This is a genomic window from Streptomyces griseorubiginosus, from assembly GCF_001514195.1.
Lineage (GTDB): Bacteria > Actinomycetota > Actinomycetes > Streptomycetales > Streptomycetaceae > Streptomyces > Streptomyces griseorubiginosus.
The window spans coordinates 109,230-165,552 of record NZ_KQ948744.1; the positions used below are offsets into that span (position 1 = coordinate 109,230).

At 67.3% G+C, this 56,323-nt stretch carries 55 protein-coding genes and 1 tRNA gene (2 of these 56 only partly in view); 28 read left to right on the forward strand and 28 right to left on the reverse strand.

Features of this window, described 5'->3' with window-relative positions; translation table 11 throughout:
- Together AQJ54_RS35650 and AQJ54_RS35655 are read right to left on the reverse strand one after the other, a co-directional pair.
- Nucleotides 1-476 carry the 5' portion of an FtsK/SpoIIIE domain-containing protein gene (locus tag AQJ54_RS35650; RefSeq protein ID WP_062244624.1) on the reverse strand. The gene continues 901 nt to the left of window position 1, outside the view, so 476 of the gene's 1,377 nt are visible here — the first part of the coding sequence; the start codon lies at nt 474-476; its stop codon lies beyond the left edge, outside the window.
- Nucleotides 476-832 carry an SCO3933 family regulatory protein gene (locus AQJ54_RS35655; RefSeq protein ID WP_062244627.1) on the reverse strand — a complete coding sequence of 119 codons (357 nt, stop codon included), beginning with the start codon at nt 830-832 and terminating at the stop codon, nt 476-478. Before AQJ54_RS35655 ends, AQJ54_RS35650 begins: the two co-directional genes overlap by 1 nt.
- Nucleotides 833-1,016: 184 nt before the next feature.
- Here AQJ54_RS35655 and AQJ54_RS35660 point away from each other — a divergent pair, with 184 nt between their 5' ends.
- On the forward strand, nt 1,017-1,379 hold the full coding sequence (locus AQJ54_RS35660) for a hypothetical protein (protein WP_248845504.1): 363 nt from the start codon (nt 1,017-1,019) through the stop codon (nt 1,377-1,379).
- A 22-nt stretch (nt 1,380-1,401) separates the two neighbouring features.
- Here AQJ54_RS35660 and AQJ54_RS35665 read toward each other — a convergent pair whose 3' ends face one another.
- On the reverse strand, nt 1,402-2,193 hold the full coding sequence (locus AQJ54_RS35665; protein ID WP_062244632.1) for a GntR family transcriptional regulator: 792 nt from the start codon (nt 2,191-2,193) through the stop codon (nt 1,402-1,404).
- A 109-nt stretch (nt 2,194-2,302) separates the two neighbouring features.
- On the opposite strand from AQJ54_RS35665, the gene AQJ54_RS35670 reads away from it, so the two are divergent.
- The 9 genes from AQJ54_RS35670 to AQJ54_RS44180 all read left to right on the forward strand — a co-directional run bounded on the left by AQJ54_RS35670 (nt 2,303) and on the right by AQJ54_RS44180 (nt 11,321).
- Nucleotides 2,303-2,710 carry an NUDIX hydrolase gene (locus AQJ54_RS35670; RefSeq protein ID WP_062244634.1) on the forward strand — a complete coding sequence of 136 codons (408 nt, stop codon included), beginning with the start codon at nt 2,303-2,305 and terminating at the stop codon, nt 2,708-2,710.
- Between the two features lie 46 nt (nt 2,711-2,756).
- A complete protein-coding gene (locus AQJ54_RS35675; protein ID WP_062244637.1) occupies nt 2,757-3,185 on the forward strand; it encodes an ATP-binding protein in 429 nt (142 codons plus the stop codon).
- On the forward strand, nt 3,185-3,571 hold the full coding sequence (locus tag AQJ54_RS35680) for a hypothetical protein (RefSeq protein WP_062245068.1): 387 nt from the start codon (nt 3,185-3,187) through the stop codon (nt 3,569-3,571). The genes AQJ54_RS35675 and AQJ54_RS35680 overlap by 1 nt, the downstream gene beginning before the upstream one ends.
- A 485-nt stretch (nt 3,572-4,056) precedes the next feature.
- Nucleotides 4,057-5,952: an ATP-dependent nuclease gene (locus AQJ54_RS44175; RefSeq protein WP_211278619.1), complete on the forward strand. Its 1,896-nt coding sequence runs from the start codon at nt 4,057-4,059 to the stop codon at nt 5,950-5,952.
- Nucleotides 5,952-6,161 carry a KTSC domain-containing protein gene (locus AQJ54_RS35685; RefSeq protein ID WP_062244640.1) on the forward strand — a complete coding sequence of 70 codons (210 nt, stop codon included), beginning with the start codon at nt 5,952-5,954 and terminating at the stop codon, nt 6,159-6,161. Before AQJ54_RS44175 ends, AQJ54_RS35685 begins: the two co-directional genes overlap by 1 nt.
- A 785-nt stretch (nt 6,162-6,946) precedes the next feature.
- On the forward strand, nt 6,947-7,765 hold the full coding sequence (locus AQJ54_RS35690; RefSeq protein WP_159055598.1) for a hypothetical protein: 819 nt from the start codon (nt 6,947-6,949) through the stop codon (nt 7,763-7,765).
- A 259-nt stretch (nt 7,766-8,024) separates the two neighbouring features.
- Entirely contained in the window at nt 8,025-9,626 is a 1,602-nt protein-coding gene (locus tag AQJ54_RS35700) for a restriction endonuclease (protein ID WP_107121202.1), read from the forward strand.
- Between the two features lie 603 nt (nt 9,627-10,229).
- Entirely contained in the window at nt 10,230-10,508 is a 279-nt protein-coding gene (locus tag AQJ54_RS35705; RefSeq protein WP_062244652.1) for a hypothetical protein, read from the forward strand.
- Nucleotides 10,509-10,910: 402 nt separating this feature from the next.
- A complete protein-coding gene (locus tag AQJ54_RS44180; protein ID WP_079070161.1) occupies nt 10,911-11,321 on the forward strand; it encodes a hypothetical protein in 411 nt (136 codons plus the stop codon).
- 150 nt (nt 11,322-11,471) lie between these two features.
- Here AQJ54_RS44180 and AQJ54_RS35710 read toward each other — a convergent pair whose 3' ends face one another.
- The 4 genes from AQJ54_RS35710 to phoU all read right to left on the reverse strand — a co-directional run bounded on the left by AQJ54_RS35710 (nt 11,472) and on the right by phoU (nt 14,606).
- On the reverse strand, nt 11,472-12,002 hold the full coding sequence (locus tag AQJ54_RS35710) for a DUF5959 family protein (RefSeq protein WP_062244655.1): 531 nt from the start codon (nt 12,000-12,002) through the stop codon (nt 11,472-11,474).
- Between the two features lie 39 nt (nt 12,003-12,041).
- Entirely contained in the window at nt 12,042-12,380 is a 339-nt protein-coding gene (locus AQJ54_RS35715) for a hypothetical protein (RefSeq protein ID WP_062244658.1), read from the reverse strand.
- Nucleotides 12,381-13,044: 664 nt separating this feature from the next.
- Nucleotides 13,045-13,293 (reverse strand): SCO4226 family nickel-binding protein, encoded by a 249-nt coding sequence (locus tag AQJ54_RS35720; RefSeq protein WP_028810048.1) that lies wholly within the window; start codon nt 13,291-13,293, stop codon nt 13,045-13,047.
- A 614-nt stretch (nt 13,294-13,907) separates the two neighbouring features.
- Complete coding sequence (phoU, locus tag AQJ54_RS35725; RefSeq protein ID WP_062032631.1) at nt 13,908-14,606, reverse strand: phosphate signaling complex protein PhoU; 699 nt, start codon at nt 14,604-14,606, stop codon at nt 13,908-13,910.
- Nucleotides 14,607-14,981: 375 nt separating this feature from the next.
- On the opposite strand from phoU, the gene phoR reads away from it, so the two are divergent.
- On the forward strand, nt 14,982-16,238 hold the full coding sequence (phoR, locus tag AQJ54_RS35730) for a two-component system sensor histidine kinase PhoR (protein WP_030318077.1): 1,257 nt from the start codon (nt 14,982-14,984) through the stop codon (nt 16,236-16,238).
- A 5-nt stretch (nt 16,239-16,243) separates the two neighbouring features.
- Nucleotides 16,244-16,915, forward strand: a complete 672-nt coding sequence (gene phoP, locus AQJ54_RS35735; RefSeq protein ID WP_010985401.1) for a two-component system response regulator PhoP — start codon at nt 16,244-16,246, stop codon at nt 16,913-16,915.
- Between the two features lie 112 nt (nt 16,916-17,027).
- Here the strand turns inward: phoP and AQJ54_RS35740 are convergent, their stop codons facing one another.
- Nucleotides 17,028-17,681 (reverse strand): copper chaperone PCu(A)C domain-containing protein, encoded by a 654-nt coding sequence (locus tag AQJ54_RS35740; protein WP_062244662.1) that lies wholly within the window; start codon nt 17,679-17,681, stop codon nt 17,028-17,030.
- Nucleotides 17,682-18,270: 589 nt separating this feature from the next.
- Between AQJ54_RS35740 and AQJ54_RS35745 the strand changes: the two genes are divergently transcribed.
- From AQJ54_RS35745 to AQJ54_RS35770, 6 genes are all read left to right on the forward strand, one after another.
- The gene (locus tag AQJ54_RS35745) at nt 18,271-18,753 is read left to right on the forward strand and encodes a CarD family transcriptional regulator (RefSeq protein WP_003953493.1); all 483 of its coding nucleotides are present in this window, start codon (nt 18,271-18,273) and stop codon (nt 18,751-18,753) included.
- Between the two features lie 403 nt (nt 18,754-19,156).
- Nucleotides 19,157-19,915: a 2-C-methyl-D-erythritol 4-phosphate cytidylyltransferase gene (ispD, locus tag AQJ54_RS35750; RefSeq protein WP_062244665.1), complete on the forward strand. Its 759-nt coding sequence runs from the start codon at nt 19,157-19,159 to the stop codon at nt 19,913-19,915.
- Entirely contained in the window at nt 19,905-20,426 is a 522-nt protein-coding gene (ispF, locus tag AQJ54_RS35755; RefSeq protein WP_062244668.1) for a 2-C-methyl-D-erythritol 2,4-cyclodiphosphate synthase, read from the forward strand. The genes ispD and ispF overlap by 11 nt, the downstream gene beginning before the upstream one ends.
- Nucleotides 20,427-20,479: 53 nt before the next feature.
- Nucleotides 20,480-21,874 carry a cysteine--tRNA ligase gene (gene cysS, locus AQJ54_RS35760; protein WP_062032615.1) on the forward strand — a complete coding sequence of 465 codons (1,395 nt, stop codon included), beginning with the start codon at nt 20,480-20,482 and terminating at the stop codon, nt 21,872-21,874.
- 121 nt (nt 21,875-21,995) lie between these two features.
- Nucleotides 21,996-22,937: a 23S rRNA (guanosine(2251)-2'-O)-methyltransferase RlmB gene (gene rlmB, locus AQJ54_RS35765; RefSeq protein ID WP_062244671.1), complete on the forward strand. Its 942-nt coding sequence runs from the start codon at nt 21,996-21,998 to the stop codon at nt 22,935-22,937.
- A 140-nt stretch (nt 22,938-23,077) separates the two neighbouring features.
- Nucleotides 23,078-24,673: a DoxX family protein gene (locus AQJ54_RS35770; protein WP_062244675.1), complete on the forward strand. Its 1,596-nt coding sequence runs from the start codon at nt 23,078-23,080 to the stop codon at nt 24,671-24,673.
- A 199-nt stretch (nt 24,674-24,872) separates the two neighbouring features.
- Here the strand turns inward: AQJ54_RS35770 and AQJ54_RS35775 are convergent, their stop codons facing one another.
- From AQJ54_RS35775 to AQJ54_RS35785, 3 genes are all read right to left on the reverse strand, one after another.
- A complete protein-coding gene (locus tag AQJ54_RS35775) occupies nt 24,873-25,604 on the reverse strand; it encodes a nucleotidyltransferase family protein (RefSeq protein WP_062032608.1) in 732 nt (243 codons plus the stop codon).
- 85 nt (nt 25,605-25,689) lie between these two features.
- Entirely contained in the window at nt 25,690-26,148 is a 459-nt protein-coding gene (locus AQJ54_RS35780) for a hypothetical protein (protein WP_020140122.1), read from the reverse strand.
- Nucleotides 26,149-26,374: 226 nt separating this feature from the next.
- Nucleotides 26,375-27,511 carry an ABC transporter ATP-binding protein gene (locus AQJ54_RS35785; RefSeq protein ID WP_062032605.1) on the reverse strand — a complete coding sequence of 379 codons (1,137 nt, stop codon included), beginning with the start codon at nt 27,509-27,511 and terminating at the stop codon, nt 26,375-26,377.
- Nucleotides 27,512-27,701: 190 nt separating this feature from the next.
- Between AQJ54_RS35785 and AQJ54_RS35790 the strand changes: the two genes are divergently transcribed.
- Nucleotides 27,702-27,775 (forward strand) — tRNA-Thr (locus AQJ54_RS35790).
- A gap of 44 nt (nt 27,776-27,819) precedes the next feature.
- On the opposite strand, the gene AQJ54_RS35795 is transcribed toward AQJ54_RS35790, so the two are convergent.
- The 5 genes from AQJ54_RS35795 to AQJ54_RS35815 form a co-directional block, all read right to left on the reverse strand.
- Nucleotides 27,820-29,205, reverse strand: coding sequence for a tyrosine-type recombinase/integrase (locus tag AQJ54_RS35795; protein WP_062244678.1), 1,386 nt, complete (start codon nt 29,203-29,205; stop codon nt 27,820-27,822).
- A 72-nt stretch (nt 29,206-29,277) separates the two neighbouring features.
- The gene (locus tag AQJ54_RS35800; protein ID WP_062244681.1) at nt 29,278-29,478 is read right to left on the reverse strand and encodes a helix-turn-helix domain-containing protein; all 201 of its coding nucleotides are present in this window, start codon (nt 29,476-29,478) and stop codon (nt 29,278-29,280) included.
- 488 nt (nt 29,479-29,966) lie between these two features.
- Nucleotides 29,967-31,448 (reverse strand): hypothetical protein, encoded by a 1,482-nt coding sequence (locus AQJ54_RS35805; RefSeq protein WP_062244684.1) that lies wholly within the window; start codon nt 31,446-31,448, stop codon nt 29,967-29,969.
- 2 nt (nt 31,449-31,450) lie between these two features.
- Nucleotides 31,451-32,281, reverse strand: coding sequence for a bifunctional DNA primase/polymerase (locus tag AQJ54_RS35810; protein ID WP_062244687.1), 831 nt, complete (start codon nt 32,279-32,281; stop codon nt 31,451-31,453).
- The gene (locus AQJ54_RS35815) at nt 32,278-33,141 is read right to left on the reverse strand and encodes a deazapurine DNA modification protein DpdA family protein (protein WP_248845506.1); all 864 of its coding nucleotides are present in this window, start codon (nt 33,139-33,141) and stop codon (nt 32,278-32,280) included. Before AQJ54_RS35815 ends, AQJ54_RS35810 begins: the two co-directional genes overlap by 4 nt.
- A gap of 256 nt (nt 33,142-33,397) precedes the next feature.
- Here AQJ54_RS35815 and AQJ54_RS35820 point away from each other — a divergent pair, with 256 nt between their 5' ends.
- The gene (locus tag AQJ54_RS35820; RefSeq protein WP_063806490.1) at nt 33,398-34,378 is read left to right on the forward strand and encodes an HNH endonuclease; all 981 of its coding nucleotides are present in this window, start codon (nt 33,398-33,400) and stop codon (nt 34,376-34,378) included.
- Between the two features lie 92 nt (nt 34,379-34,470).
- On the forward strand, nt 34,471-35,013 hold the full coding sequence (locus AQJ54_RS35825) for an HNH endonuclease (protein ID WP_211278620.1): 543 nt from the start codon (nt 34,471-34,473) through the stop codon (nt 35,011-35,013).
- 7 nt (nt 35,014-35,020) lie between these two features.
- On the opposite strand, the gene AQJ54_RS35830 is transcribed toward AQJ54_RS35825, so the two are convergent.
- The 8 genes from AQJ54_RS35830 to AQJ54_RS35865 all read right to left on the reverse strand — a co-directional run bounded on the left by AQJ54_RS35830 (nt 35,021) and on the right by AQJ54_RS35865 (nt 40,779).
- Nucleotides 35,021-35,473, reverse strand: coding sequence for a hypothetical protein (locus AQJ54_RS35830; RefSeq protein WP_062244695.1), 453 nt, complete (start codon nt 35,471-35,473; stop codon nt 35,021-35,023).
- Between the two features lie 168 nt (nt 35,474-35,641).
- Nucleotides 35,642-37,642 carry a plasmid transfer protein TraB gene (gene traB, locus AQJ54_RS35835; RefSeq protein WP_248845512.1) on the reverse strand — a complete coding sequence of 667 codons (2,001 nt, stop codon included), beginning with the start codon at nt 37,640-37,642 and terminating at the stop codon, nt 35,642-35,644.
- 72 nt (nt 37,643-37,714) lie between these two features.
- Entirely contained in the window at nt 37,715-38,302 is a 588-nt protein-coding gene (gene traA, locus AQJ54_RS35840) for a plasmid transfer protein TraA (protein WP_248845507.1), read from the reverse strand.
- 25 nt (nt 38,303-38,327) lie between these two features.
- On the reverse strand, nt 38,328-38,813 hold the full coding sequence (locus AQJ54_RS35845; RefSeq protein WP_062244701.1) for a hypothetical protein: 486 nt from the start codon (nt 38,811-38,813) through the stop codon (nt 38,328-38,330).
- A gap of 28 nt (nt 38,814-38,841) precedes the next feature.
- On the reverse strand, nt 38,842-39,225 hold the full coding sequence (locus tag AQJ54_RS35850) for an RRQRL motif-containing zinc-binding protein (protein ID WP_062244704.1): 384 nt from the start codon (nt 39,223-39,225) through the stop codon (nt 38,842-38,844).
- Nucleotides 39,225-40,232 (reverse strand): hypothetical protein, encoded by a 1,008-nt coding sequence (locus AQJ54_RS35855; protein ID WP_062245073.1) that lies wholly within the window; start codon nt 40,230-40,232, stop codon nt 39,225-39,227. The genes AQJ54_RS35850 and AQJ54_RS35855 overlap by 1 nt, the downstream gene beginning before the upstream one ends.
- Before the next feature lie 2 nt (nt 40,233-40,234).
- The gene (locus AQJ54_RS35860; protein ID WP_248845508.1) at nt 40,235-40,519 is read right to left on the reverse strand and encodes a DUF6303 family protein; all 285 of its coding nucleotides are present in this window, start codon (nt 40,517-40,519) and stop codon (nt 40,235-40,237) included.
- Entirely contained in the window at nt 40,516-40,779 is a 264-nt protein-coding gene (locus tag AQJ54_RS35865) for a DUF6284 family protein (protein WP_062244708.1), read from the reverse strand. Before AQJ54_RS35865 ends, AQJ54_RS35860 begins: the two co-directional genes overlap by 4 nt.
- A 577-nt stretch (nt 40,780-41,356) precedes the next feature.
- Between AQJ54_RS35865 and AQJ54_RS35870 the strand changes: the two genes are divergently transcribed.
- The 3 genes from AQJ54_RS35870 to AQJ54_RS44190 all read left to right on the forward strand — a co-directional run bounded on the left by AQJ54_RS35870 (nt 41,357) and on the right by AQJ54_RS44190 (nt 46,893).
- Nucleotides 41,357-42,148, forward strand: coding sequence for a GntR family transcriptional regulator (locus AQJ54_RS35870; RefSeq protein ID WP_062244711.1), 792 nt, complete (start codon nt 41,357-41,359; stop codon nt 42,146-42,148).
- Complete coding sequence (locus AQJ54_RS35875; protein ID WP_062244714.1) at nt 42,145-42,810, forward strand: YdcF family protein; 666 nt, start codon at nt 42,145-42,147, stop codon at nt 42,808-42,810. Before AQJ54_RS35870 ends, AQJ54_RS35875 begins: the two co-directional genes overlap by 4 nt.
- A 267-nt stretch (nt 42,811-43,077) precedes the next feature.
- Nucleotides 43,078-46,893: an ATP-binding protein gene (locus AQJ54_RS44190; RefSeq protein ID WP_248845513.1), complete on the forward strand. Its 3,816-nt coding sequence runs from the start codon at nt 43,078-43,080 to the stop codon at nt 46,891-46,893.
- 1,092 nt (nt 46,894-47,985) lie between these two features.
- On the opposite strand, the gene AQJ54_RS45845 is transcribed toward AQJ54_RS44190, so the two are convergent.
- Nucleotides 47,986-48,342 (reverse strand): hypothetical protein, encoded by a 357-nt coding sequence (locus tag AQJ54_RS45845; protein WP_159055600.1) that lies wholly within the window; start codon nt 48,340-48,342, stop codon nt 47,986-47,988.
- A gap of 214 nt (nt 48,343-48,556) precedes the next feature.
- Nucleotides 48,557-48,751 carry a hypothetical protein gene (locus tag AQJ54_RS35905; RefSeq protein ID WP_062244729.1) on the reverse strand — a complete coding sequence of 65 codons (195 nt, stop codon included), beginning with the start codon at nt 48,749-48,751 and terminating at the stop codon, nt 48,557-48,559.
- Between the two features lie 218 nt (nt 48,752-48,969).
- Between AQJ54_RS35905 and AQJ54_RS35910 the strand changes: the two genes are divergently transcribed.
- On the forward strand, nt 48,970-52,167 hold the full coding sequence (locus AQJ54_RS35910) for an NACHT domain-containing protein (RefSeq protein WP_062244732.1): 3,198 nt from the start codon (nt 48,970-48,972) through the stop codon (nt 52,165-52,167).
- A gap of 398 nt (nt 52,168-52,565) precedes the next feature.
- Here AQJ54_RS35910 and AQJ54_RS35915 read toward each other — a convergent pair whose 3' ends face one another.
- Nucleotides 52,566-53,045, reverse strand: a complete 480-nt coding sequence (locus AQJ54_RS35915) for a GNAT family N-acetyltransferase (protein ID WP_062244734.1) — start codon at nt 53,043-53,045, stop codon at nt 52,566-52,568.
- Entirely contained in the window at nt 53,042-53,971 is a 930-nt protein-coding gene (locus tag AQJ54_RS35920) for an aminoglycoside phosphotransferase family protein (protein ID WP_062244737.1), read from the reverse strand. The genes AQJ54_RS35915 and AQJ54_RS35920 overlap by 4 nt, the downstream gene beginning before the upstream one ends.
- Here AQJ54_RS35920 and AQJ54_RS35925 point away from each other — a divergent pair.
- From AQJ54_RS35925 to AQJ54_RS35935, 3 genes are all read left to right on the forward strand, one after another.
- The gene (locus AQJ54_RS35925) at nt 53,970-54,611 is read left to right on the forward strand and encodes a rhomboid-like protein (RefSeq protein ID WP_107121204.1); all 642 of its coding nucleotides are present in this window, start codon (nt 53,970-53,972) and stop codon (nt 54,609-54,611) included. The genes AQJ54_RS35920 and AQJ54_RS35925 overlap by 2 nt on opposite strands.
- 11 nt (nt 54,612-54,622) lie before the next feature.
- A complete protein-coding gene (locus AQJ54_RS35930; protein ID WP_211278622.1) occupies nt 54,623-56,020 on the forward strand; it encodes an NAD(P)/FAD-dependent oxidoreductase in 1,398 nt (465 codons plus the stop codon).
- Nucleotides 56,021-56,117: 97 nt separating this feature from the next.
- Nucleotides 56,118-56,323, forward strand: partial view of a hypothetical protein gene (locus AQJ54_RS35935; RefSeq protein WP_062244743.1) — the 5' portion only. The gene runs 3,031 nt beyond the window's last position; only the first 206 of its 3,237 coding nucleotides appear in the window; it begins with the start codon at nt 56,118-56,120; its stop codon lies off the right edge, out of view.

The window sequence follows — 56,323 nt, forward strand, 5'->3', positions numbered from 1 at the left end:
AACCCGGATACGGTCTTGCGGGGCATGCGCACCCGCCGCAGCACGTCGTAGCCGACGAGCCGCAGTTCGACGACACCGGGCTTGACGGTGGTGACGTAGACGGCGTGAACGCCCCAGGCGTGCCGCAGCCGTTCGGCCGAGGCGGCGACGTCGGCGGGTTCCTGGCCGGGGGCGAGCCGCAGCCGGATGCGCAGCCCGGTCGAGGTGGGCCGGATGATGCCCCGGCGGGGCGGGACCGGCCGCACCTCCCGCCGGGTGGTGGCCTTGACGGCGAGGACCCGGAGCCGGGACGGGGCGACGGTCAGGCCGCACGCTTCCATGACGGAGCTGTACGAGCTGAGCAGGCGGGCGGTGGATATCGGGCCGCCGATGGCGGACCAGTAGACGGCCGGGTACTTGGCCCGGGTGTAGGCGGTCCCGCCGCCGAGCGCGGCGAGGGGACCACCCACCTCCAGGAGTGTCGTCAGGTCGGTCATCAGGCGGTGGCCCCCATGGCGGCCGGGAAGGCAGCCGGAGTGACGGCGGCGGCCCGGAAGGCGATGCCGTGACGCTGCTGGCCGTTGAACACGGACTCCCACGGCCGGGCGACGAGCCCCGGCAGCGAGACCGGAGCGCCCAGGTTCAGGCCCTCTGATACACCGCCCTCGGGCACGGTGACCTTGATCAGCGAGGACTCGCCGTCCTCGATGTAGACGACGCCGAGCGTCATCAGCGCCTCACCGCTGACGGCGTCCTTGGCGATCTCGCCGGTCTGACGGTCGCGGACCTTGGGCTCAGGAGCCTCGGTGAGGAGGATCGTGGCGGCGGAGGTCTCAACACGGATGGTACGCAAGACAGTTTTCCTATCTACTCGTCTATACATGCAGCGATCTGCGAACCCGATCTCCCGGGCTCACGACGATCACCTTGCCACACAACTTGCCCACTCGTCTATACGAGTATGCATGATGAGGTGTACGAGTTCGGGAAGCCTCGCGGACCGGACCGTTGTCAGTGCCCTCGGGCATGCTCTGCCCATGCTGATTGCGACCAACAGCCGGGGCCACGCGGTGAAGCGCCCTTCGAAGCCGAAGATAGGAACGATGCTCGCCGACCTGGATCAGGGCGATCACCTGCTCCTTGAGCGGCAAGACGAGAGCCAGGAAGGCAACTGGTACATCCAGGCGCTGTTCCGCGAGACCAACACCTACCAGCTGGAGTACCGGGACGGCGTTCCCGCTGAGCACTACCAGACGCAGACGGTGTCTCAGGAGAAGGTCCTGCAAGCACTCCTCGACTGGGCGGCCGACAAGCCCGCATGGCGGGAAGGCTTCATGTGGACCAACATCGGCCACTGGCTCACTCCGGCCCCCGAGGACGAGGACGATCCGACCGTCTAGAACTGCGCCGCCGCCCATGTGATCAGGTCGCGGGGAGCTGGTACGACAGGACGTAGGCGTCCGCTGCCATAACCGTGTCGCAGACTTCGACGGCCCGTCCCTCGGTGTCGAAGGCGGTGCGGACGAGATGGATGACGGGCACGCCGGAGGCCAGCCGGAGCGTCTTGACCTCGTCCGGCGAGGGCATCCGGGCCCGGATCTCTTCCTCGAAGTGGTCGAGGCGGTGGCCGAGTTCTTCGAGCCGGGCATAGATGCCGCCGGGCCCGGGGTTGGGTTCGGCGATCTGCGTACCGCGGGCGATATCGAGGGGCAGGTAGGAGGTGGCGAACTCGACCGGCCGGCCGTCGAGGAGATAGCGGCGCCGGCGAGCGAGCACCCGTCGCACAGACCCGAGCCGGGTGGAGATGTCCTGACTGGCCTTCTCTTCCTTGACCTCAAGGCTGTCGACCTGGGGATGGCTGCCGACTGTGTCCGCCTCGACGATGAACGCGGACTTGCCCTGCTCGCGATGCCGGCGGGCGAAGCGGTCGGAGGCGAGGCGCCGCACGGGGGGCCGGGGCCGGACGAAGACGCCCTTGCCGTGCTCGGCGTGGACGAGTCCTTCCCCTTGGAGGATGGAGAAGGAGTTTCGGACGGTCATCCGGGATACCCCGTAGTGGTCCACAAGCTCCGCCTCGGAGGGCAGCTTCTCGCCCTCCCTGAATCGCCCGCGGTCGATGGCCTCGCGCAGCTGGTCGGCGATCTGCCGGAAGACCGCACGATCGCTCGTGGGGTCGAGATCACCGAGTTGGCCGGAGGGAAGAGCAGGGGTCACGAGTGCACTCCTTTAGGTATCTAGACGTGTGGGCGAGTGTTGTTGCTACGGTGGAGAGCCTAGCCATCCGAGAGGGCCGAGGAACGTGAGCACAGAACGCCCGCACTCCGTGAGCGTGGCCGGAGTCGTCATCGACGACTTGGGCCGGGCCCTCCTGATCCAGCGCCGGGACAACGGCAAGTGGGAACCCCCGGGCGGCGTCCTCGAACGCGAGGAGACCATCCCCGAGGCCCTGCAACGCGAAGTCCTCGAAGAGACCGGCATCAAGATCGCCCTCCCGGCGACTCTCACCGGCGTCTACAAGAACATGACGGGTCTGATCGTCTCCCTGGTCTTCCGCTGCCAGGCCGCCGACGGCACGCCCACCACCGGCGACGAGACCCGCGCGCTGCGCTGGGCGACCCGCGACGAAGTCTCCGAGCTTGCCGACGAGGCGTACGCCATCCGCGTCCTGGACGCGATGGGCGCGGCGTCTCCACCTGCCATCCGCGCCCATGACGGCGTGAAACTCGTCTAGCCCGAACCCGCTGCACATGGCGGCCTACCAGCATGAAGGAACTTGTATGCACGAGTATACGAGTACGGCCCGGGTCTGGGGGCTCACTTGCCCAGGTTTCCCGGAAGAGGTCAGCCGGGCCCGCCGCTGGACCCGCGACATCCTGCGCGGATCGCCATGGGCCGAGGACGCCGAACTGATCGTGAGCGAGCTGAGCGCGAACGCGATCCTTCACACGGCGAGCGGCCTGGGGTCGGGCAGCTTCCACCTGGCACTGGCGGTATCGGCACAGGCCATCGCGCTGTCGGTCACGGATGGCGGAGGTGCTGGCACCGCCCCGAAGGTCGAGCGCCAGGACCAGGACGCCGAGCACGGTCGGGGCTTGGGCATGGTCAGCGTGATCGCTCACCGGGTCGTGGTCCACGAGAGTGACGGTGGCCACACGGTCACCGCGGAGTTGTTCACAGACCCGCCCGCGGGAGGCCACCCGTGCTGATGGACAAGCCGAAGCGGGGCTACTGGTGCGAGTGCTGGACCCAAGACCTCACAGGCGAGACGCGGCCGGTTCTCCGGGCGTCCTTCGACGCGTACTCGGCTCCGCAGGCCGACAGATGGGTAGCGGTCGCACTGCGCACGATCTCACCAGCACTGGATCCGGACGCGTCCCAGGAAGCATGGGAGTGGCTGTACGACGGCCGTATCGCGACGAGGAAAGCACTGCTGCGCGCCGAGCCCTGCGCCGTGACGCTCACCCAGGCCCGCACCCGCATCACATGGACGATCCGACCCGTGATCTTCCTTCCACTGGCACATCGCCAAGGAGTCGAACTTCCGTCCTGCGCGCACGACTTCAAACCGCACGCATCCCAGAAGACCAACTGAGTTACAACTTTCTCTACTGGTTCAAGGCGGCTCGCTCCGCTCCCCGCGCGCGGCCCGGCCGCCGGCCGGGCCTGCGCTCCTGTCTTCGCCCCGCTCCAGCCCGCCCGGCGCCCGTGCCGCGCACATGGCGATCAGCCACCTGATGCCAGAGAAGGGGTACGTCGTGGCTGGGGCGGTCGGCTCCACGGCTTTACGGAGCCACTTTGGCGCGAGCCTCGAAGATCATGGCCCCCACGTCGTGCTTTACCGGGCAGGTCCACAGACTGCCCGACGCGCCGGAAGCTTACGGGGCCATGATCACTCGCGCCAAAGCAGCGCCACCCCAAAGCCGCTACGCCGACCGCGCTGCCCATCGCCCCATGGAACAGGTGTTCCAGTCATGAACTGATGCCTATGAGTGCAGGCTGGCCAACGTTTCAAAAATTACCAATGTGGAGAAACAGGTTGCTTGTGAACGGCGCGGACCCTCACCATGAAGCATGAGGATGATCCGGGCGCGGATCGAGAACTTCCGCTGCCTCCAATTTGCCGAAGTACGCTTCGATAACGTTACTTCAATTATTGGCCCCAACGGCGTGGGCAAGTCGACAATTTTGCGCGCACTGGATTGGTTCTTCAATGGCGAAAAGGGAACGTCGCTAAGTACCGACGACCTTTGCGTCAGCACTAAAGCTGGGCGCATTCTCGTAGAGGTAGAATTCGACTCGCTTACGCCGAATGATCGCGAAGAACTTGGTTACTACGCCCCGGAAGGGGTGGACAGCGTATTGATTCGGCGCACCTGGGATAATGGCGATGACAAGATCACTGGGAAGGGTCTGACCTTCCCCCCTTTTGAGATGGTGCGAAGCCAGCCCAACGCTACCGCGAAGCGCCGAGCTTACAACTCCCTCCGTGAAGAGCGTCCTGAAATTTCCCTTCCATCCGCGGGAAACGAGGCGCAAGTCGACGAGGCAATGATCGTTTGGGAGAGAAACCACCCCGACCAGCTAGAAGAATCTGAAATTCAAGCCACCAATTTTTTCGGGTTCGCAGGGAAGGGAAAGCTCTACAGCCTCTTCGAATTCATCCTGGTAAGCGCAGATCTACGCGCGCTTGAGGAGTCAACTGACACTCGCTCAGCCATCTTTGGGCGAATCATCGAGCGGGCGGTAGATAGAAAAGTCGCCGATGCCGAACTGGCAGATCTTGACGATCGTCTCAATCTAGAGCGTGCTCGCATTGCCACCAAGAACTTCGGCCCTCAGCTTGACCTTATTTCCAAGGAACTAACCAAGGCCGTGGAAGTATTTTCCGCCGGCAGGGATGTCCTTGTCTCTCCGGTAGATAACCCGTACAAGCCCATTAAGGCTTCATTTAAGGTTAGCATCGTCGACGGCCCCGTTGAGACGGGCGTGGAGCGCCAGGGACACGGATTTCAGCGCGCCATGATCATTGCTGCCCTAAAGCTACTCTCAGATAGAGGCACCGATGGTCCTCGATCAAAGGCGGTATGTCTAGCTATCGAAGAACCGGAGCTGTACCAACACCCCGTTCAGGCTCGCGCTTTCTCTCAGGTGCTGCGGAAAATTGCAGAAGACCCCAATCAGATGGCACAGGTGGCCTACGCGACTCACAACCCAATCTTCGTAGACCCGCACAATTTCCATGAGATCCGACGCATCAGCAGAGTGTCAAACGAGCCTAACGGACGGGCGATCTCGATCGCGCACGTGCGAGTCGAGGATGTGATCGAATCACTTTCTGGATTCGTTCCGGAAGATCGTGTTAAGAAGCAAATCGGCGCAGCAATCCTTCATCGATTGGCTGAGGCTCTATTTGCATCTGCTGTCGTTCTCGTCGAGGGCGACACCGATAAGGCAGTTCTGGAAGGGTGTGCTACGCGTGACGGCACCCCCTTGGCGGTTGAAGGAATTCACGTAGCAGAAGCCGGTAATAAAACGGCTATCTACCTTAACCATGCCATCTTGACCTTGCTAGGGATTCCCTGCTTTGTGGTTTTCGATGCCGACTCTGGAGTCGGCACTCGAATGGAACAGAAGGGAAGGAAGCAGGGTGATATCCGAAATGCCGAGCTTATGGAAAGCGCCGAGAATCGTAGACTCTTCTTGTACCTCGGCCATCGCAATAAGCCGGATTGGCCTCCAACTCATTCGGAGGGCGATTTTGCCGTATTCGCTGACCGCCTCGAAGAGCTACTCAGCGACGAGTGGCCCGAGTGGGGACGGAAGGTAAACGATCTAATCGAATCCGGGCTCGGATACAGCGAAAAGAATTCTTACACTTACGCTAGGGCTTCGATTGAAGCAGGCGGGGAACCGCCAATGGTGATCAAGCAGATCATTCAAAACGTGAAGGCGATGGCTAGGGAGGGCCAATAATGGACCGGTCTCCGGTGGTCTCCTCGAATATTAGATCAATCGGCTACGAGGCTGCTGAAATGCTGCTGGAAGTTGAGTTCCTATCCGGCATCTACCAATATCATCTGGTCCCGGAGAGCGTTTATCTGGAGCTGATGGCGGCTCCGAGTCACGGACAGTACCTCGCACGGGCTATCAAGGGCCGCTACGCGTACAGCAAGGTCGCTTGATCGGTTGAGTGAGGGGCAGGCATCCTTGACCGCTCGACACTAACGGCCTGACCTCACACAGCAGAAATCGAATTGCATGCCGATGGGCCCCCGGCCGAATAACTCGACCGGGGGCCCATCGGCATGCAATTAAATATTCACTTAAGGCACTCCCGTTTTGCAATAGGTGCCTAATCTCCGTCAGCTCAGGTAAGGGGTGGCAGACCGGCCACGCAGTTTGCCCCGACTGCCCCGACTACATCCAACATAGCGACAACAATCAGTTTTACTCTGCCCATAAGCGAACTCCCTTCACTCTGTGCTGTACGGTTTCTGGTGCTTCTTTCCAAGGCCAGACCTGCGAACCGCAAAACAATCAGAGCCAAGACAGCCAGAGCGAGAACTGCCATCTGAGTCGAACAGATGCCACATACCCCTTGCCTCAACTGACGGCAACGACATGCTAACGCCCTCGTGGGCCGCGCGCAGCTACAAGGTCGGGATCAGCCCACGAACCGCCTGCGGCCTGCTCCGGTCGTGCACCATCGGCTGAGGCTCTGACGCACGTCAGGTCGAGCCAGACGCATGCCAGTTCGCGCGGGGAACCACAGGGACAGTGGGGACTGACCTGCGGTGGGACCAGGCCCAAGCGCCGGCCATGCCGCAGGTCAGCACAATAGTTGCCGCCAGAAGACCCAAGCTCCCTCAAGTTGAGGTCAGTAGGACTCAGTACCCGCAAAAACTGGTGGCTGCAGTCCGAAGGACGACAGTAAGGTAGCGCTGGATAACGGGAGTTAGGTCGCAAAGTGGACTTCAGTGATCAAGTTAGTCGTCTAGCGCGAGCCCATCAGCTTGGCGCCGCGCTGTCGGCCGACATGGGTGCGTGGGGCGGTAGCACCCCTTATGGCGTCCGGGCCAGCATCGCGGAAGATCGGCTCAGCTGGGAGCTGCGGCTCCAGGTGTCTCAATCTCCGCCACTTGCCGAGTGGGGCTTCCGCTTTGGTGAGGCCGTCAACCACCTGCGCGCGGCCCTCGACAACCTGATCGTGGCCATCGCGCGGCAGACTGGTGTAACGGACGAGAAGCACCTCAAGGGGCTCATGTTCCCCATCTGTGGCACGCTCAAAGAGTGGAAGAGCCGCCAAAAGGCGCTGGCTTGCTTGCCCGACTGGTGCCGCGATGCTCTGGAGCAGGTGCAGCCGTTCCAGCGATCCGAGCATGGCGGCACCCTTGATGAGGACCTGCTGTTGGTCCTCCGCGAGCTGGACAACAGCACCAAGCATCACCTTCAGGTCAAGCCCGATCTGGCCCCACAGGCCATTCGGCACGCACCGACGGTCGAGTTTGAGACCGAGGCAGGGGCGGCCGCCAGCGTTCCACCCGACACTGAAGTGATTACTGGTCCGTTTGAAGATGGCGCCGTCCTACTCAGGTATCGGACCAAGGGGCGCATCAAGTCAATCAAGGGGCAGTACAACTACACCGCTCAAGTTCAGGCCGTCTGTCCCGACGGTCGGTCTCACGGCGTAACAGACTTGCTGGCGGCCCTGTGGGAGTACACGCGGATCGTTATGAGGCATGTGATGGGCGCGGCCGAACAGGCTGAGGGAAGATCCGGCGCCTAGTTGCTGGCCGGCCCGTCTCAGTTGGCCGACGACACCTCAACAGCGTGGCTGAGGCCAGTGGGAGTGCGGCGAGGCACACGCGCGCCTGGTCGGTTGGTAAACCCGCCATCGTGGCTGGCTGTCGTCGGTTGAGGCACAGGCGACTTGAGTCCGCGATGCACAGTGCCGTCCGGCATAGGTGGCGTCCCTGCCGTGATTCTGCGATGTGGAAGGGGAATGCAGCCCTGTGGCGAAGTAGGGCCAGGGGAGGGGTAGACAGGTGGCGCAGCGGGGCAGCGGCCGAGGTAGCGATTATCAGCGGGAGCAGCAAGCGTTACGACGTGCCCAGGAGCAACAGGCACGACAAGCGGAGCGGGAGCGCAAGGCAGCTGAGACGGCCATCAAGCGGCAGGAGCGCGAGCGTAAAGCCGCATATCAGGAGCAGCAGGCAGAGCAGGCGCAGGTGCGCACGATCGGGGTCGAGCACGAGGTCGAGCAGCTCGGGCAGTTGCTCCGTGACGCGTTGGTGGGGGATCCACCCATGACCTTCGAGCGCCGGCGGAGGATGCACACGCCAACGAAGTTAGACGAGCGTCCCTGGTCCCGTCCGGAGCCTTCGCCACGCTGGGAGGAGTTCGGACCACCGGAGCCCGGGGGTCTGGCTGCTGTCCTGGGTCTTGGCAGGAAGCGTTATGAAGCTGAGGTCGCCGAAGCGCGTGTGCGGTTCGGTGAGGCACAAGAGCGCCACAGGCGGGCCGAGGAGAAGCGGCTGGCAACGCTGGAGCGCAAGCGTGCCGAGCACCGCCAGGCCGAAGCGCAAGCCCTTGACGAGGTGGCGATCTTCAACCGGAAGTTGGACGAGGAGCGCGAGGCGTACAGGGCCGGGGAGCCCGCGGCGGTCGAGGCTCATCTAGGAGCTGTTCTGGATGCGTCGGAGTATCCGTTGGGCTTCCCCCACGAGCATCGGATCGCCTTCCGTCCTGCCACCGGTGACGTACTCGTTGAGATCCACTTGCCTCCAGAGGCGATCGTTCCTGCCGCCCGTGGCTACCGGTATGTGAAGAACCGAGACGAGACGACCGTGCTCCCTCGTCCGGAGAAGGAGCGCAAGGAGATCTACGCCTCCGTCCTGGCACAAGTCGCTCTGAGGACAGTGCATGAGGTCCTGACGAGTGATCCAGACCGGATCGTCAATGGCGTGATCCTGAACGGCCACGTGAGAACCATCGATCGGGCCACCGGCCAGGAGGTCTCACCATGTCTGGTGACGCTCAGCGCCAGCAGGGAGCAGTTCGGGAAGCTCCGTCTCAGTCAGGTTGATCCTGCGCAGTGCCTCAGGGGACTCAACGCTCTGGTGTCTCCCAACCCCTACGATCTCGAACCGATCCGGCCCATCGTCGAGTTCGACCTGTCGAAGTACCGGCTCATGGACAGCATGGATGTAGTCGCCGGCCTGGACAGCAGGCCCGTGCTGGTGAAGCTGACGCCCACCGAGTTCGAGCACCTAATTCGCCAACTGTTCGAGGCCATCGGCATGGAGGCCTGGAACACCCAGGCGTCAAAGGACGAGGGCGTTGATGCGGTGGCCGTCAGCAAGGACCCCGTCTTCAACGGTGAGTGCATCATTCAGGCGAAGCGCTACAGCAAGCTCGTGGGTGTGGAGTCCGTCCAGGCGCTCGCCGGAGTGGTCGAGCACAAACGGGCTGCCAAGGGGGTCCTGATCACCACATCGTGGTTCGGCAGGGCCAGCCACGACTTTGCCCGCCAACACGGCAGGCTCCAGCTCATTGAAGGGCCGGAACTCAAGTACCTGATCAAGGAACACCTGGGCAAGGACGTGATCCCGGGACCGGTTCCCCCGAAGAGGCGACCCTCGCGCTGAGGCCGGCGGGCCGCCCACTCAGACCGAGGAGCTGGGCCGTCCCTGGGCCGTCCGAGGCCGCTCACCAGTGGCCAATGACGACCAACGACGACCACCAGGCGCACGAACTCACCGCCCCTGACCAGCAAAAACCCAGCTCACCAAGATCCCCGGCAAGACCCAGGGCAAGAAGAAGTAACCGAAGCGATCAAGGCCCCTGCCTGCGGTCTCTCCGTCGGCAGGGGTCTTGTTGCCGTGCTGGGGCCCCTCTGGGGCCTTCGTGCCGGTCTGTGCCCCTGGGATCGCGGCCTGACCGAAGCGCAGATGCGCAGGGTGGGCGAACTGGCCGACCGGTCCTCCGAAGCCGAGACGCTCATCCGCTTGGCCTCGAGCGGGCCTGCTGAGCGTCCACGAACGCCGCCGCTGCCCGTCTCACTTTCCCTCTCATTCGGCCCGGTTCACCGGCGTTCAGCCGAGCCCCGTGGCCGATCCCTGCCTGGCACAGAGCCGGGGATGCAGCCGCTCCACAGAGCTGGACACCTCGGGAGCCTGCCGCGCGACTCCATGTCGGTCCGCACAGACCAGGCCCAGGACTCCGCCGGCCGAGGAGGCTACGTTAGGGGCGTGGACGAGGAAGCGATCACCATCAAGCTCACGCGCGATCAGGCGTTCGTGCTGTCGGACTGGCTCCACCAAGTGATGTTCCGGTCCGACGACCTTGAGGGGATCGTGTACGACCGAGCCGTCTGGTCGCCGATCCACACGATCTCCGGATCGCTGGACAAGTCGCTGAGCGAGATCTTCATGCACGACTACGGCCCACGCCTCGAAGCCGCCAAGGATCGTCTCCGCACCCATCTGTACGGGGAAGACGATCAGGGGAACAACGGCGAATCATGGTGAAAGCGACCGAGGGCAAATAAGGCCTGGCGCAGAGCTAACGACCAGGTCAGTGGCACATAGGGTCTTCACGGGACCGTGGGACAGCTGACTAGGGGCCCAGAGCAGCGGAGCACAGCAACCATCGTGGTTGCAGCCGACCGTTAACGCCATCAACGGCCCGCCGGCCAGCCCGCCCGACCTGAATGACTTCCCAGAGTTCGGGAGGAAGAGGTCCGTGCCGGACGCGTGCCAGATCCTGCGGGTAGCCACGGGGAACGAGGGGCAGCCAAGTCGACGGCCACCGAGCGCCAACACCGCTACGCCCCAGGTCAGCCCCACAGCGAGCCCTAGATCGCCTCAGTCTCCCAGGCTGAAATCCCAGTACGCTGCCATCGGCAGGCACCAGCACAGGCGAGGAGCGTCGTGGAACTGTCGCCATCGATGTCGACCCGTCTTGCGAACAGCAGTCTCGGAGTTGTCCCGGGCGTCGGTGCTGTTGCCTACGCAGCGCAAGCCGGGTCGGGCTTCTCGCGGGTCGCGGCCTGTTTCGCTGTGATGGGGTTCGCGGCCCTCTCCGTAAGGGGATACCGGCTCGGCGTGACATGTGAGCGCGGGAGACTCTCGATCCGCGGCTACCTGCGCACACGCGTGATTCCGCGGGAGTACATCACGGAGATCACGGACTTCCCCGCCGTCAGATGGACGACCCGCAAAGGGGGCGAGCGATGGACCCCCATCGCGGCGTTCACGACGAACCCGAGCGAACTCTCGACAACTCGCCTCCACAAAGCCGGTGCCATAAGAGAGCTGCGACAGTGGGCAGGTCGCCAGTGACGGCCCACACAGGGCCAAATCCGAGACCACCGAGATCTCCGGCAAGACCGAGGGCAAGAAGAAGTGACGCGACGCTAATGATCCCCCCACCAGCGGTTTCCTTGCGGGTGGGGGGCTTAACAGTGGTTCCGGGGGCGCTGTTGGGTTACCTCAGGCGGGGGCGTCCTGGTGCCACACGTACGTGCCGGGGGACGGCTCCGCTACCTCGCGCGGGTAGGTGTCCCGGGCCCGGGTCAGCAGGGTGTGCTGGTCGGCGGTCCAGCTCGGCGGCAGGGAGAACAAGGGGATCGTGACCGTTGCCCCTGACGTGGGGCCGTCGTGCACGGTGACCGACATCCGCTCGTGGCCGTCGGGCTGGAAGCGCAGGGACGGGGTTCGACCCGAGGTGAGCCACGTGGCGAACCGCCGGGACTCCAGGGTCGCCAACGTGTCCTCCCAGTCCTCCAGGTCCTCAGGGAGCAGGGTCACCGCGTAGGTGGCCCGAAGGGACTCCGCCACGACGACGATCTCGCATTCGAGGAAGTCGTGGCCGAACAGGACACCCGGCAGTGAGCGGCCCAGTACGCGCACGGAGACGCTGTGACCACTGGTGCCCGGCCGATCGGCCAGGCGGATCAAGTCGACGCCGTCGTCCGTCGATTCCTTCGATTCCTTCGATTCTATGAATCCCACCCCCACCATGTGGCCCGCGCATCTCGCGCTATTTTCCACGACCTCGGTTCAGGAGCGGCAGTCGTTCCACAGAGCTGACAGGTGGGCGGGGATTTCGGGGATGGCGGCGCAGCCCTCGGGGGGAGCCGGGAAGGGGTTGCTGGCCAGGTAGGTCCAGCCGGTGCCGGGGCGGTCGATGAAGTACTTCATCACCGATCCGTCGTCCTGCAGGGCCACCTGCTCGGCCTCCGTGCTGCCTGGCGTGAGCTGGAAGCGGGTGCCGGCGTAGAAGGTTCCGTCGCAACTGCCGTAGTAGAACGTGCCCTTGACTGGCGTGATGTGGGTCAGGCGGGGCTCAGCCTGTGTGCCGTACGCCGCCGTGACGTCCGCCTTGACGGTCGCGGACACCGGCAGCGAGCGGCAGGCGTCGGTCCTGGCGGGGGCGTTGGCGGTGGTGGGCCGGGGGGAGGCTGCGGAACTGCCGGATCCGCCCGAGCCGTTCGATGCCGGCGAATTGGTCGGCTGCTTTGGCGTCTGCGGTGACGACGAAGCTGTTTCCGCTGTGTTCGGTGCGCTGCTGTGGGTGGTGCCGGTGCTCGGTGAGCAGCCTGTCAGTAGGGCCACTGCCGCCGCGGTCATGCCGAGAGCCGCGGCGCGGGACAGGGAACGGTTTCGGGGTGCCATTTCTGACCATTCTCCCTGGTACGTCCAGACAGGGCCGAGATGGCGCAACTCGTGTACGTTCTCCCGGTCTTGTACCCCTAGACGCCGCACCGTGCTCCGCGGTTTCACCGGGTCGCATCCGGCTCGTCCGCCTCACGGGAGGGATGGGGGACACCGGCGGGAACGGCCCGGCCGTCGCAGCGCTGCTCGGGGTCGGTCGGATCGACGGTGGCCGGAGAGCACTGCGGTGGCCGCGGATGGTCAGTCGACGACGACCAGTTGCCCTGACGCCCGGGCAACTGGTCGTCGATGAGCGCCGCCCCCGCGGTGATCGCCTCGACGCCGGGCAGACCAAAGCCCCCCGCCGGCCACGCCAACCGTCACCCGGCGACCCGCCCGCACCCCACCGTCACACCGACAACGGCACCGGATGGACCTCGTCCGCCTTGTGGCCGGTCCTTTCGTGGATGCGTTGGACCGCTTCCGGGGAAGGTGCCTCCGAGAGGCAGTACACGGTGCCGGACTCTGGGTCCGCCCAGGCGCGTTCGAAGTGCACGCCCTCTTCTCCTTCTATCGCCAGGTCCGCCTGATGGGCCTCCATCAGCTGCTCGGCCGTGATGCCGTGCATTCCTCGGTGTACGTCCATGTACCGGGCCATCGCCTTTACCTCCTCGCCGTCACACATCGGCGGCGTCATCCCCGAGCCGTACGGTTGCCGCCCCCGTCCTGTCCCCGTCCCCGTCCGTCCTCGTCCCGTCCTCGTCCCGCCCCCGTCCCGTCCTCGTCCCGTCCCTCCTCCATGCTGCGCCTCCCCACCCGACCGGGCGACCCGAGCACCCGGCGTCGGAACAGCCCCCGGCACGACGAAGGGCCCCGGGAACACCCCGGAGCCCCTCACCGCCGTACAGGAAATGTCGTACCGGAAATCTCAGCCGCACTGACACGGGTTGCCCGACTGGCACCCGCACCCGCATCCCGACCCGCAGCCGCACGCGCCGATGACCGACAGGGTCCTGATCGCGGTGGGCTGCTCGGTCGGGCGTTCCTGGGTGGGGTCGGACTGGGGGGTGCTGGGGGCTTCGGCCATGAGTCCCTCCTCGAGGCGAGGGCCAGTACGTCCCGACGGTCGACGGTCGGACCAGGCCCTGTACCCCCATTCCATGCCCGTTCCCCTGGGCGCATCAACGGCGCACAGAGGCTCGCGCACGCCCTGGTGGCACTCCAGCGGGCTCCTCGGCCCTCCTCACCCCACCCGCGCGCACCCCGGAGGGATCACGCCCCCTCCACTCCCGACACTCCCGTCACCGGCTGGACGTCCGCCTGGATGTCGTCCGCGTGCTCACCCGTCACCAGGTACACCACACGCTTGGCCACGGACACCGCGTGGTCGGCGAACCGCTCGTAGTAGCGGCCGAGCAGCGTGACGTCCACCGCCGTCTCGATGCCGTGCTTCCACTTGTCGTCCAGCAGGTGCTGGAAGAGCGTGCGGTGCAGCAGGTCCATCTCGTCGTCGTCCTGCTCCAGCTGGAGCGCCAGGTCGACGTCCTTGGTGATGATGACCTCCGCCGCCTTGGCCATCAGGCGCTGGGCGAGCTGGCCCATCTCCAGGATGGTGGCGTGCAGGTCGTGGGGGATCGCCTTCTCGGGGAAGCGCAGCCGGGCCAGCTTCGCCACGTGCTGGGCGAGGTCGCCGGAGCGCTCCAGGTCGGCCGACATGCGCAGCGAGGTGACGACGATACGGAGGTCGGTCGCCACCGGCTGCTGACGGGCCAGCAGTGCTATCGCCCGGGCCTCCAGGTCGTGCTGGAGGTCGTCCACCTTCTGGTCGGCCTCGATCACGCTCTCGGCGAGCTTCAGGTCGGAGTCGAGGATGGCCGTCGTGGCGCGTCCGATCGCCGAGCCGACCAGGCGGGCCATCTCCACCAGACCGTCGCCGATCGAATCAAGTTCCTCGTGGTACGCGTCCCGCATTGTCGGTTCCCTCTCGTACGTCGTTCCTGTGGGTGCCAGGGGCCAAAACCGGCCGCGAAACCGGCGCCACCGGCCGCGAAACCGGCGCCACCGGCCGCGAAACCGGCGCCACCGGCCGCGTAACCGGCGCTACCGGCCACGAAACCGGGTGCTGCCGGCGACGAAACCGGGTGCTACCAGCCGCGAAACCGGGCGCTACCGGCCGCGAAACCGGGTGCTGCGTACCCCACGCTCCCACGTTCGGCCCTGTACGCGTCCGTTTCCGCCCTCCCAAATGAACCACCACTGGCTCCAAGGTGAACTCTGGGCGACGAGTGTTCGAGGTCCCACTCGGACGGCTGTGGCCAGGACGGATCCCATGCCTAACCTGGAGGCATGGACGTGAACGCGGCGGTCGCCGCAGCGGCAGCGATCGCCGGTGTGCTCACCGGTGTCATCGCCATGCTGGCGTTCCGCTGGAGCGAGCGGGAGCAGAAGCGCCCCACCCGCACCTCCCTGCACACCGACCCCGTGCTTCCGCCCGGCGTGGACACCGTGCTCTCGGTGCTCAGGTCCTCGGCCGTCGTCCTCGACGAGGCCGACGCCGTCGTCAAGGCCAGCTCCGCCGCCTACGCCCTCGGGCTGGTCCGCGGCGGCAAGCTGTCCGTGGAGCCGATGCTCCAGATGGCCCGGGACACCCGGCGGGACGGGGAGATACGCCAGGTCGAGCTGGACCTGCCCAGGCGGGGCACCGGACGCGGCGAGGCACTGGCCGTCTCCGCGCGGGTCGCGCCCCTCGGCTCCCGGCTGGTGCTGCTCCTCGTCGAGGACCTCACCGAGGCCCGGCGGATCGAAGCGGTGCGGCGGGACTTCGTCGCGAACGTCAGCCACGAGCTCAAGACCCCGGTCGGCGCGCTCTCCCTCCTCTCCGAGGCCGTCATGGACGCCTCCGAGGACCCGGAGGCCGTGGAGCGGTTCGCCGGCCGGATGCAGATCGAGGCCACCCGGCTGACCAGCCTGGTCCAGGAACTCATCGACCTGTCGCGGGTCCAGAACGACGATCCCCTGGAGGACGCCGAACCCGTACGCGTCGACGAACTGGTCGCCGAGGCCATCGACCGCTGCCGGCACCAGGCCGGCACCAAGCAGATCACCATGGCCGCCGCCGGCGCGGCCGAGCTGCGGGTCTGGGGCAACCGCGGCCAGCTCGCCGCCGCCCTCGGCAACCTCGTCGAGAACGCCGTCAACTACTCGCCCGCCCGCACCCGCGTCGGCATAGCGGCCCGCAGGGTGTCCGCGCCGGGCGGCGACCACATCGAGGTCGCCGTCACCGACCAGGGCATCGGCATCTCCGACAAGGACAAGGAGCGCATCTTCGAGCGCTTCTACCGCGTCGACCCGGCCCGCTCCCGCCAGACCGGCGGCACCGGCCTCGGTCTCGCGATCGTCAAGCACGTGGCCGCCTCGCACGGCGGGGAGGTCACGGTGTGGAGCTCGGAGGGCCAGGGCTCCACGTTCACCCTCAGGCTGCCGGAGGCGGGCGCGGCCCGCGACCGCGCGCTCCAGCACCCCGACCTCGACGACGAGGACGGGCTTTCCACCACCGAGTCGGCTTCTTACGACCCGCTTCCCGCCCCGGAGGTCCTTCCGTGACCCGAGTGCTCGTCGTCGAGGACGAGGAGTCCTTCTCCGACGCCCTGTCGTACATGCTCCGCAAGGAGGGCTTCGAGGTCGCCATCGCGACCACGGGACCCGACGGACTCGACGAGTTCGAGCGCAACGGCGCCGACCTCGTCCTCCTCGACCTGATGCTGCCGGGCCTGCCCGGCACGGAGGTCTGCCGCCAGCTGCGCGGCCGCTCCAACGTCCCCGTCATCATGGTGACCGCCAAGGACAGCGAGATCGACAAGGTCGTCGGCCTGGAGATAGGAGCCGACGACTATGTCACCAAGCCGTTCTCCTCGCGCGAGCTGGTCGCCCGTATCCGTGCCGTCCTGCGCCGCCGCGGGGAGCCCGAGGAGGTCACCCCGGCCGCGCTGGAGGCCGGTCCGGTCCGCATGGACGTGGACCGCCACGTGGTCACGGTCTCCGGCTCCAAGGTCGACCTGCCCCTCAAGGAGTTCGACCTGCTGGAGATGCTGCTGCGCAACGCGGGCCGCGTCCTGACCCGCATGCAGCTCATCGACCGCGTCTGGGGCGCCGACTACGTGGGCGACACCAAGACCCTCGACGTCCACGTCAAGCGCCTCCGCGCCAAGATCGAGCCCGACCCGGGCGCGCCGCGGTACCTGGTGACGGTTCGCGGCCTCGGCTACAAGTTCGAGCCGTAGGCCGAGCGCAGCTCGCACACGCCGAAGGGCGGGACCTCCTCGGAGGTCCCGCCCTTCGTGTCATACGGCGACTCCCGTACGGCGACTCCCTACGGCGGTCCCGTACGGCCGCTCAGCCCGCAGACGCGGTCGCGGTGGCCGTGTTGCTCGGCGTGGCCGAGCCGCTCGGGGTGGCCGCGCCGCTCGGGGTCGCGGAGCCGGAGGGCTTCGGCTTGGCGGGGGTCGCCGGGGCGGACGGCACCGCGCTCGGGCCCCACTTGGCGTAGTAGCTGTCGGCCGGGACCACGAAGGCGTCCACGCTGACGTCACCGGTCGTGCTGAGGGTGAAGGTGACCTTCTGCGCGTTGCCGTTCTTGACGCTCTCGCCGAGGTCGGCCACTGCAGCGGAGGCGTTGCCCTTGCCGCCGAGGACGACCGAGCCGTGGGCCGGGACGGTCACCTTGCCCGTGCCCTTGGCGGGCTTGATCTCGGCGCTGCCGCCGCCCGCGATGGTCACGGAGTCCAGCGTCTGGGCCGTGGCGCCGGTGTTGAAGACGGTCCCGGAGATGGCGGCCGGTCCCTTGGTCTCGCCGGAGGCGGCCTCGGTGGCGGGCTGGGTGATGACCACGATGTTCTGGAGCTTGATGGCGCCGACGCTGGTCTCCGCGTTGTCCGGCTTGACCTCCAGCGTCTGGGCGTCGGTGCCGGCCGCGCACGCGGAGAGCGTGACGATCGAGAACGCGAGGGAGGCGGCGGCGAGGGCGCCGCGTCGAAGGCTGCTGCTCACGGCGGCGGCAACTCCTTGACTTGAGCGGGGCGGCCCGTAAAGCCGCGCTAAGTGTCTGTCAGCGGGCTTAGGTTACCGAGCCGTCCCCGCGCCACCGCACCCGACCCTCCCCAAGAGGCGTGTCACTCGCTTCACAAGTGACCCGCGAGTCACTTGTACCCCGCAGTCGGGCGCTCGTCCGGCATTCACATAAGAGGCTTCGGCACCCGGTGGCAAAACTTCCGTGAAGGAAAGGGAGACCGCCCCCGGAATTGATCACTGTGTGATCCGTGTGGCGCGTGTGATCAATTCCGGAATCGCCACGGAAGTCACTCCTGCCACCGAACGGAGTAGCGGAAGTCGCACACATGGAACCGGACATTTGTGGACGTTAGGCCGCTCGGAGGCGGCTCCGGATGTGTGTAACGTACGCGTTTCACCTCCCCCGGAGAGCCGCTCCCACCTGCGAATACCTACTTCCGCTCGGCCTCCGCAGCACGTTCCTGTTGCTGTTGTCAAGCCCCGAGATATGCCCTGACCTGCGAAAACGCCATTCAGAACCCGCGGTTTCCGTGTTACCCTGGATAGCCACGGAAGGGGTACCTGTCACATGACGTTCAAGGTTGGCGACACCGTGGTCTATCCCCATCACGGGGCCGCGCTGATCGAGGCCATCGAAACTCGCCAGATCAAAGGCGTGGACAAGACCTACTTGGTGCTGAAGGTCGCCCAGGGTGACCTGACGGTACGTGTGCCAGCGGACAATGCGGAGTTCGTCGGCGTGCGTGATGTGGTCGGTCAGGACGGGCTGGACCGGGTCTTCGAGGTGCTGCGCGCGCCGTACGCCGAGGAGCCCACTAACTGGTCCCGTCGTTACAAGGCAAACCTGGAGAAGCTCGCCTCCGGCGATGTCATCAAGGTCGCGGAAGTCGTGCGTGACCTGTGGCGTCGTGAGCGCGAGCGCGGACTCTCCGCAGGTGAGAAGCGCATGCTCGCCAAGGCTCGGCAGATCCTGGTGAGCGAGCTCGCCCTCGCGGAGAACACGAACGAGGACAAGGCCGAGGCGCTGCTCGACGAGGTTCTCGCGTCCTGAGCGTCCCTGTGCAGGCCCCTGGCCCGCTCTGCTCAGCACACCACTGAGTACTTCGAAGAAGTACCGCAGTACTTCCCAGAAGTGCCGCACTGAAATGCCGCGGTGCCCGATGACGCGAATGCTGTCGCCGGGCGCTGCGGCATGTTCGTCTCCGGATGGAGCCGTCCTGCCGGATCACGTCCTACCGGATCACGTGATGCCGGATGACGGCGTTTCCGTCGACGGGCGACGCCTCCGGCGCCGTACGCGTGTTCATTTCGGAGTCAAGATCCCCCGATACTTGGCGTGCCGGGCCCGGGCAGCAGGCTCGACCGGTGTCACGGAAGGGTCCGGTCAAGGCGTCGCGCCCGGCACGCTGTCTCCGTACCCACGTTGGCCGAGCACACAAACCTGACAGGAACCGATGTCTGACGTTTCGCGCCCTTCGCCCGCGCAGGCACGTGCGGAAGCCCGTACCGCGGTGGTGATTCCGGCCGCCGGAAGAGGCGTACGCCTTGGTCCGGGCGCCCCCAAAGCGCTTCGCGCGCTCAACGGCACCCCCATGCTGATCCACGCGATCCGCGCCATGGCCGCCTCCCGCGCCGTCTCCCTGGTCGTCGTGGTCGCCCCGCCCGACGGCGCCGGCGAGGTCAAGTCGCTCCTGGACGCGCACGCGCTGCCCGAGCGCACCGACTTCGTCGTCGTCCCCGGCGGCGAGTCCCGCCAGGAGTCGGTGCGGCTCGGCCTGGACGCCCTGCCGGACGACTTCGACATCGTCCTGGTCCATGACGCGGCCCGCCCGCTCGTCCCGGTCGACACCGTCGACGCGGTCATCGAGGCCGTACGGGACGGCGCGCCCGCCGTCGTCCCGGCGCTGCCCCTCGCGGACACCGTCAAGGAGGTCGAGCCGGCCCCCGGTGAGCCGGAGCCGGTGGTGGCCACCCCGGTCCGCGCGCGTCTGCGTGCCGTGCAGACCCCGCAGGGCTTCGACCGGGCCACCCTGATCCGCGCCCACGAGACCGTCACCGAGGACGTCACCGACGACGCGAGCATGGTCGAGCAGCTGGGCCTCACGGTCGTGGTCGTGCCCGGCCACGAGGAGGCCTTCAAGGTGACCCGACCCCTGGACCTGGTCCTCGCCGAGGCGGTCCTGGCCCGCAGGAGGCTCAACGATGGCTTCTGAGCAGCCCCTCCCCCTGCCTGAGCAGCCCTTCCCCCTGCCCCAGGTGGGCATCGGCACCGACATCCACGCCTTCGAGGAGGGCCGCGAGCTGTGGTGCGCGGGCCTGAAGTGGGAGGGCGAGGGCCCCGGCCTGGCCGGCCACTCCGACGCGGACGTCGTCGCCCACGCCGCCTGCAACGCGCTCTTCTCCGCCGCCGGGCTCGGCGACCTCGGTCAGCACTTCGGCACCGGACGCCCCGAATGGTCGGGTGCATCCGGCGTCACCCTGTTGACGGAGGCGGCCCGGATCGTGCGCGAGGCCGGCTTCCGCATCGGCAACATCGCCGTACAGGTCGTAGGACCGCGCCCGAAGATCGGAAAGCGCCGGGACGAGGCGCAGAAGCTGCTGTCGGAGGCGGCCGGGGCGCCGGTCTCGGTGTCCGGGGCGACCACGGACGGACTCGGCTTTCCCGGCCGGGACGAGGGCCTGATGGCGGTGGCGACCGCACTGGTGGTCAGGACCGCGAGCTGACTGTTATCCACAACCCGTCGAAGGCACCGGACATCGCCCACTACCCTGGACCCGTGACCATTCGCCTGTACGACACCAGCGCCCGGCAGATCCGTGACTTCGCCCCGCTCACGCCGGGCTGTGTCTCGATCTACCTCTGTGGCGCCACCGTGCAGGCCGCCCCGCACATCGGCCACATCCGTTCCGGCCTGAACTTCGACATCATGCGCCGCTGGTTCGAGTACCGCGGCTACGACGTCACGTTCATCCGCAACGTCACGGACATCGACGACAAGATCATCGCCAAGGCGGCCGACCAGAACCGCCCGTGGTGGTCCATCGGCTACGACAACGAGCGCGCGTTCAACGACGGTTACGCCGCGCTCGGCTGCCTCCCGCCGACGTACGAGCCGCGGGCCACCGGCCATGTCACCGAGATGGTCGAGATGATGCGCGGCCTCATCGAGCGCGGCCACGCGTACGAGGCCGACGGCAGCGTCTACTTCGACGTGCGCTCCTACCCGGGCTACCTGGCGCTGTCCAACCAGGACATCGACGATCTGCGCCAGCCCGACGAGGGCGTCTCCGGCAAGCGCGACCCCCGCGACTTCGCCATGTGGAAGGCGACCAAGCCCGGCGAGCCCGACTGGGAGACCCCGTGGGGCCGCGGCCGGCCCGGCTGGCACCTGGAGTGCTCGGCGATGGCGCACAAGTACCTGGGCTCCGCCTTCGACATCCACGGCGGCGGCCTGGACCTGATCTTCCCGCACCACGAGAACGAGATCGCTCAGGCCAAGGCCTACGGCGACGAGTTCGCCCGGTACTGGGTGCACAACGCCTGGGTCACCATGAGCGGCGAGAAGATGTCCAAGTCGCTCGGCAACAGCGTGCTGGTGAGCGAGATGGTCAAGCAGTGGCGCCCCATCGTGCTGCGCTACTACCTCGGCACCCCGCACTACCGCTCGATGATCGAGTACAGCCAGGACGCCCTGCGCGAGGCCGAGTCCGCGTTCGCGCGGATCGAGGGGTTCGTGCAGCGGGTCGTGGAGAAGGCCGGTGCCGTCGAGCCCTCCGCCGAGGTGCCGCCCGCCTTCGCCGAGGCCATGGACGACGACTTCAGCGTGCCGCAGGCCCTCGCCGTCGTGCACACCACCGTCCGGCAGGGCAACAGCGCGCTCGCGGCCGACGACAAGGAGGCCGCGGTGGCCCGCCTCGCCGAGGTGCGCGCCATGCTCGGCGTCCTCGGCCTCGACCCGCTCGACGCGCACTGGGCCGGTGAGACCGACCGCGGCGAGGATCTGCACGGCGTGGTCGACAGCCTGGTCCGTCTGGTCCTCGACCAGCGCGAGGCCGCCCGCGCCCGCAAGGACTGGGGCACCGCGGACGCCATCCGTGACCAGCTCGGCCAGGCGGGACTGACCATCGAGGACAGTCCGCAGGGACCGCGCTGGACGCTGGGACCCCGGTAGTCCCCGGTCCCCTTCTCCTCGTTTTCCTTGATCGATTGTGCCGCCCGGCCATCCGGGCGGCACACTGCATGTACGCACGTCGATTCCCACGGCGTGGACACCCACGTGGAACAGGTAGGTCATGGCAGCCAACAACCGCCGCATGTCCGGCAAGAAGGGCGCGCAGGTCGGCAGTGGCGGCCAGCGGCGCAAGGGCCTGGAGGGCAAGGGGCCGACTCCGCCCGCCGAGATGCGCAAGGGCCACAAGAAGAACCGAATCGCCAACGCCAAGGCGAAGCAGGCGGTACGCCGTCCCGCGGTGCGCGGCCGCGGCGGCAAGGGCACCTCGGAGATGGTCGTCGGCCGTAACCCGGTCGTCGAGGCGCTGCGCGAGGGCGTGCCCGCGGTGACGCTCTACGTCCAGCAGTTCATCGACAACGACGAGCGGGTGCGCGAGGCGCTCCAGCTCGTCGCGGACCGCGGCGGCGTCCACCTCATGGAGGCCCCGCGTCCCGAGCTGGACCGCATGACCAACGGCCTCAACCACCAGGGCCTGGTCCTCCAGGTCCCGCCGTACGAGTACGCGCACCCCGAGGACCTGGCCGCGACCGCCTACGACGACGGAGAGGACCCGCTGATCGTGGCCCTCGACGGGGTGACCGACCCGCGCAACCTCGGTGCCGTCGTCCGTTCGGTGTCCGCGTTCGGCGGCCACGGCGTCGTCGTACCGGAGCGGCGCGCGGCCGGTATGACCGCCGGCGCGTGGAAGACGTCCGCCGGCACCGCCGCCCGCACCCCGGTCGCCCGGGCCACCAACCTGACCCGCGCCCTGGAGGCGTACAAGAAGGCGGGCATCGCGGTCGTCGGCCTCGCCGCCGACGGCGAGCACGAGGTCGGCGAACTGGCGGCCCTGGACGGCCCCGTCGTCATCGTCGTGGGCAGCGAGGGCAAGGGCCTGTCCCGACTGGTCGGCGAAACCTGCGACTTCCGGGTGCGGATCCCGATGCCGGGCGGCGCCGAGTCCCTCAACGCCGGTGTGGCCGCGGGGATCGTGCTGTACGAGGCGGCTCGCCGACGCGCCTGACGGCAGGGGCCGAGGTGGGTGAACGGGCGTTCGGGCCTGTCACCCACACGCGGCATTCCCGGCCCACGGGGCAAGCTTGACGGGGTCCGGACAGATCCGCCCGGTCAAAGCAGTGTCCTAACCACACGTCACTCGGTTAGATGAGTGTGGACACCAGAACACCCCGCACACCCACGGGGGACGGCCCGTCGGGATTCGACGACGCTCCCGCGCTGAGCATGGTGAAGGTGCCGAGCGATCCGGCGCAGATCATCGTCAATCATGCGAGCTTCCGCGTGCAGTTGGGCGCGTCGACGAGACGCGCCCAATCCCCGCGGATCGCACGGCACTTGATCGCCGCCGAGGACACCGCCCGAATGCCGGCCGTCGGAGCCGCGGGGCGCCGCCGACCCGTCGTGTGGAGCGGCAGGTCCGCCCCCGACGACACCGGCGCCCACCGCCTGTTGCAGGCCGTACGGGGCGGCAGTGTCGGCCACGCCGAGCCCCCGGCCGCCGACGCCGGCGCCACCCAGGTCATCCCCCGCATCGACGTCGACCACGGCTACCAGGCCGACTACGACGGCGAGTTGGCCCAGACCATGGAGACCCCGGTCGTCGGCGCCCAGCGCAGCTACGACGCCCACGGCACCCGGCTCCTGCCGGACATGCCGACGGTCGGCAGCGCCGACGACGAACCCGCCTACGGGGTCGAGGACTTCGAGGACACCGGTCGCACCTCCAGGCGACAGGGCGACGAACCCGCGCGGCACGCCTACTACCCGGGCCGCCGCATGAACCTCGGCGTGGTCCTCCTCCCGCTCCGGATCTTCCTCGGCTTCATCTCCATCTACGCCGGCATGGGCAAGCTCTGCGACCCCGTCTACTTCGACGGCGGCAAGCGCGGCTCCATGGTCAAGTGGCTCAACACCCTGCACCCGTGGGAAGTCGCCGAACCCCTGCGCCAGTTCGCCCTCCAGCACCCGGTCGGCTCCGGCCTCGTCATCGCCTTCCTCCAGGTCATCGTGGGCGTCCTCACGATCCTGGGCTGCTGGCAGCGGGTCGCCGCGGTCGTCGGCGCCGGCCTCTCCGCCGCGCTCCTCGTCACCGTCAGCTGGAAGAGCATCCCCGCCTACGACACCCCCGACATCATCTACCTCGCCGCCTGGTCCCCGCTGATCATCGCGGGCGCCCCCGTCTACTCCATCGACGGCCGCCTCGCGGGCAGCGCCTGGCGGCGCCTCGGCCCCCGCTCCGACATCTGGGAACTGCGCCGCTACGTCCTGCGCCGCGGCGCCCTGCTCACCGCGATCGTCACCGGCCTGACGCTGCTCATCGGCTCGGTGCTCGGCGGTGCCGTCCGGGACGCCGACCGCGTCATCGTGCCCGGCCCCGGAGAGGCCCCGCGCAACGAACTGCCGGGCTCCCCGCTCCCGCAGGACTCCGCCAAGGCCCGCAAGAAGAGCCCGTCGGCCTCCACCCGGCCCAGTCACGGCGCCACCAGGAGCCCGTCCGCCGGCACCTCGGCCACGCCCGGCGCCACCCGCGACACCGGCACCGGCACCGGCGGTTCGCCCAGCCAGACCCAGGGCACCACGGGCCGCACCACGCCCCAGCAGTCCTCCCCGGTCCAGCAGGCCCCCAGCACCACCTCAGGCCCCACCGGCGGCACCAGCAGCTCCGGCGGCTCGACAGGCGGCTCCGGCACCGGGGGCTCGTCCTCCGGCCAACCGGGCCTGGTCGGCGGCCTGTTGGGGTAGGCGGGCCGGTGGGAGACGTACTGGGCGACCCCACCGGCTGAGAGACACGGCCCGCAGAGAGAAGGTCCCGCACACAGGATGTGCGGGACCTTCTTGGCGCAGGGGAGCTGTGGCTTTCAGGGGCGCGGGGCTGTATCAATGTGCGGCTCCGCCGCGCGGGCGCGACAAGCCACGACGGACCCGCACCGGAAGACGGCCGTCACCGCCCCAGTGCCGCCAGTTCCTTCGCGGCTTCGGTCAGATCCTTGGCGGTGTCGATGGCCCGCCAGTACGCCCCCTGAGGAATCGGGAACCCGGCGAGCCGCAGCTCACGCGCCAGCGTCGGGAACGTCGTCCGCTCATGATCCCCCCGCTCCGGCAGCAGCTCGGCGAACGCGGGCGAGAACACGTACACACCGGCGTTGATCTCGAACGTGGACGGCGGCGCCTCGATGAAGTCCGTGATGTGCCCGAACCCGTCCGTCTGCACGGCCCCCCACGGAATCCGCGGACGCGCCAGCGCCAGCGTGGCCACCGCGTCCCGCTCGGTGTGGAAGTCGGCCATGTCCCGCAGCGAGAACCGGGTCCAGATGTCACCGTTCGTCGCGTACCAGGACTGCTCGGGGTGCGGCAGATGCGCGGCCGCGTACTTCAGACCGCCACCGCGGCCCAGCGGCTCGGTCTCGATGACGGTCGTGACCCGCACCGGCAGGTCCGCCGTCTTCAGCCAGTCCTGGAGCACCTCGGCGAGGTGCCCACAGCTGACCACCACGTCCGTCACGCCTTCCTCGGCGAGCCAGACAAGCTGATGGCCGATGATCGGAGTCCCCGTGCCGGGGATCTCGACCATCGGCTTGGGCCGGTCGTCGGTGTAGGGGCGCAGCCGGGAGCCCTGGCCGCCGGCCAGGATCACGGCCTGGGTCGGACGGGACGCGGCGTTCGGATCGGTCATGACCGGAACTGTACGACGCGCCCCGATCCCGGCCTCGGGTGGCGTGCCTTTTTGTGCGGATCAGCTGTGGGCCGCTTGGCGGGGGTCAGCTGTGGGCCGCCGCCACACCCGTCGCGAACGACGTGTCACAGACGGGGCGGGCGTACGACTGCGCGCGCGTGGGGCCGTACACACGGACCGCGGCGCGGCCCAGGGCCCGCGCGATGGAGACGCAGTGCTTCGCGAGCGACGGACGCCCGTTCACGGCCTCCTGGAGGTGGGTGAGGGCGGTGCCCGGGTCCTTCTCCTGGAGTTCGGTCAGGAGCCGCTCCCGCAGGACGTCCTGCGGGGCGAGGGGGGCGCTGCGCGGCTTGCCGTCCGAGACCGTCGCGTCCGACGCGGTGAGCACCGAGGAGCTCGAGGGATCCCCCGACCAGTTGACTCGGGTGACCGCGAGGGTCCCGGAGAGCACCAGGACGACCGGCAGGACAAGGGCGAGGGAGCGGCCGATACGGCGGGCGGGGCCCCGGCCGCGTCGCGTCTGTTGGTAAGTGGAGTGCTTCACGCGTGTGAGGGTAGCGTGCGGTAATGATTTGGCGACATTTAGTCACCGGTTCGGGGGATGAGACGGTGCCGCTTTTTGGGTAAGGCGTTGACGCACGCTGCTCGAAATGACCGATCTGCCGGGGTATTCCTCGACGGCGTTCGAGCACGGAAGAGCGCGAAGAGGGCCCCGCAGACGCTCTGCGGGGCCCTCTTCGTCAACCTGGGTGAATTGCTGCGGTTCGTCCTCAGTCGGAGAGGCGCTCGCCCGTGGAGGTCGAGAACACGTGGGTCTCGCCCGGACGCGGCACGACGTGCAGCGTGGCGCCCTTCTCCGGCACCGCGCGGCCGCTGACCCGCACGACCAGGTCCTTCAGCTCGTCGCCGACCTTGGCGGAACCGTAGACGTAGCCGTCGGCGCCGAGCTCCTCGACGACGTTCACGGAGACCGCGAGGCCCGCCGGAGCGTCCTCGGAGTCCTTGGAGAGGGCGGAGGCGGCGGCGCCGTTGTGCTCGACCACGTCGAAGTGCTCGGGGCGGACACCGACGGTGACCGTGGTGTCACCCTTGTCGGAGGCGGCCTTGAGGGCCTCGCGGTTGACGGGCACCACGCTGTTGCCGAACTTCACGCCGCCGTCGGTGATCGGGACCTCGACGAGGTTCATCGCCGGGGAGCCGATGAAGCCGGCGACGAAGAGGTTCGCCGGGCGGTCGTACATGTTGCGCGGGGAGTCGACCTGCTGGAGCAGACCGTCCTTGAGCACGGCCACGCGGTCGCCCATCGTCATGGCCTCGACCTGGTCGTGGGTGACGTAGACGGTGGTGATGCCGAGACGGCGCTGGAGCGAGGCGATCTGCGTACGCGTCGACACACGCAGCTTGGCGTCGAGGTTGGACAGCGGCTCGTCCATGAGGAAGACCTGGGGCTCACGCACGATGGCGCGACCCATGGCGACACGCTGGCGCTGACCGCCGGAGAGGGCCTTCGGCTTGCGGTCCAGGTACTCGGTGAGGTCGAGGATCTTCGCGGCCTCCTCGACCTTCTGCCGGATCTCCGCCTTGTTGACACCGGCGATCTTGAGCGCGAAGCCCATGTTGTCGGCGACCGTCATGTGCGGGTACAGGGCGTAGTTCTGGAACACCATGGCGATGTCCCGGTCCTTCGGCGGCAGGTGCGTGACGTCACGGTCACCGATGCGGATGGCGCCGCCGTTGACGTCCTCGAGCCCCGCCAGCATGCGGAGCGAGGTGGACTTGCCACAGCCGGACGGGCCGACCAGGACGAGGAACTCGCCGTCCTCGATGTGGATGTCGAGACCGTCGACGGCGGGCTTCGTGGAACCCGGGTAAATACGGGTCGCCTTGTCGAACGAAACAGTGGCCATGGCTCAGAGGCCCCCTTCTACCGGCAGGAACGTGCCGGACGATCCGTTGTAGGAAGGTGGTGGTGTAGTCCACGAGGGACTGGCTCAGGACGGTACCCGGCGTTCACGCGTATGTCAGTACCTGGAGGACTGTGAACTTCGCGGAAATTTTCGACGGGCCGCCATGGTGACCTGGGTACACTGCACGGGCGCCTCCTTAGCTCAGCTGGCCAGAGCAACGCACTTGTAATGCGTAGGTCGTCGGTTCGAATCCGACAGGGGGCTCTGCACAGCCCAGGTCAGACGGCGTCTGAGCTGGGCTTTTTCGTTCAGCGGATGCGGCGGCGACGCTGGGAGCGGGCCGTGCGGGTGCCTCCGGTCTCAGTTTTGGTCTCATTGGGGCCCGAAGGGGCGGGTACGAAGAACTCGCCCATGCGCCGCATCGCGTCCTTCGACAGGTGGGACCTGCCCTTGACGTAGCGGCGGGTCTGGCTGATCTGGGTGTGCCGGAGGATCTCCATGATCGTGGGCATGTCGACGCCCAGCTCGTTGAGGATCGTGCCGGCGGTGTGGCGGCTGCCGTCGTACAGGCGGCGGTCGTCGATCTCGGCTTCGGCGAGCAGGTCCTTGAACTCCTCGTAGTCCGCGCGCGGGTCCAGCGGGCGCCCGTCCGGCCGCGAGAACACGACGTCGTGCTCCTCCCACAGCTCCCCGGCGGCCGTGCGCATCTCTTCCTGCTGTGCCTTGTGGTCGTGCAGGAACGGGACGAAGACGGGCGGGATCGGCACGGCGTTGCGGCTCTTCTTGGTCTTGGGGCGAGTGAAGACGAGACCGCCCCCCTTGCGCTGCGGGCACACGCTCGCGTGCCTCGTGCACGTCTTGGGGCACGGCTTCGGGCAGCCGCGCTTGTACCCCTTGTGCGCGGTGCAGTCGGGCGGGCACGGCTCGAAGCGGTGCAGGCGCCCGCCACAGGCGTGCGGATCGTTGCAGCCGTGCCGCCAGGTGAGCCGCTGGAGTTGCCACTGCGGGTGGAACAGCTCTGCGTCCAAGTCGACGTAAGACCAGCGCAGTCCGAGCGTCTCGCCCTGCCGAAAGCCCATCCCGACGCCGACGATCCACCGCATGAAGGTGGGGCGCTTGGCGGCGGCTTCCAGGAAGGCTTTGGCTTCCTTCTGGGTGAAGGGGTTGGCTTCCGTCTCGTCGACGCTCGGCGGATCGACGAGCGTGGCGACGTTCTCGCTGATGAGCCGGCGGCGCTGGGCGATTTTCAGGGCACGCGACAGGATGCGGTGCACCTTCACCACGTGGGACGGAGCGTGGCCCTCGTCGAGCATGACGCGGTACATCCGCTCAAGGTGTTCCGGCTGGAGTTTGTCCAGGCGGTGCTTTCCGACGCCGGGGATGATGTCGTTGCGGGTCTTGGACCAGTAGTCGTCCAGGGAGCGAGGCTTGAGCTTCAGGCTCGCGATATCGGTGAGGTACGTGGTCATCCACTGCTCGACCGTCGGCTTATGGCCGGCCTTGGGCGCGCGTCCCTTGTCGCGCAGGGCCTCCAATTCGCGGACTTTGCGCTTGACCTCCGCTTCGGTACGCGCTCTGCGGTGACGCCGGTCGGGGCTGCCGTCGTCCTTGACGCCCATGGTCACGCGGCCGTGCCACCAGCCGTCATTGCCCTCGTAGATGGACGATTCCATGTTCGGCTTGCGGGGGCTCATGTGCTCCTTGCTCCTCCATGAGGGAGGCGGCCCCGGACGTGTGGTCCGGGGCCGCCTCAGGGCGTGCGTGGGTCAGTTGGGCATCGGTTCGAGGCCGTTCACGTAGGCCTCAAGGTCGCACCGGCGGATGCGGCGGGAGCGGCCTCGCTTGACGTACTTCAGGGCGCCTTCGGCCATCAGCTCGTAGACGGTGGAGCGGCCGAATCGGAGGACTGTGGCGGCCTCTTCCGGGGTGTAGAGCAACTGGTCGGCGGGGGCGAGGGCGGTACTCATCGGGGCGTATCTCCTCGGGGTCGCTCGGGGTGCTCTTTGTCGGTGGGTTCGTGTGTCGGTGGGGCTGGGAGCGTGTGTGTGTCCGAGGTTCGGATTTCTGCGTCACCGCGTCACCTGCGTCATTCAGGTCGCTGACCTGCGGTTATCGGTGACGGAGCGCGGTTGGGCTGTGTCACCGCCGAGTCACCTGCGTCACCGCGGGGGTGACGCAGGTGACGCACGATGACGCAGAGGGTTGGGCTCTGCGTCACCGCCTTCGCTGCTGGTCAGGGGCCGTTTTCCGGCGTGGGTGACGCGGGTGACGCAGCGTTCCCCTACTTAGGAAAGAGAGGGGGTGGTGTCTGTTGTTGTGCGGGGCTCAGAGAGCGAAGAAGGAGCCGCTCGCGCGGCACGTCCTTGGGGCGGTGCTGCGCACCGAACAGCAAGAGGAGCACCCCGCGCCGCGTCGCGACGGGTGCTCTTCTTGCTTTTGTGCGGTGACCTCGTGGTCAGAACGCGGCCTCCTGTTGCGGCGCGGGTGCCGGTGTCGGCGCGGGTTCGGTGAGTTCGATGTAGCGGGCCGTTTTGGTGCGTCCCCAGTCCACGATCAGGCCGCGGGCGGCGAGAGTGGGCTGAAGGCGCTTGAGCCGGTCGGAGAGGACTTTGCCGGTGGTCGGCCATCCCTTGGGCAGGGGGCGGCACTCCTCGCCGCTGTAGAGCCGGGTGAGCAGGTGCAGCCACTCCGCGGACGTCATCCGCTCCTGTGCCCCGGGTTCCATGTCGGCTGCGTACTGGAGGACGGTCTGTGCGAGCAGGTCGCCCTCGATGACGTCGTCGTTGAGGTCGTCCAGCCCGGCCCGGTAGGCCGCCAGAGCTCCGAAGCCCATGGCTTCGTCGAGTTGGGCGCACAGGTGGGCGAAGTCCGCCATGCGCAGGTCGGTCGGCGTTACGGCGGTGGCGGCGCGGACCTTGACCGTCAGGTCCAGCAGGGAGCCGAGCATGACGGGCAGGGCTTCGGCGTACTCCGCCCAGAGTTCGGCTTCGGTGCGCCGCACCTTCGGGCGTTCCAGGCGGAGCGGGAGGAGGCGTTCGGCGAGGTCGGGGCGGATGACGCCGACGTCGATGCCGGTCAGGAGTAGGGGGCGGCGGTAGCGGGCGCGGAAGACGTCTCCGTCGGTGAACAGGGCGCGTTTGACGGACTCGGCTCCGGTGACGATGCAGCACATGGCGTCGGACAGGTCCGGGGTCATGTGGGAGAGGTTGTCGAGGGCGGTGACCCATCCGGCGGCGACGGCTGCGATCAGGTTGTCCTCGTCCTTCGGTGCGCGGCGCAGGTCGCCGGTCATGCCCTCGATGAGGCGGATGAGCATTCGCCCGGCGGTGGATTTGCCTGCGCCCTGGGGGCCGGTGAGGAAGGGGGCGGGGACGGGCACGGAGGGTTCCAGGCAGCCGACCAGCCAGGCCATGGCCAGGCACTCCGTCTCCGCGTTGACGAAGTTGCACAGCCGAAAGAGCGCGTCGATGCCCTTGCCGTTGGTGTCCTTGGCGGGCAGGGGGAGTTCGCCGGTGAGCTGGGTGCGCCGCCAGCACACCTCTGCCGGGTCGGGGACGGCGATGTCCCAGCCGGTGGGGTGGATGCGGACGGACTGGCCGTCGTTGCGGCCCAGGTCCAGCCAGGTGGCCCCGTCCAGGCCGGGGGCGACGCGGATGTGGACGGGCTGGACCTGCTCGGTGAGGGCGAGTGCTTCGATCAAGTCGAGTGCCTCCTTCATCGCGGTGCCGTTGAACGTGCCGAGCCCGTCCTTGAACAGGCCGACCATCAGTTCTTGGCGGTGGCTTCCGGTGGTGCCCTGGGAACGGATCGGGCGGGCCACGGGGTGGCCCTTGCGCTGTGCGTAGACGGTGCCGTCCGCGGTGCGGAAGTAGCGAAAGCGCTCTTGCGCGTAGTCCGCGATGACCTTCCGGGCCGGGTTCTTGTCGTCGTCTTCCATGCTCAAAGCCCCAACCGGGTGCGGGCGTTGGTCCACGCGTCCGTGCAGTGCCGCGGCGTCTCGCCCTTGGCCTGCGCGGCGGTGAACAGGCGGGCGATGTGTTCCTCGCTGAGGCAGCCGCACCGGCCGTGCGTCGACAGCACAGCCAGGAACGTCCCGTAGACCGTGTGGTGAACCGTGCTCCGGGCGTCGGTGATGCGTCGCTCCGCCATGGCGATCCCGCGCTCCAGGAACGCCGGCGTCCGATGCCGGCACTCTCCGCCCCCGGCGGGCACCGTGACGAGCGTCGACGCCGGCTGAGCCGGTGCGGGCTTGCTTGCGGCCAACGTGCGCACGACCTCCGGCAACGCGACCAAGGTGCCGGCGCCGAACCCAAGCCAACGGGCGTATGCCATGGTCGACTTGATGTCCACGCCAGGCCGGACCGCGTTCGCGGACTGCATCCGACCGAAGTAGAGCCAGTGCTCACCTCGAGTGGTGGGCACGGTCTGGGTGGCGGGCAGGGTCTCGCGGGCCCACGCGATCGCGTCGGCGTTGTCGAGATCCACCACCGTCAGGTCCGCTCCGCCCGGGTGGTAGGCGACCGCCTCGGCACGTAGCCATGCGTAGCGCCAGGGGCCGGAAGTGATGACGTCCGGGTCGGTGGTCGCGGCGGCCCACGCGTGGCAGGGGGCGGGGCAAACGCAGGGCCCGGGGGTCTTCATGTTGGGGCGGCCGCCGCATGCGTTGTTGGCGCAGCGGCGGCAGTTGCCGAACGGGACCTTGCCTGCCCGCAGGGGCAGGGGCGGAATGCCGCTCGCGGCCAGGTCCAATGCGATGTCCAGTGCGTTCATGCTGCGCTCCGGTCGGTCAGCAGCATCTGGTGCTGTGTGGGGATCGCGTCGATCACACGCTGACGCCAGTTCAGGGCGTAGTCGATGCAGTTGGCGCAGTTCTTGTGGGTGTGGCCGGGCAGCGGCGGGCGGCGGCGGGCGTGGGAACTCCAGGCGGCGGAGTCCGCGGAGGCCAGCAAGTGGCCGACGCGTTCGAGGCCGAGGATTTTGAAGCCGAAGCCGTGCAGCTTGAAGCCGTGCGCGGCCATGGCGGTGACGATCGCGGCGCCCTGGCGGGTGGACTGCAACCGGCACACCGACCCCAACCCGACGACCGGCTCAGCCCGCAGGTTTACGCCCGCCTTTTCGTACAGCGCCACGCACCGCTCGTATGCGGGGATGTTGTCGCCTTGGAGGACGGGGGCGATGCGCAGGCCCGGGGCCAGGGAGCGCAGTTCAAGGAAGTTGTTCACCGTGCGGCGCTGGTGTTCTTCCACGCTGAGGTGGGTGCCGACGAAGTACTGTCCGCCGAACCAGCCGCCGTTGATGATGGCTTTCTCACACATCCAGTCCTGCGGGGCGGCCCAGTCGTAGGGGCCGACGTGTTCCCAGATGCGGCGCAGGTCCTGAACGTACTGGCGGGGTGATCGGGTCCAGGTTCCCCGGTCCTTGAGTTCGGTGAAGCCGCCGGAGTCGATGGCGTAGGGGCCGCCGGCTTCGTCCCATTTGACGGCGCGGTCGAAGTGCTCGGACTTCAGGAACAGCGGCACGTTGGTCCAGCGCAGCCAGTGCCGTTTGTGGGTGGTCAGGTAGAAGCGCATCCCGCCCGCGGCGGGAGCTCCCGGCGCTATGGCTCGCCGGATGTTGGTGGGTTGGGTCATTCTGGAGGTCTCCAGTTCCTGGTTGGGTCCTGGTTGGCGAGGGCGGCCCCGGACTTTGGCGAGACGGGGGCCGCCCTTGGCGTAGCTAGAGGGCGTCGTTGCTGTCGCGGTCAGGCCTCCGCTGGTGGGAGGGCAGGGCAGGCCGGGAGAATCGCGCGGGGTTGTCAGTGGGGCCCGCTACGTTGATCGCGGGAGCTCGCGCGGGCCGTGGCCGCGTGTTGGCGTTGTGGTTTGGTGTGTCTTACGGGAGGGCGTTATGACGGCGTGGTTGGTGCTGGCCAAGGACGGCAGTAAGCGGATCAGCGAGGGCTACGACGACAACCCGGCCACCCACTACAGCTGGGACAGCACGGTTCCCAATCACGCGACGTTGAAGGTCGGTGACGTGATCGCGCTTTGGGATGCGACCGAACTGCTTGGGCTGTCGGTGATCGAGGACATCGCGGTTGGTCAGGGGCAGAAGGAAACGCCGTACTGCTTGAAGTGCGGCAAGGCTGATGTGGCAGAGCGCAAGCAGAAGCTGCCGCGGTTCGTGTGCTGGAACCAGGAGTGCAAGCACGAGAGCGACAAGGCTGGTTGGAAGACGAAAGACGTCGTCACCTACCGGAGCCGGCACGAGGCCGGCTGGATCGACGCGCGCGGCACGCTTACCGCTCCACAGTTGCGTGCCTTGTGCGTGAAGCCGGCCTCGCAGAACTCCCTGCGGGAGCTGCGCTTTGCCGACTTCCACCACGCACTCACCCACGGCGGGGTGCCATTGCCGCTGAGGGTCATCGACACCACCCAGAAGGTGATCGCCGAAGGGCACGGCACGGCCACCATCCGGGTCCGCAAGGGGCAGCCGGCCTTCCGCAAGCACCTGCTGGAGGTGTTCGGCGAGGTGTGCGCTTTCACCGGCCCGGCCCCTGTCCAGGCGTTGGAGGCCGCGCACCTGTACAGCTACGCGGCCAACGGCAAGCACCACAAGGGCGGTGGCCTGCTGCTGCGCCGCGACCTGCACCGTCTGTTCGACCTCGGGCTGATCGCTGTCCACCCCCAGAGCAAGACCCTGCACCTGGACGCATCGCTGAACGCCTACCCGGACTACGCCAAGCTCGACGGCGCCGCGCTAACCGTGTCCGTGACCGCGGACCACGTGAAGTGGCTGACCAAGCACTGGGACATGCACCGCCCGAACCTGCCGGCAGCCAACATCCCCGAACAGATCGCCCCCGCTGAGACGGCGGTCATCGCCTAGGCACGGCCGTGCTGAGCGAAGCCGAGAAGGAGCGCCTGGGCCCGCGGCGGCCCAGGCGCCGCTACTTTCCCTTGTGGGAGGAGTTAGCGGTCTTGACCGCGCATGGTGGCCGGTGTGTGTACTGCCTGGCCCCGTCCGAGGTGAAAGACCACGTCATCCCCGTCGCGCGCGGTGGCGACGACGCCGTGCGCAACCTGGTGCCGGCGTGCAAGGCCTGCAACGACGCCAAGGGAGATCGCACGCCCCTGGAGTTCGCCGCCTTGCGACTTCACCCTGGCGCCTGGCAGCCAGGCGGGCATCCGGGCAATCAACGACTTGTCGGCGAGTTCGACCGATTCCGGCATACCTACCCAGTGTGGGTGGAGCGGATCGAGTTCACCCAGATCGAGGTGCTCGACCCGCGCCGGCGGGCGTGGTTCCACCACGACCTGCGCAACACCTACTTCAACGCCCCCACGGTGCCGTCCATCAGGGTGAAGGCGGCGATATACCGGGCACTAGGTGCAGGCGACACCGTCAGGGCCCACGCTGCCGGCTGGCCCACCGGCACCTGGCCACCTTTCCGGGTTTTACGACCCCGTCAGTGGAAGCAGCCGGTCTCCGAGGACCCTCGCGACTGGCAGAGGGTCTTGTAGAAGCTGTTCAGCCGTGGAAGTGGCTGCGCTTAATGACGGCTTTGCGGATGTTGACCGTGGTCCCGCTGCTGTGGCGGCCGGTGGTGCCGAAGACCTGTACGGCGATCCAGCCCCCGAAGATGACCGCGGCGAGGGTGATGAGCTGGGTGATGAACGCGGTCAGGGCGGCGATGAACGACGTGAGTAGAACCAGCCCGCCGCACACCGCGCTGAAACCTATGCCCCCAAGCGCAATGTTGACCGCGGTGCGCGAGACGGCTGGCCGCGCGTCGACGGGCGCCGGGGCGGGTTCGGGGGTGAGGGCGTAGCCGGTGACGACGCGGCCGTCGGGCAGCACGATCGACTGCACCGCGGACGCCGGGTTCGGCCGGACTGGCACGAGGGGTGCGGCGGGCGGGTAGGTGGTGATCGGGACGGGGTGGTGGACTTCGACGGCCGCGGGCCGTTCGAGGTGACCCATGGGCTTCCCTCCGGGACAGGAGCGGGCCCGCGCCACTAGGTGTGAGGCGGGCCCGCGAGCGGGTGTTACGTGACGGTGTGAGGGGTGTGATCGGCCGCTGTTAAGGCGGGTAACACGTGCGCCTGCCTAGGGGTTTGGGTGTTAGGCAGGCGTAACGCGTTACGGGTGTCAGGCAGCCGTGAGGGCAGGAACGATGCGCCACCGACCGGTGGTGTTCGTCGCATCCAGCCGCCCGTCCTGTGCGGCTTCCTTGAGGCGCAGGGAGACCCAGGAGCGGGACAGGCCGTGCCGGTCGCACCAGTCGGTGAAGTCCTTGGGCCCGACGACCATCTGTCCGGCGTCCTCGAACTCGGCCAGCGCCTGAGCGAACAGCCGCCGCGCCTCCTCCGGGGACGGCTTGCGGCCGGCTTCCTGCCCGAAGATCGGGGAGTCGTCGCCGTCCTCGGTCTCCGGGAGTTCCGCCTCGGGGTCGATGTCCGCGTCCTCGGGGTCGACCAGCAGGCCGCCGTGTTCCATGTCGTCCTCCTCCTGGACAGCGTGCAGCGCGACCGGCCGTGAGCCGGCGCCGGTCTCCTCGGTGGTGCGTCCGGTGTAGGCGCGGCCGGCTACCGCGGCGGCGGCCCCGACGGTGACGGGGTCGGCGGTGGCGCCGTTGTGCTGCACCCACGCGGCGAGCTGTTCCATGACGGGCACGGCGCGGGTGGTGAAGCGGCGGGTACGGCCCGGGGAGGAATAGCGGGCTTCGTCGATCCCGGGAGAGACGACGTAGCAGTAACCGGGCCGGCGGTTGCCCCACGCGCCGGGGTGGGCGCCCGCGTCGATGACCGTCTCCGGCAGCGCGAACCCCTCATCCCGCGCATCGCAGCCGAGCGCGATGACGGAGGGGAGGGAGGCGCGGGTGGAGGTGGACATCTGGTCGTACGACGGCCGCTGAAGCGACACGATCAGGGAGACGCCGGCGGAGCGGGCTTCCTGAGCGATGCCGGTGAAGGCGTCGTCTCCGAGGTTGCGCAGGGTGTTGGCGGCTTCCTCGAACCAGGCGACCAGGAACGGCATCCCCTCGCACCCGCAGGCGCGACTGTCGGGGCGGCAGGAGTGCTCCGGGTCGTTCTGCTGCTCGGCAGCCGCGGGCACCCACTGGCGGTAGCCGTGGGCCCCAAGCCAGCGCGTCCGGGCGGGGATGACCGCTTCGACGGCCGCCACGAGCACTTCGGTCTGTGAGCCGCCCTCGGCTGCCCAGTCCAGCCCCGGGCGCAGGGGCGCGAAGTCCTGGAACGCCTTCGGGTCGGAGAACCAGACGATGACGTCACGGCGGGAGAGAACCTCCGTGAGCAGGTTCAGCGCCGCATCGCCCTTGCCCGAGCCGGACTGGCCCGCGATCAGGCCGTGGGTGGAGTTGCGGCCCACGTCCGGATCGCCCGGCAGCCACATCACGAGGGCGGAGCCGTCGTCGTAGCGGCCTATGACCAGCGGTTCGGCGATCGACCCTCCGAGGTTGGAGGGTCCCTCCCACTGGACCTCTTCGGACAGCATGTCCTCGGGGACGATGACCAGCTCACCGCGGCGCACGGAGTCCGGGTCGGGGGTGTAGCGCACGGCGGACGTCGGCAGATCCAGCGCGGACGCGATCTTCATCAGGGCTTTGGTGACGTCGTCGTTGGTCTGCTCGCCGGGCTGCAACGCGATCGGCGCGGTGACCCGGTTGGGTTCCACCTTCGCCGCGCCGATCTGCGCCCGCGCCAGTCCGACTTTCTCCAGAAGCCCGCCGTCCGAACTGGCCGTGGATCCGTCGGGGTTGTGGCGCATGACCATGCGCACGTTCCACGACAGTGCGACCGCCGGGCCGCCCATGAGGAACAGGTCGTCGATCGGCCCGGCGGTCGGTCCGGCCAGGCACGCGGCGGTGACCCATGCGGTGCCGGCGGCCGTGGTGATGGCCGCGTGCAGGCGGCGCTGGTTGCTGGTCGACTTGCCGGCCCACCAGGTGGCGCCGGTCAGCGCGACGGAGGCGAGGGTCAGTCCGACGCCGGCGGCGGCGCTCTCGCCCCACTGCCAGTGCCCCAACGTCCCGGCCAGGCCGGTCCCTGCCCAGCCCAGCCACGGCGGCAGGTGCGGCTTAGCCCGGTTGAGCAGGTAGGCGCGGACGGTGCCGCCCGTCCCGTCGTTCATGCCGGCAGGGACGGTGAGCGGGTAGCTGCGGCCGTCCTGGTCGCTCCACTGGTGAGCCATGGTTCAACCTCTCTACTGCTGGGCCCAGTTCATGACCGGCTGTGCCGGCTTGCGGGCGCGGTGACGGACGCGGTTGATCTCTTCCTCGAACTCCTGCTGGAAGACCGCGTAGCAGGCCGCGGCATTCTTCGCCGCGTCCCGCAGGGCATCGGCGGACCGCCGCATCTTGCGGGAGACCTTCCGGGCCCGCACCCGGGAGCCGAACGCGCGTCCCTCCGGGTCCGGCACCGCGGACAGCACGCCCTGGATGATCTCGGCAGCCATGGCCACCTCAATGGACAGCATCACGCCGGCCGCCCGCAGGGAGTTGCAGTAGTTGCGCACCTGAGCGGGGGAGCCGAACTCGGGTGCGGGCAGCAGGGATTCGGAGTGCGAGCGGCCCCCGCCGCGGCTGGCGCCGTGCTTGTTGTTGTTGACGGTGACGTTGATCGGCGGGACGAACGAGCTGCCCATCGCCCCGACGAAGCCGCCGGCCGCGGCACCGATACCGGCCCCGGCGTTGGCGAACTTGTTGGACTTGTTGCCGTTCTCGTCGACGACGGGCCGTCGGGCCCGTTCCGCGTCGCGGATGCGTCGGTTGTTGGTCTGGTTCGTTGCCATCTACGGTGCCCTCCCGAGCGTCGGGTCAGTGGGTGCGGCGGACGATGAGCCAGGCGGACTGCGCGACGATCAGGGCAATGAGCCAGATCAGCCCGAGCGGGCCGGCCAGCGGCCCGAAGCCGGCGGCCAGCGCCGCCCACGTGCTGGTGACGGTGGCGAGCAGGGCCAGCGCGATACGCCACGCGAGGGTGGAACCGCGGCCTGGGCGGCGCTGCTGCATGACGGCAAGCCAGACCAGCGGGGCCACGGCCAGCGGGGCGAGGACCAGCCCGGTCCACCAGCCCAGCACGTGCAGAAGCGCGGTCACCACGAGGGCGAGCAGGGCGAGGCCGGTGGGAGCAAGCGCGGCGCGGAAGCGCCACAGCACGCGCCCGAGGAACCCGAACGCCTCCTGGGTCAGGGAGGGCTGGTCGGGGACGACGATCAGGAACGGCTGCGAGCGGCGCCCGCGCTGGTGCGGGATACGGACGGTGTGGACACCCGCGGCGCGGGTGCGGGTACGGCTGGACACAGCGAAACTCCCAGGTTGGAGGGGATGTTCAGGCGGCGCGCTGTTCGTCGTCGGGATAGGCGCACGGCACGCACACCCCGAGCGAGAGGGGGATGACGTAGCCGGCGTCCTTGCGGCACTGCGGGCAGGTGCGGCGAGCGGTGTTGGCCTTGTCGAGCGCGGCCCGCTTGGCCGGAGTCATCGGCCTAACGGGCTTGGCCGCGTCGAGCCGGTAGAAGTAGGCGACCAGCGGGCCGCGCCGATACCGCGGGCGCAACGCCTGTGCGGCGATCTCCTGCCCGCCGGGCCGTAAGCCGCGGGCGCGGAGCTGGCGGCGGGTGGCGTAGCCCTCGGGGACACACCGCCACGGGAAGGTCGGTATCCCGAACAGGGCCCCGTTCGGATCGAAGCACTTCGCGAACGTGAGCGACATCAGACCATCGCCCCGTCAGCCTCGAAGACGGGGTGACCGGCGTCCCGGAACTCCTGGTAGCGGGTGGACACCCACCCCACCGACCAGCCGCACAACTCGGCAGCCGACCGCACCGAAAGCCCCGCCTCGAACGCAGCCTGCACGGTTGCCCGCGCCTGCTCTTCGGGAAGCTTCTCGGCAGCGGGCCCGGCGGCCAGCAGGGCGGCGCGTTCACGCTCAGCCTGGGCCTTACGCTCAGCCTGTTCACGGCGTTCACGCCTTGCCTGCGCCGCCCGCTCCTGCGCGGCCCGCTCAGCAGCCTCGCGCTCGCGGTGTTCACGCTCGCGCTGCTGCTGTTCACGCTCGCGCTCAGCGCGTTCACGCGCCTCCCGCTCAGCCTGCTCGCGGGCCGCAGCCTGCTCGCGTTCCTCGCGGCGGGCCCGCTCCTCGCGTTCAGCCTGTTCGCGGATCAGGCGGGCTTCGTGTTCACGCTGTTCACGCGCCAACAGCGCAGCGTGCTCGCGCTCCTCACGGGCCAATCGGGCGGCCGTCTCGCGCCGCTCGGCAATGGCCTGCTCGCGGGCTTCGCGCTGCGCCTGCTGCCGGGCTTCCAGTTCGATGACCGCCGCGGCGATCGCTCGCCGGTAGGCGAGCCCGGTCTCCGCGGTGACGATCAGCAGGAGCGGCGCAACCGCGTGTACGGCCACTCCGACCAGGTCTTTTCGTAGCGCGGAGTCGGCGACGTTGAGGGCGAGGGTCATGCAGCCGGTCATCCAGCGCAGCACGATCGGCCACTTCCCGCCGTGACCCCCGAGCCGGGCCAGCACCGCATCCAGACGGACCACAATGACCACCGCGGCATCCACCACCAGCGGCAGAATGGGGGCCGTCCACTTCCACTTGTCGGGGGTGTGGGCGGCCGCGAGCGGGGTGACGGTGAGGATCGAATACAGCATCGCGCCCGCCACGATCAGCCACGTGCCGACCGACAGGGCGCGCTCGGCTGAACGGATCTGAACGGCGTTCATGCTCACCACCCCTCCCGTGAACGCACCTGCGTCGCGGCGATCAGAACGACCGGCGAGGCCGGGTCTTCCGGGGTGTCGCTGTCCTCGGTCCACCGCCACTCAGCGCCCGGTACCGGCTCTAAGCCGAGCCGGCTGAGCGCGTCCGCGCGCTGCGTGAACGTCGGCACCGTGAGCGAGTCGGCGAAGGTGAACTCCGGCCACGGGTCGGTGGTGTTCAGCAGCACCACGTACAGGCGCCACCGCCCCTTGAACACGGACATCTGCGCGGTGAACGTCTGCGCGCTCACGCCCCGACCCCCGAGGCGGTGACCGTGTGGTTGATCAGTTCCACTCGCGCGGCCAGCGCGCGGCGGCGGGCCCGGCGGATGCGCCGCTGGTCCATCTCGGTCGGCGTGCGGTCAAGGGTGGCGATGTGCGCGTCGAGCAGGTCGATGTCCGCGAGGATGACCGGCATCTCGGTCTCGATCGCGTCCAGCTCCGCATCCGTCGGCTCGTTCCAGTCGGCGAACGCGGTAACAGCATCCTGAACAGTCACGATGGGGTTCATTGGGTCGTGTTCCTCTCACGGGGTGAACGGCCCGAACAGCACCCCCGGAGTTGCCCCTCCGGGGGTGCGCGCCGTTGTGGATGACCAGCCGCGGCAAAGCGCGGCACGACCACTGAACAGCGGCCGGAGTGCCCCGGGCGGGAGTCGATCCCGCGCCCTCACGGCTGGATGCCGGGGCGAGTGCGCGGACCTGAGCCGCGCCGGCCACCTTTTGCGGGAGGTAGCGGCCCGTACTGCGCGATATGGATCTGTGCCTCAGTCCCGCTCTTCCGAGGAATCGCATCTCGGTCTCTTCGCGCGGCGTTCGTGCCCTTGGGCAGATCCGTTCTTTTGAGTCGGCACGTGTCCCTGACGGGAGATGACCGACTGGTCTCCACTCGCCTCAGCCGGTGTCGTCACGGCTGTCATGTCTGCGGTGGATCACGCTGTGGAGTTGTCGAGGCAGCCCAAAGAAGGGCCTCTTCCGGCTCGCTGTCCTAGGACTGCGAGCGGCCTGAGAAGAAGATGGCACGCAGTCCTGGGACTGTCAACAGTCCTAGGACTGTGCTTCACTGGTTCGCGTAGAGAGGAGTTCTACGTGGCACCGAAGTGGCGCGAACTGGCGGACAAGTTCGCGGAGCAGATCAAGAGCGGTGAGTATCCGCCGGGCGCCCAGTTGCCCCAGATCAGACAGTTGGTCGAGGCTGGGGAGGGATCCAAGGAGACTGTCCACAAGGCGTACAAGGCACTGGAGGCCGAAGGGCTTGTGACGTCGACGCGCGGTCACGGCACCGTGGTGCGCCCCCGTACTCCACTCAAGCGGCTGGGCATCGCGCGGTACGACAAGGTGAAGTGGCGCGACGGTGACGAAGTCGCCTTCATCGCGGACCGTGTCGCATCAGGACGGGCGTATAAGCGAAACGAGCAGACGCAGACCGTGAGCCGTGTCGAGGCGGACAGCCTTGTGGCGGCGGGACTGGGGGTGCCAGTCGGCTCCGAGGTGTACGCACGCGCCCGCCTTGTGAAGGAAGGGACGCAGCCGACGCACACTCTGACCAGCTACTACAGGCCAGAGCATGTCGAGGGCACGCGCATCGTCGACCCTGCGCCGGGGCCTGCCGGGCGTGGCGGCGGATACCGGGTCTTGTACGACGCCGGATTCGAGATCGACCACATGAGAGAAGCCCTGTTTGCCCGCATCCCGACGGCTGCCGAAGTGCAGCTCCTACAGCTCCCCGTCGGTGAGCCTGTGGTCGAGCTGCATCGGACCACGTACACCGCAGATGGCACGGTGGTGGAGTTCGCGGTGGGCATTCACTCGGCTTCTCGCTTCGCGTGGGAGTACGACTTCAAAGTTCCCGACTCGGCGCAGGACAAGGGGCAGGAATGATCTCGGCACAGGCATGGGCGGATGCTCAACTCCTGTGGAACTACCACTTCATGCACCACGACCCACGGCCGTGCTCAGTTGCCGTGGGTCTGGGCAGTCACGATCTCGGCGTGGCAGACGTGACGGCTGAGTTGTATCACCAGGGCATGGCGCCGGTCATCGTCTTCACCGGAGCGACCAGTCCGACGACCCGGGCACGCATGCCGCGCGGAGAGGCTGTTCACTACCGCGAGCGAGCGTTGCAACTCGGCGTACCCGATTCGGCCGTACTCCTGGAACCGCGTGCCACAAACACAGGCGAGAACATTGAGTTCACGAGAGCGGTGCTGGCAGAAGCTGACGTCAAGGTCTCGTCCGTCCTGCTCGTGAGCAAGCCGTACGAAGAGCGACGCTCGTACGCCATGATGCGGAAGCTCTGGCCTGAGGTGGAAGTGGTGTGCGCGTCCACACGGATGAGTTTGGAGGAGTACGCCGACTCAATCGGCGACGCTCGCATGGTGATCGACATGATCGTGGGCGCTCTGCAACGTGTGCTTGTCTTCCCGAGGTTGAACCTAGCTATCGAGCAGGACGTACCAGACGCGGTAGCAGCCGCCTTTGAGCGGCTGTGTGCCGAAGGCTTCACTAGCCGACTCATGCCGGCGGATGTCGCCCCGCAGTAGAGCTGCAGGTAGGAAGGTTGGTGCACGTCCCTCGAACATATGGCAACGGCCCGCGCCAATGGTGCGGTCCGAACGCGTGAACGATCTCTGGCCCATCGTGGCTCGCCATGCTCTGCTTCCTGGAACCGGGCATAGCGACGCGAACGTCAGCGCCGGACTGCTTGGTTGAGCGATGCATGTCCCGGAAGAGTGCTTCCTAGCGCCTGATGTCTGCGGCAGCATGACCATGGCAGCGCATTTGCCAGTCCTGGAGGGGGGCGCGTGCCCATGCGGGGGATCTCACGACAAGAGCTGATCCGACGACAGCGTCGGGACGGATTCGTAGGCCGACAGGGCGAGCTGGCGGCCTTCACGGACGCCCTCAATCAGCCAACGGAGGCAGCCGCACAGTTCCTCTTTCACGTTCATGGACCTGCCGGAGTCGGAAAGTCCACCCTCGTGCGCCGAATGGAGGCCCAAGCCAGAGAGCGGCAAGCGATCACCGGATACGTGGATGAATCCGTGGCCGATGTGGTGGAGGCCATGGAGACCCTCAGTACACAGTTCTCTCAGCAAGGTATGGCTCTGAAGAGCTTCGACAAGGCGTTGGCGGTCTATCGGCAGCGTCGGCATGAGGCCGAGGCTGTGTCCGGCTCAGTGTCAGGACCTGAGATGCCTACTGGGGAGTCAGACACGGGATCGAGTCTTCCATCTCCCTCACCAGGCAGCATGATTGCTTCGCAGTTGGGGCTGGTGGGTCTCGGCATGCTGCCGGGAGTCGGCGCGTTCACGGGTGCGGTCGACCCCAACCAAGTGGCCGCAGGGGCGGACCGAATTAGGGCCATGCTTAGTACCCGTTTTCGCAATCACGACGATCTTCAGCTGGTCATCGCGCCGCTCAAGGTTCTCACCCCGGCCTTTCTCCAAGATCTTGCAGAAGTTGCACAGCGTCGGACGTGGGTCTCATTGTTCTTCGATACCTACGAACGCACTAGTCCGCTTCTGGACGTGTGGTTGCGTGACATCCTTACATCCGAACGATATGGGGATCTCCCAGCCAACGTACTAGTTGTGTTGGCGGGACAGACTCGACTGGACCCCCGAACGTGGGGCGACTGCCTGGATTTGGTCGCCGAATTACCGCTGGAGGTGTTCACTGAAGCCGAGGCGCAAAAATTCTTGTTGACTAAGGGCATCACTAATGAACGAACCGTAGAAGTGATTTTGCGACTGTCTGGACGGTTGCCTGTACTCCTGTCCACACTCGCCGAAGCTCGCCCCGTCAATGCTGATGACGTCGGAGACCCAAGCGGTACCGCCGTGGAGAGGTTCCTAAAGTGGGAAGCCGACCCAGCCCGCCGCGCTGTGGCGCTCGCATGCGCATTCCCACAAGAACTAGATGAGGACATCTACCGGATATCCGTACGTGAAGATGCCGCAGACCTATTCGACTGGCTGCGCTCGCTACCTTTTATCACCGATCGTGCAGGGCGTTGCCGCTATCATGAGGTGGTACGGGACTCTATGCTTCGTCTCCAACGCCAGCAATCCCCAGCGCGTTGGATGGAGCAGCACACCCGGCTTGCTGATGCTTTTAAAGAGCGCCGGGTTCAATTGGAGGAAATTAACCCTACAGGGGATAGGTGGGAAATTCAGGAATGGCGAAGCCTGCGCCTGCAAGAGACCTACCACCGTCTCTGCGCGAACCCACGTGCAACGCTTCCTGCGGCACTGCGAGAACTATTGGATGCTTGTGACCATGGCACCGCCACTCTGCGCCGATGGGTACAGGCTTTCATGCATGCCGGACGAGATGCCGACGCGGTCGAAGTCCTGAAGTGGGGACAACTGCTTGTCACCACATTGGACGACGATCAGAATCCTGAATGCGCAGCTCTGTCTCTTCTCGCGAGCCGTGCGCAGCTTTCCCTTGACGGACAAGCGTTGGCCTATCTGCTTTGCGGTCGAGCTCACCGCAGCACTGGTCATTACGAAGAGGCTATCGCTCAATACACCAAGTCGATCGCCTTGGATTCGGAGAACGGCCGTGCTTATTACGGCCGAGGCCTCACCTACCGCTTGATGGGTCGGTCTGAGGAGGCCCTTTTCGATCTCAATCGAGCTATCCAGCTCGAACCCCAAGACGGATCAAACCTCTTCGAGCGCGGTGTCGTCTATGTACTTAAAACCAGATACGCGGAGGCTCTTGCCGATCTTAATCATGCCATTGAACGCGACCCCGAAAACCCTTGGTATTTCACGCAGCGCGGTATTACCTATCGGTTGATGGAGCGGTACGGTGAGGCCCTCGCCGATCTCAGTCGGGCGATTGAAATCAAACCCGACTGCGACTCGGCTATCGCGCACCGTGGTGTTACCTATCGGTTGATGGAGCGGTACGACGAGTCCCTCGCCGATCTCAGTCGGGCGATTGAAATCAAACCCGACTACGACTCGGCTATCGCGCACCGTGGTATTACCTATCGGTTGATGGAGCGGTACGACGAGTCCCTCGCCGATCTCAGTCGGGCGATTGAAATCAAACCCGACTACGACTGGGCTATCGCGCAGCGTGGTGTTACCTATCGGTTGATGGAGCGGTACGGTGAGGCCCTCGCCGATCTCAATCGGGTCATCGAATTTGACCCTCTAGCAAGTTGGATTGCGGAGCGCGGTGTCATCTACCGGTCGATTGAGCGGTACGACGAGGCCCTCGCCGATCTCAACTGCGCCATTGAGCTCGACCCAGAAGACGGTTGGAAATTAGCGCAGCGTGGTGTCACGTGCCGGGTTATGGAGCGGTACGACGAGGCGCTTGCGGATCTCAACTGCGCCATTGAGCTCGACCCAGAAGACGCTTGGAAAATGACAGAGCGTGGCTTCGTCTATCGGTTGATGGAGCGGTACGACGATGCGCTTGCGGATTTGAACCGTGCCATTGAAATAAAACCAGACTACGCTTGGGCTATTGCGCAGCGTGGTGTCACATTCCGGGTTATGGAGCGGTACGACGAGGCGCTTGCGGATCTCAACTGCGCCATTGAGCTCGACCCGGAAGACGATTGGAAGTTGGCTCAGCGTGGAGTCGCCTATCGGTTGATGGAGCGGTACGACGAGGCGCTTGCTGATCTCAATCGAGCCATCGAACTCGAAGCCCAAGAAGGTTGGATTGCGGAGCGCAGTGTCACCTATCGGCGGATGAAGCGGTACGACGATGCGCTTGCGGATTTGAACCGTGCCATTGAAATAAAACCTGATCACGCTTGGAGTATCGCGCAGCGTGGTATCACATTTCGGAGTATGGAGCGGTACGACGAGGCGCTTGCGGATCTCAATCGAGCCATTGAGCTCGACCCAGAAGACGATTGGAAATTGGCGGAGCGCGGTGTCACCTACGGGTTGATGGAGCGGTACGACGAGGCGCTTGCTGATCTCAATCGAGCCATTGAGCTCGACCCTGACTACGCTTGGGCCATCTCTCAACGCGGTACCATTTATCGGTTGATGGAGCGGTACAACGAGGCCCTCACCGATCTCAATCAAGCCATCGAACTCGACGCCCGAGCAGGCTATATCGCGGAGCGCGGTACCGTTTATCGGTTGATGGAGCGGTACGACGATGCACTTGCGGATTTAAACCGTGCCATCGAGCTCGACCCTGACTACGAATGGGCCATCTCTCAGCGCAGTTTTAGCTATCGGTCGATGGAGCGGTACGACGATGCACTTGTGGATTTGAACCGTGCCATCGAACTCGCTCCTCAAGATGGTTGGAACCTTTACCAAAAAGGACTTGTTCTGCGCCTAATGGGGAATCCGGATTGGCGAATTTTCTCAGAACGGGCCGTTGAGATATTCGCCGAAGATAGGGTCGGTATTGGGCATAGGGCGATGAACGCAAAGATTAACATTTTCATTGCTCACTGTTTCATGGCGCGATGGAATTATGCTGATCAATTTCTAGAACGCTTCCTGAGTAGCTCCCCATCCAGGGAAGCCTTGAAGGAAGCACTCAGAGACTTGGACGAGCTGACGCGATGGGTTCCTTCTTCCAGGGAGCCCACGTTGGGATTTCGCAGTCGGCTCCAAAATGCACTCGGTTGAAAGTGGAAATTCTCGATCATGGCCTTCCGCAGCTGAGGCAGCGCCTCGGTTGCGGACGAGGCTACGAGGACGACGGTTACAGGCCTGTGGGCCATGTGTGGGCCAACGCGCCTGAAGGATGGGATGGCTTGGAGTATCGGTGCAGTTCAGGGCGGGATGAGGCAACGCTTTCGCGGCGGTCTTGAAATCCGTTGTGCAGCTGGCCGGCCGCAAGGTGGCGGCTGCTCAGCCATGTGTCGGTCGACTGTCTGCGTCAGGTCTGCGGGTGTCCGCGAGGCGGTACTGGCCCACTTCCGGGTCCGGAGGGCCGTCCATCCCGAGGTCTCGCCGCATGGCTTCTCGCAGATGCGCGTTCTCCCGCCAAAGAATCGCGCGACAGACGACATAGGAGTCGCCGCGGATGGTCGGCTCCTCTATGAGCCGGTCGCGCATCGCAGACAAGGCATCACACGCAGCCTCAGCGAGACGAATGATCTCAGCTGAAGCAGCGAGTGACAGGCTCTGTCTCAAGCGCCAGATGCCGGCGCCGTCGAGGGCCCGATGAAGCTCGCCATAGAGCGCGTCGCCGGACGGACGATCGGGCCGTAGGACGATGCCTCGCATGTCGGAATGTCCGCGGCTCAAGGCCATCAGGAACTCCGAGTACACGGCCCTGCGTGTCTGTACAGCCTCTCGCTCCCGATCGCGGTGCCAGCGGAGACGCTCGGCACCCAACGCCGCCGCCACGCCAACAACGGCCCCTGCCAGACTGCTGATTGGTGATATCCAGTCCACTGCTGAGTGCTACCCAAACGTCCGATACCCGCTAACGCTATGGGCATTGTCAGTGCGTGGAGCTCCCGTGCGAGCTTGATTGATCTCCTGGGTAAGCTCCTTGAGCTGCAACCGTCCTGGACGGCCGCCAACACGGAAGAGATGCACGAACGAGGCGTGATCATCCGGCAGTTGATCCCTGACCTCTTGCGGGCAGAGGAGGGCCCTCTGTCGACTGAGCTTGGCGTTCCGCTCGATGACTTCACGGTTAAAGGCCGTGACGGTACGGGGCTCAAGTAGGAGATCCCGTGGGTTCGTGCAACTAACAGTGCTGAGGTCTCAGTCGTCGGCTGGCAGGTCATGTGGCGCCAGCCAGTCCGAATCCTCCCGATCCGTGGGAGCCTGCACCTCCAGCCGCGCAAGTCCTGCACCACGGCCCCGGGGGAAGCATGCGTAAGCCTCACACCTGGCGTGCTTCAAGGCAGCAGCCCGAGCGGCATCTTCACTGTCATACCGCGTCACGTTGCGCCGGCCGGGATCCCAGGCAGAGAAGATCAGTGGGCTGAGCTCGTCGGCGGGAGCCTGCTCTTCGATGGCAGGCTTACCCGGCTTCACGGTCGGGTTGGTCTTACGGTGATCGTTGGTCGTGGTCGCCAGCTTGACAGGCTGCCAAGCCTCTTCCGGCCAGCTCGTCAACAGGGTGCCCTCGTAGTCGTCGTTGAGAGTGACGGGGGGGGGGGGGGCTGGGCTAGGTTGCCGTGCGAGCCGATCCATTTGCGGTATTTGCGGACGCGCCACCCCCTGATCACTCCACCACCGCGCATGACCGTAAGGCCACCGGAGGACACCGTGACGCGGAAGCGGTCCGGCTTTGGCGCGTTCTTGGTCAGTCGCCGCCCCTCCCGGCCGGTCATCGTCGGCCCCGGAACACAAAGGTGGCCGCGTCGACCAGCAACCGCACGATGCGCTCGGCCGCGCGGCGGCGGGCCGGCTTGCGGGACCAGACGGCGGGGAGCAGAACGGCGGCGAACAGGACGAGGAGGAACAGGGCAGCCCAGGCAAAGAGTTGGGGCCCCAAGGTGGTCACGATCGGCGGCAGGGTCACGATGGGCTCCGTGGGTCGGACCGCGGTGGCGGTACTGGATCGGGTCTGACCGCCAGGTTCGCCGAGGTCAGGGCGCGCAGTCAGGGAACCTGAATTGACCTGAAGCGAGGTACAGCGCGCGCAGGTCAGCCCTACTCTGAACTGAAGTACGGCGAAGCATGCCGAACCGCGGGCCGAGGGGAGCGCCGGGCGTGGGCGGTGCACAACACGGGGGAGAGGTGGCCGCGTTCTGTCGCGAGCTGCAGGTGACGGTGCGGCGTGCCGAGGTGCAGCAGGCCCAACTGGCGGCAGCCATCAACAAGTCGGCGGGCGCGGTATCCAACCTGCTCAACGGGGCGCTGAAACGACCCCCGGCCTGGCGCGACGTGGCGGACATTGTGGCCTACTGCGCGCGGCGAGGCGGAGCCGAAGAGCCCGCAGTCGGCGCCGAGGTGGAGAAATGGCGCAAGCGCCACGGACAGTTGGTCGCGGACCATGCCCGTGGCGCGGGGATCCGGCAGACGGAGAACGCGCAGCCGTACCGGGTCGGTCCCTGGGAGCTCTTCCAGGCAGCCCGGTACACCTGGCCGAATTGCTTGGCCCTGCTGATCGATTTGGATGTGTCCCAGCACCTGGGCCGGGTGAGGCAGGTGGCCTCCGAATCGGATCCGGGCGGATTCCGGGCCGGGCTGCGCGGGTTGTGCCAGGACGTCATAGACAGGTTCCCTGCCAGAGTGCGTGTGGTCGACCGCATGACACGCTGCACTGTCGGCCGCGCGATGGTGCAGGTGCTGTGCCTGGCCGCACTCCTCGACGTGATGGACGATCTGGCCGAGAACGCCGCGAACGCCGAGAACAATGGCAAGCAGAAACAGACGCAGAATTGGCGGGCCGAGTACGAGGCGGAGGGAGTGCTGCGTGACTTCATGCAGTCCTTGACGGTCCTGCCGGAGGACCACGCGAATGCGGCGGACAGAGAGCTGCTGATGCGGCTCTGGGAGCGCTGGGCGAACGTAACCGCGGGCATGACACTGCCACGTCCCACGGTTACGGCGTCACGGTTCCTGGACCTGCTCAAACCGCTGGCGGAATACGAACCGGAGCTGTGGTTCCACGCGGGGATCCCGGACCGCGCGCCCTCCGCCGCGGGCAGGGCCCTTGCCGGACTCAGTGCCTCCTTCACTGTGTCGCTCCAGCCTCCGCTCCTCGGCGCGGCGCAGATCCTGAGCCGGCGTGCCTCGCAGGAGCTCGACCACTCCCTGATCGAGAGCTCGCAGGACCACGCCCGGGTGACCGTCCCCAGCCTGGGCATGGGCTACATAGCACCCGCGGTGCGCACCCTCATCGTGCGGGAAGGCGACCCCGTGCACGACGACACGTGGTGGCGTAGCCACCCCGAGCGGGCGCCGCTCAGTACCTGGCTCGCCACGCACTTCACCGGTCCGCAGGCCGTGTGCCGCCCGCTGCTCGTCCTCGGCCATCCGGGCATCGGCAAGTCGTTGCTCACCCGGGTACTCATGGCGCGGCTCCCGGCCTCCGACTTTTTGCCCGTGCGGGTGGAGCTGCGCTCGGTGGATGCGGACGCCTCGATCCTGGAGCAGATTACGCAGTCCATCGCCGTGCAACTCGATGAGGAGGGCACCTGGCCCGATGTGGTCGAGGGTGCGGCAGGCCGGCTTCCCGTAGTGCTCCTCGACGGCCTCGACGAGCTGATGCAAGCAGGGGAGCTCGGGCACTGGGACTACGTGGAACATGTGCAGGCATTCCAGGAGCGGGAGGCGGCGGCAGGGCGCCCGCTCGCCGTCGTCATCACCAGCCGCACCGTCGTCATGGACCGGTGCAGGACCCCTTCCGGCTGTACGGCGATCTACCTGGAGCCCTTCGACACCGAACGCAGGGACCGCTGGCTCGCCGTCTGGAACATGGTCAACCGGAACTACTTCGCTGACCACGGACTCGCGGAGCTCACTCCGGCCGCACTGGAGCCCTACCGCGAACTCGCCTTCCAACCGCTGCTGTTGCTACTCCTCGCCCTGTACGACGCCGAGGAGAACGATCTGGCGCGGGTGCGCACGTCGGAGATAAGCGGCGCCGACCTGTACGAGCAATTGCTACTCGGCTTCGTCAAGCGCCAGGTGCGCAAGCACCATCCGCGCCCCCGCTTCCCGGAGCAGGTCGAAAGGGAGGCCGAGGAGGAGATGGCGCGCCTGGGTGTGGTGGCGCTCGCCATGTTCAACCGCGGGCGGCAGAGCGTCGGCGGCACTGACGTGGCGCGGGACGCACGGGCGCTACTCGGCACCGACTGGGGCTGGTCGGACGACCGCGCGTTCGGCCGGTTCTTCTTCATCCACGAGGCGCAGGCCGTGCGACGCGGGCGAGCCAGCAAGGCGTATGAGTTCTTGCACGCCACGTTCAGCGAGTATCTGGTGGCCCGCTCCATCTGGAAGGAGCTGGAGCACCTCACCGCGACCGGCGACGGGACGCGACTGTACGCCCTGCTGTCCTTCGCCCTGCTCACCGAGCGGGCCCAGGTCCTGGAGCGGCTCGACGACCTCGTGGCGGCCGCCGCTCCCGAACGGCGCCGGGATACGTGTCGGCGGCTGGAGAGCCTCCTGAGGAGCTGCATCGACGACAGAGCACCGGACACCGAAATCCCGTACGAGCCCCGGCAACTGACACCGCTGCTGCGCCTCGCGTACTACTCGGCGAACGTCACCTTGCTGCACGTCCTGCTCAGCCGCGAGACGTATGCGTCCGATCTCCTGGACACCACCGACGTGCCCGGGGCGTGGCGGCGGCTCGCTGGCCTGTGGGAGTCGCAGCTAGACCAGACGCTCTGGAGTGACCTGCCCCAGTACCTCATGGCAGAACGGGCCGTGGTGGATCGCAAGAGCGGTCCGCGGCAGGACATTCTGCTGGCCTGGGCCCGGGATCTCCCCCAAGGCGAGGAAATGGTGCGGCTGCCCGCCTGGACCCTGAGCAGCCACACCTTGGGGGAGGCCTCCGCCGATGTCGTCGCCCGACGTGCCCTGTTCAGCTGCCGCGCCGACGCGGACCTGCTGGCCCTGGGGATCGCCTCAGGGCGTCTCGCCGACGGCCACGGCGTGCCCCGTGACGGCCAGTACAGGGCCGCTCTCGACCAGCTGCTGCAGCTGCTGATGGCCGACGACGTGCACTCCATGGCCGACGACGACTTGGAGACGCTGTATCGGGCGTGCCTCCGGCACCTGGGCATGTCGGCCTTCCTGGGCGAGCAGCGCACCCTGCTGCGGAGCCTTCTTCTCCGTGCCCTGGAGCGGGACCAGCGCCGGCTGCCCCATCCGGTCGTCCTCTCCCTGGCCCATGCGTTGGAACGCTCCGGGCTTTCCCATCCGGACCTCGACAGCGAAGACGGCCGGATCCATGACCGGCTCATCCACCGCAGGACCGGGCTCTAAGGGCTTTCAGAAGAACAACAAGCTGATCCCGGTTCTGGGGCCATGCCGGTAGCTGTACCGCAATGGACGCCTGACTCCAGAGGCAGCCTCGATGAGCGTTGCGCATTGCCTACCGTCACCGCCAACCAGCCCTGCGATTCGCTGGACGGTCCTCGTGGTCATCCTGATAGTAGGGGTCTCAGTCCTGGTCTCGCTTGCTGCTCATTCCGTCGGGGTCTCTCATCGTCCTCTGACGTTCGAGATTGCTCGTGACCAGGACCGGAGCCCGTTTCGCAGACGGCTGTGGACACCCCCGGACCAAGATCAGACAACTTGTAATGCGTAGGTCGTCGGTTCGAATCCGACAGGGGGCTCTGCACAGCCCAGGTCAGAGAGTCTCTGACCTGGGCTTTCGTGTGTCATACGGTGCCGGAGGCCGCCTTCGTGAGGGCCTCGTCGGTCAGGCGGTACACCGTCCAGTCGGTCTGGGGGCGGGCGCCGAGGGATTCGTAGAAGTCGATCGCGGGGGTGTTCCAGTCGAGGACGGCCCATTCGAGGCGTTGGTAGCCGCGGTCGACGCAGATGCGGGCCAGTTCCGTGAGGAGGGCCTTGCCGTGGCCGGCGCCGCGGGCCTCGGGGCGGACGTAGAGGTCCTCCAGGTAGATGCCGTGGACGCCTTGCCAGGTGGAGAAGTTGAGGAACCAGACGGCGTAGCCGATCACCGTGCCGGTGGGGTCGGTGGCCACGTGGGCGTGGGCCGCGGGGTGGGGGCCGAAGAGCGCGGTGTGCAGCTGGTCCTCGGTCGCGCGGGCCTCGCTCAGGGACTTCTCGTAGTCGGCGAGTTCGCGGATCAGGGTGTGGATCGCGGGGATGTCGGCGGGGGTGGCGGGGCGGATCACTTCAGGCTCCCGGGGTGCAGGCGGTGGGCGATCTCGAGTTGGCGGGGTTCGAGGGGGCGGCCGTCCTCGATGTCCCAGAGGGCGTTCTGGAGGAGCCGTCCCATGGTCCAGGCACGCGCGCGTGCGCGGTCCAGGCCGAGGACGTCGGTCATGGCGTCGAAGCGCCAGGTGACCTCGTCGGCGTCGAAGCGGTTGTCGAGGGCGGGCCAGAGGTCGAATCCGGGGTCGCCGGCGAGGGGTTTGGGGTCGATGGCGAGCCAGGGGGCGCGGCCTGCGGCGAGGACGTTCTCGTCGTGCAGGTCCCAGTGCAGGAGGCGGTCGCCGGGTTCGTCGACGACCTCGCGTACGGCGGCGGCGCAGTCGGCGACGGTCCGGCGGATCCGCGGGTCGGGGATGCGGGGGAGGGCTCGCGGGGTCTGCTCCAGCATGGCGTGCGCGAGGTCGCCGAGCCGGCGGATGCCGGCCGGGGCGGGTCCGGCGGTCAGGTGGGCGAGCAGGTGTGCGATGACGAGGACGGCGTCGCGGGTGCCGGGCAGGGTGGACAGCATGCGGGTGGAGTCGAGGCGTTCCAGGAGCATGGTGTGGGTGACCGGGTCGTGGTCGAGGAGGCGGACCGCGCCGTCGCCGTCCCACCGGCGCAGGGCGACGGGTTCGCCGGCGCTCTCCTCGTCGAGGAGCTGGAGTTTCAGGACGGCCGGGGTGGCGTCGCTCATGCGGACGACGGGCAGGACGAGCGCTGTGACGCCGTGCAGGGGTGCGCCGTCCGGTCTGAGGGCCCAGCGTTCCAGGAACTCCTCGATCAGTGCGGGCAGTCCGGCGATGAACTCCCGTCCCCGGTCGCCGTTGTAACGCTCCTGTGTCGCTGCCAGTGCCGCCGGGATGTCGATCACGTGCCGGACCCTACCGGCGTGGGTGAATCGGCTCATGCGGATTAACCGGGGCGTCCACTGGGTGGGGGAGTACGTCCGCCGTGCCCCCGGCACCTATGTGTGGCTGACGGTCCTTTTCGTGACGACGGTGGCGTTGCACCACATGTCGCCGACGTTCGAGGAGCAGTTCCTGCGGCAGCGTTCGACCAACATCCATGAGCTGTCGAGCAATCCGGTGCGGGTGCTGGTCGCCAGTGCGATGTGGATCGACAGCGGGCACTGGCTGCCGTACGTCGTCCTCTTCTCCGTCTTCCACGCGCAGGCGGAGCGCTGGCTGGGCACCGCGCGCTGGCTGGCGGTGTGCGCTGCGGCGCATGTGCTGGCCACGCTGATCAGTGAGGGGGCGCTGCTGTGGGGGATCCGGCACGGGATGGCGCCGGAGTCGGCGGTGAACACGCTGGACGTCGGGGTGAGTTATGCGCTGGCGGGGGTGGTGGCGGTGCTGGTGTACCGGATTCCGCGGCCGTGGCGGTACGTGTACGGGTTCGTGGTGCTCGTCGTGTACGCGGTGCCGTTGGTGACCGGGCGGACCTTCACGGACCTGGGGCACTTCACCTCCGCGCTGATCGGATTCGGGTGTTATCCGCTGGTGAGAGTGCGGAATCCGAAGGAGACAGCGGGTGCGTCGGCGGGTTAACGTCCCTGGCCATGAGCAGCAGGGTCGTGAACGGCGGTATCTCCTTCTGGTACGCGGACGACGGCTTTCCCGAGGCGCGGGAGCCGCTCGCGGGTGACGCGTCGGCGGACGTGGTGATCGTCGGGGGCGGGTACACGGGGCTGTGGACGGCGTACTACCTGAAGAAGGCCGTGCCGTTTCTGCGGATCGTCGTCCTGGAGCAGAAGTTCTGCGGTTACGGCGCCTCGGGGCGCAACGGCGGCTGGCTGTACAACGGTGTCGCGGGCCGCGACCGGTACGCGAAGCTGCACGGCCACGAGGCCGCCGTACGCCTTCAGCGGGCCATGAACGACACCGTCGACGAGGTCGTCCGGGTGGTCGCCGAGGAGGGCTTCGACGCCGGGCTCCACAAGGGGGGCGTGCTCGAAGTCGCGCGTACGCCCGCGCAGTTGGCGCGGCTGAGGGCCTTTCACGAGCACGAGCTGTCGTACGGCGAGAAGGACCGTGAGCTGTACGGCGCGCGGGAGACGGCTCGGCGGGTGCGGGTCGCGGGCGCGGTGGGGGCGTCCTGGACGCCGCACGGGGCGCGGGTTCATCCGGTGCGGCTGGTGAAGGGGCTGGCGGCGGCCGTGGAGGCGCTGGGTGTGGTCGTGCACGAGCTGACCCCGGTGACGGAGATCCGGCCCAAGCACGCGGTGACGCCGTATGGGACGGTCCGGGCGCCCTATGTCCTGCGCTGCACGGAGGGCTTCACGGCGGCGTTGAAGGGGCAGCGGCGGACCTGGCTGCCGATGAACTCCTCGATGATCGCGACCGAGCCGCTGAGCGAGGAGCAGTGGGCGGCGATCGGCTGGGAGGGGCGGCAGACGCTGGGGGACATGGCGCACGCGTACATGTACGCGCAGCGCACCGCCGACGGGCGGATCGCGCTGGGCGGGCGCGGGGTGCCGTACCGCTTCGGGTCGCGCACCGACAACGACGGGCGGACGCAGGCGGCGACGGTCGAGGCGCTGCGGGAGATCCTCGTGGACTTCTTCCCGATGCTGGCCGGGACGCGGATCGAGCACGCCTGGTCGGGGGTGCTGGGGGTGCCGCGGGACTGGTGCGCGTCGGTGACGCTGGACCGTTCGACGGGGATCGGCTGGGCGGGGGGTTACGTCGGCTCGGGCGTCGCGACCGCCAACCTGGCCGCCCGGACCCTGCGGGATCTGGTGCGGCAGGACTCGGGACAGGGCGGCCGGACCGAGCTGACGGACCTGCCGTGGGTGGGTCACAAGGTGCGCAGGTGGGAACCGGAGCCGCTGCGCTGGCTGGGCGTGCAGGGCATGTACGCGACGTACCGCACGGCGGATAGCCGGGAGACGAGGAGCCACAGCGCGGAGTCGTCGAGGCTGGCGCGGTGGGCGGACCGGATTGCCGGACGGCATTGATCGGATAACGCTTTCCGCGCCTGTGGAAAACTCGCGATGCGTTGTCGTACCCCCGTGTCAGTATCGCCTCAACGTTTGCTGATCCAGGGGGGATCCTTTGCCTGTCGATGACGCTTGTCCGCCTGCGGGACGCAGACGGGCGGCTGTCCTGGCCGTTCTCGTCGCCCTGCTGACCTCGTTGCTGAGTCTGGCCGGAGCGGGCCCCGCGCTCGCCGAGGAGGAGTGCGCGCCGGTGGCGCTCGCATCCTTCGGCGACCCCGGGGACGCGGTGAACAAGGCCACCCCGCCGGGCCAGGGGAGCAG

What these genes read in the sequence shown, in the direction of transcription:
- AQJ54_RS35660 (WP_248845504.1), top strand. Translation starts at nt 1,017, where the DNA reads ATGCTGATTGCGACCAACAGCCGGGGCCACGCGGTGAAGCGCCCTTCG.
- AQJ54_RS35675 (WP_062244637.1), top strand. Translation starts at nt 2,757, where the DNA reads ATGCACGAGTATACGAGTACGGCCCGGGTCTGGGGGCTCACTTGCCCA.
- AQJ54_RS35680 (WP_062245068.1), top strand. Translation starts at nt 3,185, where the DNA reads ATGGACAAGCCGAAGCGGGGCTACTGGTGCGAGTGCTGGACCCAAGAC.
- AQJ54_RS44175 (WP_211278619.1), top strand. Translation starts at nt 4,057, where the DNA reads ATGATCCGGGCGCGGATCGAGAACTTCCGCTGCCTCCAATTTGCCGAA.
- AQJ54_RS35685 (WP_062244640.1), top strand. Translation starts at nt 5,952, where the DNA reads ATGGACCGGTCTCCGGTGGTCTCCTCGAATATTAGATCAATCGGCTAC.
- AQJ54_RS35710 (WP_062244655.1), bottom strand. Translation starts at nt 12,002, where the DNA reads ATGGTGGGGGTGGGATTCATAGAATCGAAGGAATCGAAGGAATCGACG.
- AQJ54_RS35720 (WP_028810048.1), bottom strand. Translation starts at nt 13,293, where the DNA reads ATGGCCCGGTACATGGACGTACACCGAGGAATGCACGGCATCACGGCC.
- phoU (WP_062032631.1), bottom strand. Translation starts at nt 14,606, where the DNA reads ATGCGGGACGCGTACCACGAGGAACTTGATTCGATCGGCGACGGTCTG.
- phoR (WP_030318077.1), top strand. Translation starts at nt 14,982, where the DNA reads ATGGACGTGAACGCGGCGGTCGCCGCAGCGGCAGCGATCGCCGGTGTG.
- AQJ54_RS35745 (WP_003953493.1), top strand. Translation starts at nt 18,271, where the DNA reads ATGACGTTCAAGGTTGGCGACACCGTGGTCTATCCCCATCACGGGGCC.
- ispD (WP_062244665.1), top strand. Translation starts at nt 19,157, where the DNA reads ATGTCTGACGTTTCGCGCCCTTCGCCCGCGCAGGCACGTGCGGAAGCC.
- ispF (WP_062244668.1), top strand. Translation starts at nt 19,905, where the DNA reads ATGGCTTCTGAGCAGCCCCTCCCCCTGCCTGAGCAGCCCTTCCCCCTG.
- rlmB (WP_062244671.1), top strand. Translation starts at nt 21,996, where the DNA reads ATGGCAGCCAACAACCGCCGCATGTCCGGCAAGAAGGGCGCGCAGGTC.
- AQJ54_RS35770 (WP_062244675.1), top strand. Translation starts at nt 23,078, where the DNA reads ATGAGTGTGGACACCAGAACACCCCGCACACCCACGGGGGACGGCCCG.
- AQJ54_RS35775 (WP_062032608.1), bottom strand. Translation starts at nt 25,604, where the DNA reads ATGACCGATCCGAACGCCGCGTCCCGTCCGACCCAGGCCGTGATCCTG.
- AQJ54_RS35785 (WP_062032605.1), bottom strand. Translation starts at nt 27,511, where the DNA reads ATGGCCACTGTTTCGTTCGACAAGGCGACCCGTATTTACCCGGGTTCC.
- AQJ54_RS35795 (WP_062244678.1), bottom strand. Translation starts at nt 29,205, where the DNA reads ATGAGCCCCCGCAAGCCGAACATGGAATCGTCCATCTACGAGGGCAAT.
- AQJ54_RS35800 (WP_062244681.1), bottom strand. Translation starts at nt 29,478, where the DNA reads ATGAGTACCGCCCTCGCCCCCGCCGACCAGTTGCTCTACACCCCGGAA.
- AQJ54_RS35805 (WP_062244684.1), bottom strand. Translation starts at nt 31,448, where the DNA reads ATGGAAGACGACGACAAGAACCCGGCCCGGAAGGTCATCGCGGACTAC.
- AQJ54_RS35810 (WP_062244687.1), bottom strand. Translation starts at nt 32,281, where the DNA reads ATGAACGCACTGGACATCGCATTGGACCTGGCCGCGAGCGGCATTCCG.
- AQJ54_RS35815 (WP_248845506.1), bottom strand. Translation starts at nt 33,141, where the DNA reads ATGACCCAACCCACCAACATCCGGCGAGCCATAGCGCCGGGAGCTCCC.
- AQJ54_RS35820 (WP_063806490.1), top strand. Translation starts at nt 33,398, where the DNA reads ATGACGGCGTGGTTGGTGCTGGCCAAGGACGGCAGTAAGCGGATCAGC.
- AQJ54_RS35830 (WP_062244695.1), bottom strand. Translation starts at nt 35,473, where the DNA reads ATGGGTCACCTCGAACGGCCCGCGGCCGTCGAAGTCCACCACCCCGTC.
- traB (WP_248845512.1), bottom strand. Translation starts at nt 37,642, where the DNA reads ATGAACGACGGGACGGGCGGCACCGTCCGCGCCTACCTGCTCAACCGG.
- traA (WP_248845507.1), bottom strand. Translation starts at nt 38,302, where the DNA reads ATGGCAACGAACCAGACCAACAACCGACGCATCCGCGACGCGGAACGG.
- AQJ54_RS35850 (WP_062244704.1), bottom strand. Translation starts at nt 39,225, where the DNA reads ATGTCGCTCACGTTCGCGAAGTGCTTCGATCCGAACGGGGCCCTGTTC.
- AQJ54_RS35855 (WP_062245073.1), bottom strand. Translation starts at nt 40,232, where the DNA reads ATGAACGCCGTTCAGATCCGTTCAGCCGAGCGCGCCCTGTCGGTCGGC.
- AQJ54_RS35865 (WP_062244708.1), bottom strand. Translation starts at nt 40,779, where the DNA reads ATGAACCCCATCGTGACTGTTCAGGATGCTGTTACCGCGTTCGCCGAC.
- AQJ54_RS35875 (WP_062244714.1), top strand. Translation starts at nt 42,145, where the DNA reads ATGATCTCGGCACAGGCATGGGCGGATGCTCAACTCCTGTGGAACTAC.
- AQJ54_RS44190 (WP_248845513.1), top strand. Translation starts at nt 43,078, where the DNA reads ATGCGGGGGATCTCACGACAAGAGCTGATCCGACGACAGCGTCGGGAC.
- AQJ54_RS35925 (WP_107121204.1), top strand. Translation starts at nt 53,970, where the DNA reads ATGCGGATTAACCGGGGCGTCCACTGGGTGGGGGAGTACGTCCGCCGT.
- AQJ54_RS35920 (WP_062244737.1), bottom strand. Translation starts at nt 53,971, where the DNA reads ATGAGCCGATTCACCCACGCCGGTAGGGTCCGGCACGTGATCGACATC.
- AQJ54_RS35930 (WP_211278622.1), top strand. Translation starts at nt 54,623, where the DNA reads ATGAGCAGCAGGGTCGTGAACGGCGGTATCTCCTTCTGGTACGCGGAC.